Origin of the sequence: Dapis hubbardiae BLCC-M172 (assembly GCF_050016015.1) — a bacterium.
In the GTDB taxonomy this organism is placed as follows: domain Bacteria; phylum Cyanobacteriota; class Cyanobacteriia; order Cyanobacteriales; family Microcoleaceae; genus Trichodesmium.
Genome location: NZ_JBNHEQ010000302.1, coordinates 60,576 through 113,463, shown reverse-complemented (window position 1 = coordinate 113,463; position 52,888 = coordinate 60,576). Strand labels below are relative to the sequence as shown.

Genomic DNA, 52,888 nt, shown 5'->3' with positions numbered 1-52,888 from the left:
ACGGCCGTTTCGCGGAGCGACATGAAACGCCCCTACGACTCCTGACTCCTCCCTCCTTATTTATAACTATTCAAGCGGACATGATATTACATCAGTAAAAAAGGTTGGGATTAAAATTAATTTTTGTTAGAGCAGTATAGCGATCCTATTTTAGTTGTAATATTTTGGTGGTAGTTAATAGATTTTTGCCGCTCTGGGTTAAAATCCTCTGCTTCTATACAGCGCTTTTCAAGTTGATGAACCACATCTTCACAACCAAAACCTAGTAGGGACGTTCCATGGAACGTCCCTACTGTGGTCTACTGAAATGAAAACCGCTGTAAGCAGGATTAGGAGGAGTTTAAATCGCTTTCTAAACTTTAAAAAAATAATCTTGCTGACTGCTGATAGCTGAGAGCTGACCGCTTTTTTAAGAATAGCTTTTGATAAAAATATGGCGAATCAAGAATATCTAGCCTTACTTAATCGTGGTGTAATTGTCTGGAATGAATGGAGATATAAAAATCCACATTTACAACCTGACTTTACTAATGCTAACTTGAGAGGTTTTAATCTAGAAGGTGTTAATTTTCAAGGAGTAAATTTAACAGGATCTGATCTATCTTTAGCTCAATTGATTAATGCTAATTGTAGAGATGCTATCTTTACTTCAGCTCAACTAATAAATGCTAATCTAACTGCTATTAATCTTCAGGGTGCTAATTTAATAAATGCTAATTTGATTTCTGCCGATCTAAGAAATGCTAATTTAATTGAAGCTGATTTAGTTAATGCTAATTTAATTGGAACTGATTTACAAAATTCTAATTGTCGATATGTTGACGCAACTTCAGCTAACCTGAGTAGAAGTAACTTAGCCAACGCAGATTTAATGAAAGCTAACTTCAGTTATGCTAATTTTAACTATGCTAATCTTTATAACAGTCAATTAATTGGGTCATATTTTTATCAGGCTAATTTAGACAAAGCTAATCTGATTAAAGCTCATATGAGTGGGATTTATTTATCAAATGCTTCTTTAAGAGAAGCAAACCTTTATAGAGCAGATTTGAGATTTGCTGAACTTAAAAAAGTTGATTTACAAGATGCAAATTTACAGGAAAGTTATTGTCGAGGTATTAATCTCAAGAAAGCTATTTTAATTAGAGCAGATTTAACAGGAGCAAATTTAAGAGGAGCAGATTTAAGAATAGCTAATTTTACTGATGCTTTGATTGATAATATTAACCTTGTAGATGCTAATCTTCAGGAAACAATTATGCCTGATATTAATTAATGGATAATTGATAATTAACTCTTGTTAAAACCATCGGATTGAAAATAAAGAAATATCCTAGCACTTTTTTTCTCTTGAAATAGAAGGCTTTATACCTTGATTTTTCGGTAAAGTTAATTACAATTATTAACTTTATTAGCACAGAATAAGGCATTTAGGTCACGGACATTCGTAAATTCCGTTTGCGGAGTATTTGGAGACAGAAAACTCAGGAGCGAGATAAATTTTGACTTTTGAATTTTGACTTTTGATTTATTCACTAGGACCTTCTAGTATTTCTTGTACCTCATTATTAGTTTTACCTAAAATCCTAGCTATAGGTGCTACTAAATTTTCCTCTACTGCTTTACCCGCATAAATATCCTTGAGTTGTTCAGGAGAAACTTTGTGAATATCACAGAATTTAATAAACTCATGGCCACTAACCTGTAGTTGTTCTTGTCTTTCCCTTAGTAGGAGAGCGATCGCTCTTGGTCCATATTTAGGTCGTTCCGCTAGAGCTATATATTTCTGCATTAAGTCATTGACTCTACTTCTTTTTCCTCCTACTCGTCGCAGCAAATCTAGACAAGCTAACCTGAGAGCTTTGCGTAGTCTTTCCTGCTCATTCATAACTTCGAGCATTTCCTCAGCATATTCGGGTTTACAAATGCCCACTAATTCTCCATCATTTAAAATTGGCACATAGAAACCCATTCCACATTCCCAAGGTAATTCTTCTTTAGTAGTCATGCCTAAGCCTCCCGCTTTTCTGTAACTTGCTAGAATTAGAATAGTGTACTATATTAATATTTGCTAATATCTATTTTATAAAAAAAACGAGAACTCTGTCCTCGCTTTTTGATTCCGCATTTTAGTCTAGAAGAATAATTTCCGTACCATAAGATAAAGCTAATGTCAATTACACTGACATAGGAGCAGAACTAGATGCAGCCAACTCCTGCAAACGCTCCTGTTGGTCTTGAGTAATGCAAGCTTGAATCACATTTTCTATATCTCCCTCTAGAAGAGGTGCAAGAGAAAAGTTCTGACTTAAGCGATGATCTGTCGCTCTATTGTCTTTATAATTATAAGTACGAATTTTTTCAGAACGAGAACCAGTACCTACTTGCGATCGCCTCATAGAACTTACTTCTGCTTGTTGCTCCTGGAGCTTAATCTCATAAAGTTTAGCCCGCAAAATCTGCATTGCTCGCTCTCTGTTTTGTAGCTGACTCCGCTCCTGGGTACAAAAAATTCTAATTCCTGTAGGCTTATGAAACAAGTCTACAGCAGTTTCAACCTTGTTCACATTTTGTCCACCAGCTCCACCAGAACGAGCAGTTGACAATTCAATATCTTTCTGGTCTATTTCAACTTCTACATCATCCACTTCTGGCATAATGGCCACTGTTGCCGTTGAAGTATGTACCCTCCCACCTGCTTCTGTCACAGGAACCCTTTGAACGCGGTGAACTCCTGCTTCAAACTTCAGCTTACTGTAAACCTGCTCCCCTTTAATTTCTAAAATTGCTTCCTTAAAACCACCCATATCTGCTAAAGACTCACTCAGCAAACTTACTTTCCAATTTTGGGTCTCTGAGTAGCGGGAGTACATTCTTACCAGATCCCCTGCCCAAATACTAGCTTCATCTCCTCCAGTACCAGCTCTAATCTCCAACATAATATTCTTGTCATCGTTGGGGTCTCGTGGCAATAGAGCAATTTTCATCTGAATTTCTAAAGATTCTAACTTAGCTTCCAATTCCTCGACTTCCAACTTAGCCATCTCTTGCATTTCTAGGTCGCCACCAGATTCTTTCAATATTTCTTTAGCATCAGTTAATTCTTCCTGAGCATTTTTCCAATCTGTATAATGATTTACAACTTCTTCTAGAGAAGAGCGTGCTTTAGCTACTTTTTGGAACTCACTGGGGTCTTTAGCAATATCTGGATCGGCCAAACGTAGAGTCAACTCATTATAGGTTTGCTCTACAGATTTTAATTTATCTAATAAATATGTTTCAGCCATTGTCAGTTGTCCTTTATCTCAAATTAGTGTTTTATTTGTAGGGGGATATTATTGAATACTTTTATGTTAATTGTTGTCTGTAATATTTGACTTAAGCATTCAGCTAGAGCGCAAATAATAAATAATTCCTTGTAAGGTTAAAGGAGCGTACTAAAGTCGTAACTTTTAATTCTCCCTCAATTTCAAGGGTTGCTTTTACCTCTTTAGCTGATAGCTGAATGCTTACTATTTGACAGACAACTAATTAAGGACAATTGACAGTCTAGCTATTTCTTACCCTTAGCTTTTTTAGATTTAGCTTTTTTAGCAGCAGATGGTTTAGTAGATTTAGAGTCACCACCTTCTTGTTTACTATATTTACGCATAAATCTTTCAACCCTTCCTTCAGTATCAATAATTTTCTGAGTACCTGTAAAGAATGGATGATTTCCCGACCAAACATCAACATGAATTTCAGGTTGTGTAGAGCCAATTGTCATTACAACTTCACCGTTACAATAAACTTTGGCTTCTGGATACCACTCAGGATGAATACCAGCTTTAGGCATTTTCTTTACTCTACTTCAATTACAAATATTTTCTTTACTATTAACTGTTTTAAATTAATTCTACTAACTTACTAAAGTAGTTCCTTAATAGAATTTAATTAATCAACAGACTAGATTCTAATAATTTATAGTTCTTTTTATTGTATCAAATTATTTGCCAATTATTACAATGGAACTGGTGATAATTGGCAAATGAACTTTATTCATGTTGATATATGTAGCTCACTCATTACTGGCGTAAAAATTCTCACGCTTAAATAATAGTTAAAGCAAGGAAGCATGGGGAAATTGCTATGCTTCTCCACTATTTAATTCTAAATTCTAAATTACAATATATAGCAGTCGAAGCAAAGATTAGGACATCTCTAAATCCTGTTTGCGGAGCATTTCCGTAGGAAAAACCCTTTGACAGTTTACTATTCCCTATTCCCTATTCCCTATTCCCTAGCGCGGAGCGCTATATCAACGCTTGGAGTATTGAGATGCTTTACGAGCTTTGCGTAAACCATACTTTTTCCGTTCCTTAGCACGGGGGTCGCGAGTCAAATATCCTTCTATTTTTAGAGGTTTACGATTTTCTGGGTCTAACTGACACAAAGCTCTAGCCACACCTAATCTAATTGACTCAGCTTGTCCAGTTAATCCTCCTCCTGTAGCTTTAACTAGAATGTCATATTCATTTTCCAAACCTAACGTTTCTAGTGGAGCTTTAGCAGATGATAAATAATTATGATTATATTGCAGGTAAAGTTCACCTTCTTTACCATTAATAATCAATTTGCCTGTACCTGGCACTAAACGTACTGATGCGACCGAAGACTTACGACGGCCAGTACCCCAGTACATAGCACGGCCACTTTCTGTTCCTTGCATTATTTTTCTCCTCCTGGAATAGTTTGAATAGTAATTGTTTCAGGTTTTTGAGCTTCGTGAGGGTGGTCAGGCCCTGGATAAACTTTTAATTTGTGGTGAAGTTTTCTGCCTAAAGAATTTTTAGGTAGCATTCCGTAAACTGCCTCCTCAATAATTCTTTGAGGCAAACGAGCTTGTAATTTAGAAAAAACTTCTGTTTTCATACCACCTGGTCTTCCCGAATGGCGACGATAAAGTTTCTGACTACTTTTCTTACCAGTTACAGTTACTTTTTCAGCATTAACTACAACTACATAGTCTCCTGTATCGATATGAGGAGTATAAGTAGGCTTATTTTTACCCCTAATAATCATGGCAATAGCAGTTGCTAATCTGCCTAGACGCTGACCTTCAGCATCAATAACATACCATTTTTTGCCTTCAACATCCTGTGGCGGCAAGTAAGTTTTATTTGTCATTTTCTTAGTTAGTTATTGTGTTTGAATTGTTTATATTTGTCTTTAGTTGAAGCATTCAGCTATTGCTTTTAGTGTGGGATAAAGGCTTGATTAATTGAGAAAAAATTAAATCCTAGAAAAGTCGGCTCCCTTAAGCTTAAAGTCTATAATTTATTAAATCTTATTTCTCACAGCTAACAGCTAATAGCTGATGGCTGAAAGCTGAAAGCTAATAGCTAGTTAAAATCAAGAATAAATTTAGGCATAGTATCATACCAAACTTCTTGGGGAAAAGGAAATTCTGGATAACCAACCCGCAATAAACAAAGACCACTAGCTGGCGCTGAATGCTTCACAACCTCCCTTCTTTCATTAACCCAAATATCTGTAAAACTTTCCAGCGATCGCTCTTTTTGTCCAACTTGAATAAGTAACCCCACCAATAACCGCATCATTCCGTACAGAAACCCACTTGCTTGAACCTCTATATGAATAAATGGACCTTCCCTTTGACAATTGACATCTTGTACATCTACCCAAGAATGGGGACGAGAAGAGCCAGCTCTTTGAAAAGCAGCCAAATGATGACGGCCAATTAAAGGATTCAAAGCTGATTGAATCAATTGTGGGTCTAAAGATGCTTGATAGTAATGCCAAACAAAAGGCATCACAAACAAATTTGGTCGTTTATCTGTATAAATGGTGTAGCGATAACGTCGCCAAACTGCGGTAAACCGTGAATGCCAAGTAGATTCTACTCTAGCCGAGCCTCTAATAAAGATATCATTACTCAATCGTGAATTGAGAATAGTAGCCCATTTATCAGCAGGAATTGGGCCTGAAACATCAAAATGAGCTACTTGAGCTGCTGCATGAACTCCTGCATCTGTTCTACCCGCCCCATGTAAAGTCACAGGTTTGTTAATTACAGAAGAGATAGTATTTTCGATTTCTTCTTGTACGGTTCGTTGATTTGGCTGTCTTTGCCAGCCATGAAAATTAGTACCTTGATATTGAATTACAAGAGCAACGCGCTGAAGTAAAGTTTGGTTATTAGCCATGGGATATTTGCAGTTTTAAAAGCTTAAAAATCAATATTTATCAACATTAATTTTTGACTTTTATCTAGTAAAATACTAACTTTTTCTAATTAATTTCCCAGTGCTTTTTAGGATAAACCTTAAATCAGTTCAATAATTGCCATTTCTGCATTATCTCCGCGACGGCGAATAGTTCTCAAAACACGAGTATACCCTCCATTTCGAGAACCATATCTTTCTTGGGCACCCTCAAATAAAGAGTGAACTAGCTGTTTGTCAAAAATATAGCCTAGAGCGCGTCGGCGAGCTGCCAATGATCCATCCTTGGCTAAGGTAATCATTCTTTCTGCTTCTGACTGTACAGCTTTAGCACGGGTTTTTGTGGTAGTAATTCGACCATGACGAATTAATTCAGTGGTAAGCGATCGCAACAGAGCGCGACGCTGGTCTGTTGGCTTACCTAACTTCGGGACACGACGAGTATGACGCATAACTACTTTGATTATTTTTTAATATTTTAGCTGGTGTTTCGGATTATTTTTTCTCCTACTTTTACTAGCAGTTTAACAAACTTAATTGTTCGCTTTTGAAAGTAATAGCTTTTCGGATTATTAAATTTTTTTTCTCCTTTTTTGATGAATTTGTTCTGTAGACAAAAATTGATTTGAATCAGTTTTTTTGTCTCTAATTAGTCTCTAATTATTGCTCTGCTGATTAAATGTCAAAGCCTTTAGCCTTTTTCAGTGCTTAAAAAGTGCGCCTGTTTCAGTTGAAAACGTTCAAAAAGTTAGCATTTTGGGCAGACAAGGACAAAAAAATTACTCCCCTACTCCCCTACTCCCCTACTCCCCTACTCCCCTACTCCTTAAAACAACTTTTTCAGCAAACCCTAAGTAGCTTTAGCAACTTTTTCTTGGGGTAAAGTTATTCCCAAGCGTTTTTGTAAAGCTTCTATCACTTCTTCAGCAGATTTTTGACCAAAGTTTTTGATTTCTAACAAATCTTCTTGACTATAATCAAGTAGGTCTGCAACTGAGTTAATTTGAGCTCTTTTTAGACAGTTATAAGCCCGAACAGATAGTTGTAATTCCTCTATAGGAATCTGACTTGTTGGATCTGTTGGTTCTCCCGATGGAGCATCTGCCATATTGGTGATATCTTTGAGTGGTTCAAACAAACCCATTAAGATACTAGCAGCATGACTCAAAGCATCTTGAGGTGTATAACTGCCATTAGTCCATATATCCATAATTAGCCTGTCTTGTTGCAAAGAACCACCAATAAGGGCATCCTCAACGGTATAGTTAACTTTACGAACTGGCATAAAAATGGCATCTATTTGCAGAAAATCTAAAGCAGTTATATCATCACGAGTACGATCTACTGCTCTATAACCAGTTCCTTTTTCAATTCTAAACTCCATCTCCAGAATTGCCCCTGGGGATAGAGTAGCGATATATTGACTGCGATCTATGACTTCAACCTCCGAAGGTACATCAAATCGATCGGCAGTTACTGTTGCAGGTCCTTCCATCCGCAACCTACCAATTTGTGGTTGCTGGGAATGACTCTTGAGAACAACCTCTTTCATGTTCAGCAGGATTTCTAGAACATCTTCTCTTACGCCCTTAATTGTGGCAAATTCGTGATTAACTCCAGCTATCCTGACTGATGTAACGGCTGTTCCCTCTAAGTTAGCTAGCAGAACCCGCCTCAGTGCATTCCCTACTGTTGTACCTTGACCACGTGCAAGTGGTTCTATAACAAACTTTCCGTACTGACTTCGATCTTTGTCAGTTCGGGACTCTACACACTCGTAATGAAATTGCGCCACGGAGTAACCTCCCTTTTCCATAAACCCCAGAGTTAATAATTTGATTAGACTCTACGCCGTTTTGGTGGACGGCAACCATTGTGAGGAATTGGGGTAATATCTCGAATCAAAGTTATTTCTAGACCCGCCCCCTGTAAAGCCCTAATTGCGGTTTCTCTTCCTGCTCCCGGACCACTTACCATTACTTGAACCTGGCGCATTCCTTGATCATTGGCTCGACGTGCTGCGCTTTCTGCTGCTGTCTGTGCAGCAAAGGGAGTTCCTTTTTTCGCCCCTTTGAAGCCACTGGAACCTGCTGATGCCCAAGAAATTACTTCACCATTTAGGTCAGCAATAGTTACAATTGTATTATTGAAGGTAGACTGGATGTAAGCCACCCCATTGGGCACATTCTTTTTTTGCTTTTTTGGACCTGTTTTTTTGCCTGGTTGTCGTGCCATATCTCTCTTTATGAGTGGGATATTAAGTTAATAATCTGCTTTTATAACAACAAGTAGACTAAATTCTAATTATTATGAAACATAAGTTTGTTAGAAACTTAATGATTATGATTAGAAATACTTTTATTGGTGTTAAATCAAACAATTTGCTAGTTATTAAATGTTCTATATTATACTCTTAAATACTAGCTAGCCGCAACACCTCACAGTTAGAGTCAACTTGTTGATTTGATAATTCTCGATCTTGATCTAGATTTTTTTTGATTGTCAATGTAGAATTATGATTCTACAATTCCGACCAAAGCTCAAATAGCTAATATTTTATTTTTCCCCCATCTGATTTTTTCACCTAAATCTAAATCTATAAAAAATCAACTAGGAAAAAATTTTTATCTGCTGAATAATAGCTATAAATAGACAAGAATAATTGACTTTTCAAGTTAGCAATTTAATTCAATTAAACTCTTGTCAATTTGAGTGAGTTATATCACTATAATTAATGTCAATTATTCATAATCTGAGATAGTTAGCTTGCATTACATAGTATAAGTATTTTTACTTAAATAAGCCATGTAAGATTAAGGCATAAGTATAATCTAATCAAATAACACTCGTTATTAAAGACTTGACTAAATTTTCATCAGACTTTATTTAATTAGATAGATACTAATCTTTTCTTAACTAAGAACTTCCAAAAATAAAAATATACATATACAAGCAAACTTCTACTTCTTAGCAGCAGCTTTCTTCTTACCAGCTACAGTTCGCCGTACACCTCTACGAGTTCTTGCATTAGTGCGAGTTCGCTGTCCTCTAACTGGTAAACCCATTCTATGTCGGCGACCTCGATAAGTACCAATGTCCATCAATCGTTTGATGCTCATGGCTTCAAATCTTCTGAGGTCTCCTTCAACCTGATAGTTGTTTTGGATTACAGAACGAAGTGCTGCTACATCCGCATCACTTAAATCCTTGACACGGATATCAGGATTTACACCTGTTTCAGCTAAGATGTCTTGAGACCGAGATAGTCCTATTCCATATATATATGTCAGACCAATTTCTATACGCTTATCGCGTGGGAGGTCTACCCCAGAAATTCGTGCCACTTTACTTTTTCTCCCTCACCTTTAGATAGAATTTACATCAGCTTGATGAGTATGGACTACTATACTCTTAATATCTGTGTCTAAGATTATGTCTAACCTTGACGTTGTTTATGTTTGGGGTTAACACATATCACCATTACTCGCCCTCGACGACGAATAACACGACACTTTTCACAAATTTTTTTGACAGATGCTCTAACTTTCATGCCTTTTTTGGCAACGCTACAAATTTTATATTATATCATCTAGATATATTTTCAGCAACTAAGCTGAACCTCTACGAATCTGACAAAATCTTAAAAATAGGTTGTATAAATACTATTTTTTCCGAAGTCGATAGGTGATTCGGCCTTTTGTCAAATCGTAGGGTGTTAACTCTACCTTGACTCGATCGCCTGGTAGAATTTTGATGTAATTGCGACGGATTTTACCGGAAATATGAGCTAGTACATTAAACCCATTATCCAAGTCTACCCTGAACATAGCATTAGGTAGGGATTCCGTCACTGTTCCCTCCATTTCTATGAGATCTTGTTTAGCCAACTTTTAATAACCTCAACCCTGCAAGTAAGAAATTTAGTTTGGGATTAGCCTGATTATTTCAGTTGATTCCCTTAACATATCTTATCAAAAGTTTTTAATTTTTAGAGGTTATTCAGTATGAGGGATAATATCTCTACAAATATTTAGCTGGCTTATGTAACTTCAAAAATCTAATTTTAGGTATAAAAAGTTTAAATTTTTCACCTTCAAAATCTGATTCCAAGTTACTTCAGCTTAGTTGATCAACCGCTTGTTTCAGAGAATCAGTCACAGCATCAATGGCATGATTTCCATCTACAGTAATTAACTGTTGACTTGCTTCATAAAACTCAATCAAAGGTTCTGTTTGTTGATAATAAACTTGTAAACGATTTTTAATAGTTTCTTCATTATCATCTTGACGACCCCTTGATAACAAACGAGCTACTAAAATATCATCCGGCACTTGTAAATTAATGACTTGAAAAGAATTACTAATTTTAGCTTTTCCTGTGTCAGTCTCATTTTCATTTGTACTTGTAGACAAAAGTTTTTTGACAAACTCCTCTGCCTGAGTTACAGTCCGGGGAAAGCCATCTAGAATCCAACCATTCTGAGCATCAGGGTTTTCCAATCTTTTTTGAACCATATCAAGGATAAGTTCGTCAGGAACTAGATCGCCTTTATCCATATATTCTTTGGCTTGAATACCCAAAGGAGATTCTTCTGCTACATTAGAGCGCAAAATATCACCCGTAGAAATATGAGGAACGTGGTAAAACTCTGCTATTAGAGAAGCTTGTGTTCCTTTCCCTGCTCCCGGCGGACCCAAAAAAACCAGTTTTACCACTATTGCTTCACCATTCCTTCGTATCTTTGGGAGATAACATAAGTTTGAATTTGTTTGGCTGTATCTATTGCTACACCTACTAGAATTAATAGAGAAGTAGCTCCTAATCCTCTAAATGTAGGTACACGGGTGGCACTTTCTACCGCAGTCGGAACTATTGCTACTAAACCTAGGAAAATAGCTCCCAGGAAAGTCAAGCGATTCAAAACTTTCTCTATATACTCGCTAGTAGTTTTACCTGGACGAATACCTGGAATACTTGCCCCCATTTTCTTCAGATTCTGCGACATATCAATTGGGTTCATAATTAGGGATGCGTAGAAATAACTGAAGAATAAAATCAAAACGAAGTAAAATAAAGCATACAGCCAAGGAGTAGGACCACTAGGACTTATCGCAGTAGCAATCTGAGATATAATAGGGCTATTGGCAAACTGAGCTAAGGATACAGGTAATATCAGAACTGCTGAGGCAAAGATGATGGGCATTACTCCACCTTGATTCAATCGTAAAGGTAGATAGCTTTTTGTTTCCCGATATAGTTTTCTACCTACTTGACGACGAGCTGAAAGTATAGGAATTCTGCGACTTCCTTCTTGCACAAATACAATACCAACAATCATTACTAGGAACACCAGCAACAAAATAATTGCCCGGCCAACGATCGCCCGGTCTCCTCCTTCAAACAATTTAATCGTGTCCCCTAATGACTGAGGAAGTACAGCAACGATGTTCACAAAAATAAGTAAGGATGCGCCATTTCCAATACCTCTTTCTGTGATTAATTCTGATATCCACATCACAAACATTGAACCTGCTGTAATTGCCAAAATAGTTTTAGCAATAAATATAGCTCCTGGATTAATTGCTACAGTTACAAATTCTCCATTAATCTCTCCAGATGAGTTATTCAGAAATATTGCTAAACCAAAGCTTTGTAAAACTGACCAACCCAACGCCACATAACGAGTAATTTGAGAAATCTTGCGGCGTCCTGCCTCACCTTCATTTTTCTGCAAGTTTTCCAAACTTGGTAGAGCTGCGGTCATCAATTGAATAATAATTGATGCGTTAATATAGGGTATGATTCCTAATGCAAAAATACCTAATGCGGAAAAACCACCACCAGAAAAAAGGTCGAGGAATCCAGTTAAAGCCTGATTTCCAATTGTTTCTTTAAAAGCTTCTCTATCTATCCCTGGTACTGGTAGGTAAACACCTAAGCGCACCAACAGGAGTAAACCTATTGTTACGAGAATTCGCCCTCGCAACCCGGCAGCTTGGGCCATCTGCAAGAATGTCTCTTGAGCAGTTGGTGCCTTGTCTCTACTAATGTCCATATCTATTTGAGATTTTGTTTTTTATATTTTTGATTTTAGCAAAGTTGGGCAGAATCCTCCGCTTTCAGATATGTTAGTTCTCTTGTCCGTGTGTTGAGTCTTCATTAGAGACAGTTTTAGAGCCAATTTCTTGGCAACTGCCACCTGCTGCTTCTATTTTTGTTCTAGCTGAAGCTGTAAAAGCTGCTGCATGAACTTTGAGTGCGACGTTCAACTCTCCATCTCCCAGAACTTTAAGTGGACCATCGTCGCTGGTAATAATTCCAACTTCCATTAGGGAAGCAAGAGTTACCTCTGTGTTAGCTGGCAATGATGCTAACTTACTCACATTTATAATCGTGTATTTTTTCCGATTTACCATCGGAAAACCTTTTAATTTTGGCAAGCGACGATATAAGGGATTTTGGCCACCTTCAAATCCTGGTCTGGTGCTGCGACCAGACCGAGATTTTTGACCCCGCATCCCTTTACCGCAGCTTGCACCTTGGCCTGCGGAGATTCCCCGGCCTACTCTACGACCGCGCTGTTGGGAACCTTTTTTTGGAATTGCATCTTTTAATCGCATATTTATTAATCTTTATTAGCTGTTAATTTACCTTGACATCCTCCCGAAGCAGAAACCGGGTTTATCGGCGAAATGGTATTAAAAACAAGGTCGGGGCAATAAACCCGGTTTCTTGTTTGAGTGCGTAAGTCCTGTAGGCATTAATTATCCAATTTCCCATTAGTCTAGTTTGGGACTAAACATATAAATTTTCTATAGGTACATCTCGCTCTTGAGCTACATCTGCTAATGTCCTCAAGCCATCTAAAGCGTTAACAGCAGCTCTGGCATTATTTAATGGATTATTAGAGCCTAACTGTTTGGCTAATATATTCTGAACACCTGCTAGTTCCAGAACTGTTCTAACAGCTCCCCCCGCAATAACTCCTGTACCTGGTGCTGCTGGCCGCATCATTACTTTGGCTCCTCCACCAATACCATTTACTGGGTGAGGAATAGAATTAGATTTGGTGAGTGGAACTTCTATGATATGTTTTTTACCATCAGCCACTCCTTTCTTTACAGCACCGATAACATCTGCGGCCTTACCCACTCCTACGCCTACTTGACCACGTTCATTGCCGACTACGACAATAGCCCGGAAGCTCAGATTCTTACCACCTTTTACAACTTTGGTGACTCGGCGAATTTGGACAACTCTTTCTTGCCATTCACTTTCTTTCTCTTTTGTACGGCTGCTTTTTTTCCGACGTTGTTGTTGCTGCTCTGCCATAGTTCTTACCTTTTGTCAAGTTCATTGTTTATTTCTGTGACTTGTAATTACTTAGAAGTCTAACCCAGCTTCACGAGCTGCATCAGCCAAGGCTTTGACACGACCATGATAAAGATTTCCACCACGGTCAAAAACTACTTTTTCTATTCCTTTTTCTAGCGATCGCTTGGCAATTAATTTTCCTACTTCTGTAGAAGCATCACAGTTAGCACCAGATTTAACATTTGATTTTACTTCTGCTTCTACAGTTGAGGCCGCCACCAAAGTATGCTGTGTAGTATCATCAATTATTTGTGCATAGATATGCATATTTGAGCGAAATACTGATAACCTTGGACGTTCTGGTGTTCCAGATACCTTTTTCCGGACTCGGCGATGTCGCTTTCTGATTGAATCTTGACGAGTGTATTTCATTGTTTATTTTTTACCTGACTTACCCGCTTTGAGTTTAATCATTTCTCCGGCATAACGAATGCCTTTACCCTTATATACTTCTGGTGGACGCACAGCACGAATTCGTGCTGCGGTATTTCCCACCAATTCTTTATTAATACCATTAATAATTACGTTGGTATTATTTTCTACTGCTATATTAATACCTTCAGGAGAAGGCATTTCAACTGGTTTACTGTAACCCACGTTTAATACCAAAGTCTTGCCTTGAACTTGGGCACGATAACCTACACCTTGAATCAATAGTCGCTTTTCGTATCCTTTAGATACACCTTCGACCATATTGGCAACAAGGCTGCGACAAAGACCATATCTCTGACGAGCCCGGCGAGACTCTTCTTGTGGTTTAACAATAATAGTCTCTTCTTGTTGTTCCACTCCTATCTCAGGTGGCAATACCCTAGAAAGTTCACCTTTAGGACCTTTGACTGTCACTTTTTGACCCTCAATGGTAATGGTCACTTTTTTAGGTATTGGGATTGGAAGTTTACCAATTCGTGACATAACTTGTTCTTATATTTAAGTTGCTAGCTGTTTTTTGTTTTGCTCGATCAATAGCTATCTATACTATTTATTTTGGTTATATAGCATTACAAAAAAGTGTATAGTTTGGAGCTGATAGCTGATAGCTATACTACCAAACATAGCAAAGAACTTCTCCGCCGACACCTCTTTTTCTAGCTTCTCTATCAGTCATAATTCCACTAGATGTAGAAATAATAGCTATTCCTATTCCACCTAAAACCCGTGGCAATTCTTTGCGATTTTTATAAACCCGTAGTCCTGGTTTACTAACTCGCTTCAAGTATCTAATGATGGGTTGGCGATTTTTGCCTTTGTATTTTAAAGAAATAACTAAGTATTTCTGAATACCTTCCCCTTCCTGTTCAAACTCACCAATAAAGCCTTCTTCTTTCAAGACTTTAGCAATACTGCGAGTCATCTTTGTTGCTGGAACTTTTGTTGTTGTATGTTGCGCCATGCAGGAGTTGCGAATTCGCGTCAACATATCTGATATTGTGTCGTTAGCCGCCATTTTTTCCCCTTTTCTTTAACTCTTTAGTTAATTACTCTGGAAGGGCATTCCCATTTCTTTAAGTAGGGCACGGCCTTCTTCATCACTATTAGCTGTGGTAATAATTGAAATGTCCATTCCTCGAATTTGATCGATCTTGTCATATTCTATCTCTGGAAAAATCAGTTGTTCTTTGACGCCTAAACTATAATTGCCTCGACCATCAAAGCTCTTAGGATTTATGCCTCGAAAATCTCTAATTCTAGGTAATGCTAAATTAATTAGTCTATCTAAAAATTCATACATTCTTCCAGAACGTAGAGTAACCATAACTCCTACTGGCATTCCTTCACGAATTTTAAAGCCAGCGATCGCTTTCTTTGCCCTAGTTACTACTGGTTTTTGACCTGTAATTGTAGCCATTTCCTTGACAGATGAATCTAAGGCTTTGGCATTTTGGGATGCTTCCCCTAAACCACGATTAATTGTTATTTTCACCAGCTTTGGTACTTGGTGAATATTTTTATACTTAAATTGCTCCATCATTTTAGGAACAATTTTTTCATGGTAATATTTCTTTAGTCTTTCTGCCATAGTTTTGCTTATTAGTTGAAGAATTTACTGGAGTTTAATCAATAATTTCTCCTGTTTTTTTGAGCTTTCGTACTTTGCGACCATCTTCTGTAAATGTATAACAAATACGACTAGCTACTTTTTCTTTAGTAGAATAAAGCATCACGTTAGAACTATGAATGGGAGCTTCAACAGTAACAATTTTACCCGATTCTCCTTCTTGCTGAGGTTTAACGTGCTTTGTTTTGACGTTAACATCTTTAACTACCACTTTGCTGATTTTTGGTAATACTTGGAGGATTTCACCTACCTTACCTTTATCTTTTCCAGCAATTACTTGAACTGTGTCACCTTTTTTAACGTGAATTTTATAGCGTACAGGTTTTCCCCTGGCAGTCATCAAGGGTTTTTTCTTTCTAGACATTACAGTACCTCCGGTGCTAGGGATACAATTTTAGTAAAATTTTTGTCTCGTAATTCACGAGCTACTGGACCAAATACGCGAGTTCCCCGTGGATTTCCATCTTGGTTAATGATAACTGCTGCGTTATCATCAAACCTAATGCTCATACCACTATCTCGACGCAGACCTTTTTTAGTTCTAACAACAACAGCTCTAACTACATCTGACTTTTTCACAGCCATATTAGGAGATGCGTCTTTAACGACACCTATAATTACATCACCTATGCGTGCATAGCGACGATTTCCACCACCGATTACACGGATACACATTATTTTGCGGGCACCGCTATTATCAGCGACATTTAATACACTTTCTTGTTGAATCATGGTGGTTTTTCTGAAATTTCTAGATGTTTATGCCAAACCAATTTTATTTCTTAAGTTTAGTTAGGATTTGATTTTTGTTAACTTTGAATAGTTTTACTCGGATTAATAAAACCAACCATTAACTAATCTTAGAATTAATTATTTCAGCAAGTTCCCAACGTTTAGTACGACTCAGAGGGCGAGTTTCTGTAATCCTAACGCGATCGCCTTCGTTACATTTATTTTCCTCGTCGTGAACTTTATATCTTTTAGTTTTAACGACTGTTTTACCGTATCTAGGGTGAGCGGAGCGGTTTTCTACTGCTACCACTATTGTTTTTTGCATTTTGTTGCTGACAACTACACCCACTCTTTCTTTAGCTGCCATAATTTTCCTTCTTTATGAATTAAAAGTGTTCTTGTACTAGCTTTCAGCTTTCAGCTTTTAGTAGTTACGGGTTAAAAAGATGGTTGAGGATGTTTTAAAATTCCCCTTATCGCAGGTTAAAATAATAATCTAAATGAATTGTAAGTGCTAACCACTTAACCACTTTTTTAATTATTTAACCTATAAATAAAATTCTTATAAATAAAGTGTTAACAATAAAGATTTTACTAACTATAACACTTAATTAATTGTTGATTTTTATTCAGGGGTTTCTTCTGTTTCAACGGCAGTAGAAGTTTCTACCACTTTAGCTAATTCCCGTTCTTTTTCTATTGTTAATAACTGAGCCAGTCGATGGCGGTTATGCTTGAACAGGTGTGGTTTTTCCATTCTTCCTGTACCTTTGAGGATGCGTAAATCGAACAAGTCTCGCTTAACTTTCACTATTTCAGCAGCTAGTTCTTCATCACTCAATTCCCTCACTTCTGATATTTTCGGGAAAGGCATAAATTAATCCTCCTTAGGCTCCTCGCGTACAATAAACTTTGTCTTAATTGGCAACTTAAATGATGCCAAACGCATAGCTTCACGAGCTATATCTTCTGCAACTCCGCCCAACTCAAACATAATACGACCTGGTTTAACCACTGCCACCCAATATTCAGGGGCACCTTTACCAGATCCCATACGAGTTTCTGCTGCTCTCATTGTAACTGGTTTATCTGGAAACACACGAATCCAGATTTTTCCACCCCTACGAATGTAACGAGTCATAGCACGACGAGCGGCTTCTATTTGACGGGAAGTAATCCAAGAAGGTTCTAATGCTTGGAGTGCATATTGTCCGAAGGAAATAGTATTGCCACTATTGGCATTACCTCTCATTCGTCCGCGTTGCTGTTTGCGGAATTTCGTTCTTTTAGGACTTAACATAGTCTACTATTTTGTTCTTGATTTGGTATTTTCCTAGAAAGTTTGTTATAGCAGTAATCACAAAGGTCAATAATTTCAAAAAAAAGTTTAAACCATTAAAGTCTAGACATTTGATGCTATTTTCAAGCTACTTTTTTACTTGAATACCAATTGATTATTCGTCGATAATCATTTTTGACTTTTGAATTTTGACTTTCTTGAAATTTACCCTTCGTTAGACCTGTCTTCATATTGCTGACGACGTTTTTGTTGTCTACGTTTTGGTTGCCTTTCTTGAGCACTAGCAACTTCTTCCTGACCAGGAATTATTTCTCCTTTGAAAATCCAAATTTTAATACCAAGAATACCGTAAATTGTCTTAGCAGTACAATAGGCATAATCAATATCAGCTCTCAAAGTATGTAAGGGTACACTACCTTCTCTTGTTACCTCAGTACGAGCAATTTCTGCTCCGTTAACCCTGCCACTTACTTGTACCTTAATACCTTCTACACCAGCTTTTTGCGCTCTAGTTATAGCTTGACGTACAACTCGGCGAAAAGATACCCTTTTCTCTAGTTGTTGAGCAATGTATTCACCAATGAGCATAGCATCAGTGTCTACTTTGGCAACTTCAACAACATTGATTCTAATTTGACGGTTGCTACCCAAAAGTTTTTGTAACCCTACCCTCAAAGAATCAATTCCTGCACCACCTCTACCAACTACCACACCAGGTCTAGCGGTGTTAACTTCTAAGTCTATCTGCTCTGCTTTTCTCTCAATTCTGATTTGAGAAATCCCTGCATTAGCAAGAGTTGCTTTCACATATTGACGAATTTTGTAGTCTTCTTCCAACAATTCTGGGTAGTTCTTAGCGTCAGCGTACCAACGGGAACGATGCTCTTGGGTAATACCTAGTCTAAAACCAGTTGGATGTATTTTTTGTCCCATTACTTACTCTTTATATAGTGTTTTTATCTAAGTTGACAAATTCCTCAGCTTACTTAATCAACTAAAGAGGCAACTGCCACTGTAATGTGACAAGTAGGTTTACGAATTTTGTAAGCACGACCTTGAGCGCGGGGTCGATAACGTGGTAAACAAGGGCCTTGATCTGCGAAAGCCTTGGATATAACTAAGGTTTCTGGATCTATTCCGTTGTTATTCTCCGCGTTTGCTGCTGCTGAACGTAATACTTTCCGAATCGGACCACAAGCTCGGTATGGCATAAATTCCAGGATAATTAATGCTTCCCGGTAAGAAATGCCACGAATTTGGTCAAGGACTCGCCGTACTTTAAACGGAGACATTCGGATATAACGAGCTATTGCTTTTACTTCTGTACTGGTATCTATAGGCATACCTATCTCCACTTAATCAATTCTAAGTTATTTATCTTTTTGACTTTCTATCTGAACCGTGACCCCGATATGTTCTAGTCGGTGCAAATTCACCTAATTTGTGACCTACCATCTGATCGGAGACAAAAACGGGAACGTGCTGACGTCCGTTATGTACGGCGATAGTATGACCAACCATATCAGGAATAATTGTTGAAGCTCTTGACCAAGTTTTAACTACCTGTTTTTCATTTTTAGCATTTAAAGCTTCTATTTTCTTCAAGAGACTATCTGCAATGAATGGTCCTTTTTTTAATGAACGAGACATAATTGAATTTATGGTTTATTTGATACAATTAAAAAATGATCCTGCTGATTGCTGAATGCTAAGAGCTGAATGCTTCTCAGTTCTAGCTTTGACGACCACCTTTGCCTCGTTTCGAGGATTTACGCCGACGTTGTACGATTAAAGCATCACTCTGTTTTTTCTTCTTCCGGGTTTTCAGACCTAATGCTGGTTTACCCCAAGGAGTAACAGGTCCACTTCTACCAACTGGTGCCCTACCTTCACCACCACCATGAGGGTGATCGACTGGGTTCATCACACTACCTCTAACGGTTGGTCTCTTGCCTTTCCAGCGATTACGGCCTGCTTTACCTAGACTAATATTTCTATGCTCAATGTTACCTATTTGGCCTAAAGTTGCGTAGCAGCTTGCTCTAATTTTACGCCGTTCGCCAGAGGGAAGTTTGACTGTTACATACTCACCTTCTTTCGCTACTACTTGAGCTACAGCACCAGCAGAACGCGCCATTTGTCCTCCTTTCCCAGGAACGAGTTCTATGTTATGAACATCTGTACCCAAAGGAATTTGACTTAGAGGTAAAGCGTTACCAATTTCAAGGGGAGCATTGACTCCAGAGGTAACTATTGCTCCAACTTTTAATCCCACGGGATGTAGGATATAGCGTTTTTCTCCATCTTGATAATGTAGAAGTGCTATTCTGGCGTTCCGGTTAGGATCGTATTCAATTGCTGCTACTTTAGCTGGAATATTATGTTTGTTACGATGGAAGTCGATAATACGATATAGTTTTTTACTACCTCCGCCTCGGTGACGACAGGTGATTACACCACGATTATTACGACCCTTTTTTCTATGTTTGAATTTAACCAGAGACTTTTCTGGTTTCGAGCGAGTTACTTCCGCGAAGTCGGAAACACTATGTTCTCGGGTACTTGGTGTATAGGGTCTGTAGGAACGAATACCCATAATTTATGCTGCTCTATGCCAATATATTTTACAGATTAATTGCTTTAAATTGCTCAAATATTTTTGATCAAAATAATCAGAGCCAAAACCTCGCATTTTAATCAGTTACCAGTTATCAGTTAAATATTTTTTCTAGTTTAATCGCGCGGAACTAAAGTAAGAATTTAACTTTTGAAATCCCCGGAACCAAAACAATTTCTGACTTCTGACTTCTGACTTCGTTATAGGTCTGGGAACAGGATTTTCCTAATTGGTTCCCCATCTTCTAGAGTGACAATAGCTCTTTTATATTGAGGTTTAAAACCCATGAATTTGCCTACTCTGCGTTTTTTTCTTGGTAAGTTTAGGGTATTGATACCTGTTACTTTTACCTCAAATAGTTGCTCAATTACTTCTTTTATCATTGGCTTTGTTGCCCTTGGATCTACATCAAATGTATATTGATTTAGTTCCATTAACCTAGTAGCTTTTTCTGTAATAATTGGGGCTTTAATTATATCTACTAAGTCTCGTGAATCAAGTTTCATCTCCGTAGACCTCCTGAATTTTGGCAATTGCTGTTGCAGTTGCTATAATTTTGTCCGCTTCTAGAATATCGTAAATATTCAAGTTGTTAGCTAGAGTTATTTTCAGCTTGGCAACGTTGCGACCTGACAAATATACGTTTTCTTGCTTTTCTGGTAAGACTAAGAGAACTTTTGATTCTGTATCTACTCCCCAACGAGCGATCGCTTCTACCAATTCTTTTGTTTTTGGTTTAGGGAATTGTTCGGCAAACTCTTCTATAACTATTAAGTCTTCTGAGCGACTTTGGAAAGCAGTGCTAAGTGCTAGCCTTTTTTCCTTACGGTTCATTTTGTGGGAATAGTCTCTTGGTTTAGGACCAAAAATTACACCACCACCACGCCATAGGGGTGAACGGATCGAACCTGCTCTTGCTCTACCTGTTCCTTTTTGTCGCCAAGGTTTACGACCACCACCTCTAACTTCGGATCTGGTTTTGGTGCTAGCTGTTCCCTGGCGGTTATTTGCCATTTGTAGTCTTAGGGATCTGTGAACAACATGAGCGGCACTTTCTTCTTTCGCTACTCGTAAGTTGAGAGTTGCTTGCCCAGTTTCTTCACCTTGCCAGTTTTTTATGACACAATCAACCATCTTTTTTTCTCAAAAATTTTCTCTATTTTTGACCTACTATGTTTGCTGGAGCAATACTAATTAATGCGCCTGGTTTTCCAGGAATACTTCCTTTAATTAGCAATAAGTTACGTTCAGTATCTATTCTCGCTACTTTTAGTTTTCTAGTAGTGACTCGCACGTTTCCTAACTGCCCTGCCATTTTCTTACCTGGATAAACACGTCCTGGAGTTGTTCCCGGACCTGTGGAACCTGGTAAACGGTGGTTTTTAGAACCGTGAGCCATTGGTCCACGTCTAAAGTTATGACGTTTTTGATAACCAGCAAAGCCTTTACCGATACTTTTTCCACAAACGTCAACCAGTTGACCTGCTTCAAATAGATCGACTTTTATTTGTTGACCTAATTCAAAGTTACCTGTATTATCTACTCTGTATTCTCGTAGATGACGTAAAGGAGTACCACCTGATTTAACCAAATGACCTTGTTGAGCATTGGTTAAATACTTATTAACTTCTTTTGGTTCTTTTGTATTTAGTTTACGGGTTTTATTTTTGGCTTCACCATATCCAATTTGAACTGCAGTATAACCATCTGTTTGTTCAGTTTTGATTTGGGTAACTACACATGGTCCGGCTTGAACTACTGTTACAGGAATTGCTTTTCCAGTTTCAGCTTCAAACACTTGTGTCATGCCTAGTTTTGTGCCAAGGATACCAACTACCACTGTCGCTCTCCTTTATTTTTTTTATGCACTACAACATTATATTAATGGAAATAAATCGCCATTTTTATTATTCTAATGACATATCTATTTCCAAGTCGTAAATCATACTATTAATCTGTAGGACTTACGCAAAAACCAGATATATCAATGACATTTCGTGATTTTAAAAATAATAATCAGGGTAATAAACCTGATTTCTTATTTAGGTGTGTAAGTCCTGAATCTAGATGTTTTAATATAGACTATTTATAGAGAATTGCATCTCAATTAGGTCTCGTATTTGCAGGCAATATATCTGCACTACTTTTTTGACACCATATTTAATTCAGATAAATTCAGGAACTAATACTTAGCAGTAAAAAAGCTTATCGCCTGTTGAAGACGATATTATTTTTTTTAACTTTGTTGTCTTTAATTTATCTAGTTATGACTGTATATTCGCCAGGACTTGAGTAGCTTGCCACTCAGTATCCGTTTTATTATTTGTTAACAGCCACTAACAAATAATTCCTACTTCATCCTATAAGTTAAGTATGGATTAGTCTTATCCTTACTTTACTCTTAGCTTAGATAAAAATAGGTAGTTAATGCCTTTAAGGCCAAACAAACCTTTTTTCGGCGACAATATATTATTGTATATTATTTACTAATACTTGTCTAGAGGTTGAAACAATTTTTTTTTGAAGTTGCTAGGAACACAAGTATCTTTGCTTGAAGTAACTATAATGTAGACCAAGTATAATCAGCTAGGATCTAAGAATTTAGGGACAAAATTAAGCATGGCATTGATTACAACTGGTCGAGGAATAATTCGGGATTTAGAGAAGTCTGGATCTTTGGCCGTTTATGTTCCTTTGGAAGGAGGATTTGAAGGGCGTTATCAACGTCGTTTAAGAGCTTCTGGCTATGTAACTCACAATATTACTGCTAGAGGATTAGGTGATTTGGCCATGTATCTCACAGGGGTACATGGAGTTAGACCTCCTCACTTAGGTAAGAAAACTGTAGGTAATGGTGCAGCGGTTGGCTATGTCTACTATGTACCACCAATTGTCAGTTATAAATTGGAACATTTACCAGCCAAGGCTAAGGGTTTGATTCTGTGGATTATAGAAGGTCAGATTTTATCTAGTCAAGAAATTGAGTATTTAACTGGCCTACCTAAGTTGGAACCACGAGTAAAGGTCATCGTGGAAATGGGTGGCGATCGCTTCTTTAGGTGGACACCACTTCAAGATACTTTGGTGCCTGCTTAGGAAGTAGGGGATTCATTAATTGATAATTGATAATTGATAATTGATAATTGATAATTACCTCTCCCTTTTAGGGAGAGGATTGAAACAAAGGCAGAAAAGATTTATTTTTTTCCCCTTGAAAGGGGAGGCTTTAAACCTGAATGGTCTAATTATTTAATTGTTTAATTATTAATTATTTCGGTAAGCGAGTGAGGGAGTGAGGGAGTGGGGGAGTGGGGGAGCATTTTTCCTGTATTACTTCTATGCCACTTCCTGCTCCCTTCCTCAAAGATTTAATCGCCATTGATTCTAAATGGATTCTATAGGTAAGAACTAATAGATAGCATAGATAGCAGATTAAGTCTAATCCATAATTTGTCTAGTGAAGCATTAGTGGGTGAAAGACAAAACCTCAACTATAATAAATCTTTGTTGGGGTACTTCACCTTTGTACCTCGGATTTTTTTGAGCTAAAAGCTAACATATAAGCGTGAGAGAACGCTACTATCCTTTAAATTCCCTTAAAGAGGGCCACTGGTTTAAATTAATCTGTGGGGCCAGCTTTCAACACCTGCCAACGGTGAGAAATTTAACATTAGCTTATACTTTGGCAGGTGCAGATTGTATTGATGTGGCTGCAGACCAAGCGGCGATCGCTGCGGCGAAAGAGGCTGTGGAAGTTGCATCTAGGCTTAAGACCTTGGCCAATAATCGGAGATTTGGCTACCAAGGAAGGCCATTGATAATGGTCAGCATCAATGATGGAGAAGATCCTCATTTTCGCAAAGCTGAGTTTGACCCCACCATTTGCCCCACAGACTGTTGGCGACCTTGTGAGAAAGTATGTCCGGCAGATGCTATAGTTTTTTCTGACAATAGAGATGGTGTAATACCTGACTATTCAGGAGTGATAGATGAACTTTGCTACGGTTGTGGCAGGTGTTTGTCTGTGTGTCCTAACCAATTAATACAGGCTCGCTCTTATGTATCTACTCCTAGTTCTATTGCATCATTAGTATTGCAGACTGGTGTAGATGCCATAGAAATTCATACGCAAGTGGGAAGAGAAACTGATTTTCAGCGACTCTGGAAAAATATAAAGCCCTGGGTAAGTCAATTAAAACTAATAGCAATTAGTTGCCCGGATGGGGAAGGGCTAATAGAATATTTATACAGTTTGTATGAAATGATTTCTCCTCTTCCCTGTACTCTAATTTGGCAAACTGATGGTAGGCCAATGAGTGGAGACATTGGGGCAGGTACTACCGCAGCTACAATTAAATTGAGTCAAAAGGTGCTAGATGCAGGATTACCAGGGTATGTACAACTAGCAGGTGGTACAAATAATTCTACCATAGTCAAGCTAATGGCTGCGGGTTTGCTGGCAAATAAGAGCCAGGAACAAGACAAAGAACCCATCAATAATTTAACTACTCCCATTTCAGAAAATAAATTTGTTGCTGGTGTAGCTTATGGTAGCTACGCCCGTGTTCTGTTGTCACCAATTTTGGAAAAGTTAGAAACAATGCACAAATCACAACTACAGGCAATTGAATTTGCCTGCAATCAAACTGGCGTCAATACAAAAGACGTTAATCAACACCAGAGTAACAACTCTCAACTAACAAAGCTAGAAACTGTACCGGAAATTCTTTCGGAAGCTGTCAGTTTAGCTAGTTCTCTAGTTTCGCAAATTAAAAGATTGGAGATAGGCAAGAGTTTGAATTAATGTGAAGCTCTCATAAACCAAGGTTTCAGTTTTTGCCTCTCATTCATCTCTTTTATCACCCATGTAGATAAAGTAACTTTAAACAAAGAATGCACATTACAGACGACCTTTATAGATTATTAGAAATTGTGCCGGATCAAATCAGACGGCCTTTACAGCAGCATCAAGAGCGAAATCATCTGATTGAAATTGTGATGGATCTGGGTCGTCTCCCAGAAGCTCGTTTTCCATCCCACGCAGAATATTTGGGTGAAATTCCTATTTCGAGAAAAGACTTGAGTTATTCTATAGAACGAATTGGTAGTTTTAGTAGTGATAATCGAGCAGGTATTGAGCAGACGCTACACCGAATTAGTGCGATGCGCAACCGCACTGGAGAAGTTATTGGTTTGACTTGTCGGGTGGGGCGGGCAGTATTTGGCACAATTGCTATGATTCGTGAATTGGTGGAAACGGGAAGGTCAATTTTGATGCTTGGTCGCCCCGGTGTGGGAAAAACAACGGCACTACGAGAAATTGCACGGGTGCTTGCTGATGATTTAGGAAAACGGGTCGTAATTATCGATACTTCTAATGAAATTGCTGGAGATGGAGATATTCCTCACCCTGCTATTGGTCGTGCCCGTCGGATGCAGGTTGCTACTCCTGAAGAACAGCATCGTGTAATGATTGAGGCGGTGGAAAATCATACGCCAGAGGTGATTGTGATTGATGAGATTGGCACGGAACTGGAAGCTTTGGCAGCGAGAACGATTGCAGAACGTGGGGTGCAGTTGGTGGGTACTGCTCATGGAAATGAGATTGAAAATTTGGTGAAAAATCCAACTTTATCGGATTTGATCGGGGGTATTCAGGCTGTAACTTTGGGTGATGATGAGGCACGACGACGGGGTTCTCAAAAGACTGTTTTGGAACGTAAGGCTCCCCCAACTTTTGAAATTGCTGTGGAGATGTTGGAAAGGCATCGTTGGGTGGTTCACGAGCAGGTGGCTAATACTGTTGATGCTTTGCTGCGGGGGCAAAAACCTAATCCACAGGTGAGGACGATGGATGATACTGGTGAGGTGCAGATTAAACGAGAGTTTAATACTCCCACTGGATTGGGTGCGGGTGTTAATCATAATGTAGGGGGATTAGTCCGACAGTCGGGGGAGATGTTGAAATCGGGTGGTAGTTTTCGTGATTCTGGTTATATGATGCCGTTGTCGAATACAGGTAAAATTAGTCAACCAACTGAGTTTTCGGAAGCAAAGTCTTTTGAACAGTTGTTGGATGAATCTTTATCTGGGCAAGAAATGTTTTCTCATGGTATGGGAGGACGTTGGGAGGCTAAAAATACGGGTCCGAATGGTGAAGATTTGCCTCTGCATATTTATCCTTATGCTATTCCACGTCATCAAATGGAACAGGTGATTACTACTTTGGGTTTGCCTGTGGTTTTGACTAAGGATATTGATAGTGCGGATGTGGTTTTGGCTTTGCGATCGCACACGCGGAAACAGTCTAAGTTACGTCATGCAGCTAAGACTCGTCATGTACCTATTCATGTGATTAAGAATAGCGGTTTGCCTCAAATTGCTAAGGCGTTGCGACGGTTATTGGATATGGATGATCCTGCTACTCCTGAGTTTGCTGATTTGAATTTGTTTGCTGCTTCTGCTTCTGAGGATGAGATGGAGGCGTTGGAGGAAACACGGTTGGCGGTGGAGCAAATTGTGATTCCGAAGGGGCAACCTGTTGAACTTTTGCCACGGTCTCCGAAGGTGCGTAAGATGCAGCATGAGTTGGTTGAGCATTATCGTTTGAAGTCTGCTAGTTTTGGGGATGAACCTAACCGACGTTTGCGTATTTATCCAGCGTAGTTGAAGAGAGTGTGGGGAGGGTGGGGAGTGTGGGAGGTGTGGGAAGTGAGGATTTTGAAACTGTCATTGCGAGTGGCAGCGAAGCAATCTCACAGTGAGTTTGGTAGGGTGCGTTAATGAAATGTAACGCACCGTTTATCCTAAATTTTATGGTGCGTTATGCTTTGCGATATGAAAATGAAATGTAATGCACCGCTATTTCTCAATTCTCTTTCAAATCTGACTAAATTTCATTTTAACTGAATCAATATCTTTTCCCCAAGGTGAAATAATGTATAATTCATATTCACATTTTTCTGCAATAAATTTATCAATATCTTCATTGAAGGTTATCTTTTTTTCAGAAATTTCCTCCACCTTCTCGATTTTTTTTGTTATGTAACTTTTTAGAGCGGTTTTCATATTATTGATTAAAGTGGCATCAGGTATTTCCGATGTGAATTTTATAAAAGTTTCTTGAGCTAAAATAATATCCATCATCATCGAAGTCTGTTTATCATCATATCCACTACCTATTTGTATTTATCGTGAACTGATATTGTTAATTAAGGCTCTAAATAAGTAAACTGGTTGTCGGTTATTAGTGTCTTTAGCTTTATCAATTTTTCTGTACTTTTCTCTTATGTATTTTAATACCTCAATTAAAGAATCAGACATATTTCTACTTATGATAGAGGATTCTGTATAATAAGAGTAATTAGGAAATAAATTCGTCTCCACAAACAGTGTCAATATATAGCTACATTCTTCTAAAAAATTTTCTCTATATTTAGCAGAATATTGTCGTGAATAGTTCAAAGATAACTGATAGATACATAAGCATCCTAAAATTTGTGTAATAGGTATAACTATTTGAATTTTAGTAAAATACTGCCTACAGAAAATATCTATCAAGTATAGAGATTCTTTTAGATATTTATTGTAAAGTGATGCTAAATCAATTTCACTTTCATTGAAGATACCTATTTTGTCAAAAGCAGTATCATAACTTTTATTCTCAATTAGACTTAATTTATAAATTTTACAATCTTCTCCACCCTTATAAATTTCAACATCTTCTTCACCCGATATATGTCTTATTATTATTATGCGTTTTCTTATTTCTAAGATACTCGAATTAATTTTGGATAAATCACTGATATGAGACTCTATCGCATTAATAAATAGTACAGCAAATTCTGTTTTTTCTTTTCTATCAGTGAAATACCTAATCAAAGTATTACCTAGAAATATACTTGCTGTCGTTGCTAAAATAGTTACTAATGGAAAATTCAATATATTCTTATATGTTTCAAGAAAGCTGTTTATATTATTATAGCGCTACGCATTAAGGTTAGGACATTTCTAAATCCTAAAACCCTTTATTAGTCTACTATTCCCTATTCCCTATTCCCTATTCCCTAGCGCGTAGCGCTATAACATTTACTGATATGATTTCAAAAATAAACGGTAACAATATAAAAGAGATACTGGAAATTATGATGCCAAAGGGTTTTTCTTTGAGCATAAAATACACTAAAACTATAATGCTCAAGGGATTTTCCTTATGAATAAAATACACTAAAACTATTAATCCTAAAACAAAGCCAATCAGTGCAGGGATAATATTTTGCATTTGAGGGATCATAATCTTATCTATATTAAAAATTTAGTTTTCCTATAAATCAGAAAGTATTACCTTAAACAAAATTCCATCATATAAAATTATTATCAAAAATTTCCATAAAAAAAGTTGGGGAAAACCCACCCTAAAGTTAACAGTAATTATAGTAGTCGTTATTATTACTAATTATCAAATTATCCTAAGTTTTACGGTGCGTTACGCTCCGCTAACACACCCTACAAGACCTGATAATTGAAATAGTGCTATAGTGAAATTGACAGAGAAAAAAACCAGAATAAAATTATGTCTAATTACACAGAAAATTCTAGTTTTTTTGCTCCCTATTTAAAACATCAAGGACGCACGATAGAAGAACAAATACATCTGAATCAACCAGCAATGAATGCTTAAAAAAAAAATAGAAGAAAAAGTCACAGAAACCGAATTACAAATCAGACGAAAAAAACTTAGAAATATTCAAACAAACTATGGATAGTTGTCGACCATCAGGGCACAAATTATATAGCGAATAATGATAGTTTTATTGACAGTGGTATTTTAGGTTTACTATCATCTCAAACGCGAAAAATTAGAATTTCAACAATGTCAATAATGGCTGTAATTCCTAAGTGTTAAACATTTGATTCGTTTTATTAATGCTCAAAAATGGTTTGAGATTAGATATTAATATTATGTTTGCTCGAACGGAGGTAGAGTCTAGTAGGGTACATTATATTTTATTAACGCACCCTACAAATTTTGCTATACTACTGTTAATATCATGTCAGGATAATTAGCAATCAAAAAACTAGCTGTTCCTGATACTTTAAAACTTTTTCCTCTTCCCTCCTAACTCCTGACTACTGACTCCTGACTCCTGACTCCTAACCGAAAAATAATGAATCCTATTCTATTACAAAAGTTTATTCAATTAATTGCTGATTATACAGGTCTACATATTCGAGAGCAAGATTATGACAGTTTGTGTAATAAAATATTTTTGCGCATCAAATTACTAAAATTATCTTCTCCAGAACAATATTATAAACTTTTAGAAAGTCAAAATAAAACAAGCAAAAATGAATGGGAAAAATTCATAATATTGTTAACTGTAACTGAAACTTATTTCTTTCGAGACCAGGGACAGTTGGCATTACTCAAAAATGTCATTCTGCCAGAAATTATTAAATCTAAAATAGCATCTAACGAAAAAAAAATCAAGATTTGGAGTGCAGGTTGTTCTACAGGTGAAGAACCTTACTCTTTGGCAATTATGATTCAAGAATTAATTCCTGACTGGCAAGAATGGGATATTTTAATTTTAGGAACAGATATTAATGAAGTAGCACTGACGAAAGCTAAGGAAGGTATTTATAGTTATTGGTCGTTTCGTTTACTAGATGAGCGAATAAAAAACAAGTATTTTTCTGAATTTAAGGAGGAATGGCATCTCGACGAAGAAGTTAAAAATATGGTCAATTTTAGCAATATAAATTTAGTTATAGATGATTTTCCCAGTAATAATGATTTAATTTTATGTCGGAATGTTTTGGTCTACTTTGAAGAAAAGCAGATTTCATTAGTGATTAAAAAATTTTATAATTCTCTCCTAAAGGGAGGGTATTTGATAACTGCTCATGCGGAGTTATATGGTCAAACACTTGGTAAATTTAAGGTTAAAGTTTTCCCAGAATCTTTGGTTTATCAACGTGATAAAGACAAGCAAGATGAAAATTACTTAGCTGATAGTTTGCCGATACTTGCAGAAAAGACGATACCTATAAATAAAAGTTTGCCATCTTCATTGACTAATTCAATATCTAGCAAAAAATTTACTAAATCTGGTATTGGCTATGATGCTAAAAAACAAATATTATTTAATTTAAACAATAAAATTAATCAAAATAAAAAAGATAAAATAGCTGGGAAAATCACTCAAATAAATAGTAATTTGCAACCCAGTCAATCAGAGGATTTGTTGTTAGAAGCAGCAGGATTATTTGCTGCTAAGGCTTATAATGATGCTATTAAAAAAGCAGAATATTTTCTGAGTCTAAATCCCAAAAATTTTAGGGCATATAAGTTACTTGCTGAGTTGTATGCAAATTTAGGTAAGTATAAGCGTGCTACTTTTTATTGTAATCAAGCAATAGAAATAAATGGTTCTTCAGTGGAGCCTTATTATTTGTTGGTTAATATAGCAGAAGAACAAGGAGATATAGAAGGAGCAAAAATTCTTTTAAAGCGAATAATTTATCTTTTCCCACAAGAGATACCTGCTTATATAGAACTTGGTTCACTATATGCAGTAGAAAAAAATATTATCCGGGCAAGAAAGATGAAAAATATAGCTTTAGAAATGCTGAAAAAGTTACCTGCTGATGATATTGTAGAGTATAAAGGAGGAATCAAAGTTTCTCAATTGGTCGAGTATTTACAAGGGGGTTATTAAATAAAAAATAGGGTTTATTGCTATGATTATTTTGATTATAAAATTTCCTCCGATTAATACCATTTTGAAAAAATAATGTTACGCATAATAACAACTATTAAAAGTTTTTACGGTAAATGTTTATTTGAGAAAAAAGACAATTTCAGGATAAAAAATAGTCTCGAATTTATTCATTCTGACTCCTGTACGGGCGATTTCCTCCGGAATCCTACGCAAACGCCTAATTAGGAGCATTCCGGCACGGAAATCGCGCCTACGACTCCTGACTCCTAAACACTAACCTAAATATTTGTAGCGAAGATTTATCAATTTGGTATAACCCGGTTTATGCTTAGTCTATAAAGTTAATAAAAAACGAATATGGAAAATAAATCATATCTGATATTTTTACATAATAACTGTTTTTATGGAGTAGAAGCACTGTCGGTTAGAGAAATATTTTTACTGCCAGAAGTAACGACAATTGCGGAAATGCCAGACCCTATTATTGGTGTGATTAATCTTAGGGGAGATGTATTGCCTGTAATGGATCTAAATCTTCGTCTGGGGTATCAGCAGCAAGAATATTTTTTGACAGATAGTCTGGTTGTGATAGAGTCGCAGCAATCTACTATTGGTATTATTGTCAATCAAGTTTACGAAGTTAAAGATATTCCAGCAACAGAAATAACAACAGAAATATATAGTCAAGGAGAATTATCCGAGGGGGGAAATGATAGAAATAATAAATTACATTTAGTTACAGGTTTGGCTAAGTTGGAAGAAAAATTAATTACTTTATTATCTAGTAATAATCTTATTAGATATATGGAAGAAGTAGCTGATTTTTCTATAAATGAACGGGAAAATATAGGTGCTTTAGTTAAAGAAAATTCCTTAGAAAAAGCTGAACATCAAGAATATTCAAAATTAATCTTTTGCCCCAATGCTACATCACAAGAAAGAGCTATTTTCCAAGACAGAGCCAAAAATTTGAGATTAGAAACTCAAAGTCAAGATGTTAGTAACTTAATTCCACTAGCGGTGATTGGTTTAAATGAAGAATATTTTGCCATGAATTTATCAGTAGTACGAGAGTTTACTGATATTCACAAAGTTACTCCTATTCCTTGTACTCCTGAACATATTTTTGGTAATATTAATTTACGAGGTGAAATTGTCACTTTGCTGGATATTAGAGATGTTTTAAATATGCCGATACAGGCAACAGAAAGTAATAAAAATAAAGCTCTAATATTTGAGGTAGATGATTTAGTAGCTGGGATTAGGGTAGATGAAGTGTTTGATGTTATGTATCTTAATCCTTTAGAAATTAAGTCAATTCCTACTGCGATTAATCATTCTCAAGCTCATAATGAATATTTATTAGGAACTGCTATTTATCGAGAAAAGATGATGAGTATTATAAATTTTCAGAAAATTATTACACATAAAGGTTTAATTGTGGAACAAGAAGTTTAGCTGAGTCATTTCAGTTATCAGTTATCAGAAATGATATTATGTCCGATAGCATCGGTATTGCAAGTGAGAATGTAAGGAAGAAGAAAGAAGAAAGGGGTGCGTCTCATATTTGCAAAAATACTTTTTTCCTGGGGTTGCACATTAAAGAATGATAATAGGTTTTAAACTGTACAGACATGAAGAAAAGAATTATCTAAAAATATCTAATTTCAGACTTCATCATTCCTAATTGTGCAACACCTTTTTCCTATTCCCTATTCCCTGTTCCCTAAAAGCGATAAACTTTTGGCTTTCTTCAAAATTGAGATGCACCCGAAGAAAGTGCTAGGATATTTCCTTATCTTCAATTCCCGTATGGTTTTAACCAGAGGTAATTATCCATTATCAATTATCAATTAATGAATTCTTCCCTCTTCCTTGTTTCTAATATTTGTAATAAACATTTATTACGCTTGGTATTAGCTGGAATTCCTATAATATTAATTTGAGTTAAAATCCTAATCTATTTTTCTGGTATAGCGCTACGCTACGCATTAAGGTTAGGACATTTCTAAATCCTAAAACCTTTTATTAGTCTACTATTCCCTATTCCCTATTCCCTATTCCCTAGCGCGTAGCGCTATACTATTATTCCTATATTGTTTCACCCAAAAAAACTTATGTTTGAAAATCTCAAATTGAGAAGCAGTTTGTGGTTAGGATATGCAGTTTCCTTGGTTTTATTCCTAATATTAACAGTAGTAGTTTATTGGACTTCTAATCAAGTATTTGATACCTTAAAAGAAGTTGATAGAGTACAGACCGTGATTCTAGACGTAAATAAGGTAACTTTAGATGGGGAAAAGATGGTTAGAAGTTTTAGTGGCTATCTAGCTGTTCAAAATGAAATGTTTATTCAGGAGTATAATGCAGCTTCAAATAAATTTGAAGCAGACCTGAAGTCTTTAGATAGATTGATTATTGTTCCCGAACAAAAAGAACGTTTAGACAAAATAATGGCGGTGAAAAATAATTTTCAATCCTTCGCTGATAAAGTTATTGAGTTGGCTCTAAAAGAAGGTAAGCAAACGGAAGCTATAGATTCATTTAAAACCAAAGCAAATCAAGAATTTATAGATGAAATTGAAAGACTAAGCCAGGATTTTTATGTAGTAGATAAGACACTACTTGCAGAGGAAAAAAAGGAAACAAAAAAGAATCTAATTTTGTTGCGATGGTGCGCCAGTATAGAAGGAATATTCTTGATTGTTATTTCGATAATTACGACAATAACAATTATCGGTAATACGACTAAAAAACTGCAAGTAATAACTGAAAATATAGCTAATGTTTCTACAGAAATTTCTGCTACAATAAATCAACAAGAACGTACTACAGCTCAACAAGCTAGTGCTGTAAATGAAACTACTACAACTATGGAGCAATTAGCTGCTTCTTCTCAAGGAACAGCAGAACAAGCTGAAGCAGGAGCAGTAGCAGCAAGAAAAGCTTTAAGCTTATCTGAAGAGGGAACAAAATCGGTCGATAAAAGTTTAGAAGGGATGAATTATTTGAGTTAAAAAGTACAAGTAATAGCTCAACAAATTACTCGTTTAAGTGAACAAACAAATCAAATTGGTAATATTTCTCAGCTTGTTGGTGACTTAGCTAATCAAACTAACATGTTAGCTTTAAATGCAGCAGTAGAAGCTGTTCGTGCTGGAGAACATGGTAAAGGTTTTGGTGTTGTTGCTAGTGAAATTCGTAAATTAGCAGATGAAAGTAGAAAGTCTGCGGAAAAAATATATACATTAGTTGCTGATATTCAAACATCAATTAATTCTACAGTTCTAGCAACAGAAGCAGGTACATAAAACGTAGAATTAGGAGTAAAAAGTGCTCAACAAACAACCGCAGCTTTTAATGGTATTAAAGATTCAATTAATAATGTAGTGTTAAATAATCAGCGAATTTCTTTGAATGCTCAACAGCAATCTTTGGCTATTCAGCAATTAGGAGATGCAATGAATGATCTGAATAGAGGAGCAAGAGAAATAGCTGATGGTTTAGGACCAACTCAAGAAGCTATTCAAAAGCTTAATGAAGTGAGAATGGAATTAAATTCTATAGTCTAGTTGTTAAATAAAGTTCTGCCTCGACATATTAAATTATACCATTTCTCAAAAACTTTTCTAGATTTGATTGAGTATGGGAGTAGGGGAGTGTAGGGAGGTTGCATGCAACGTTCATAAAAATCAAGAATAATTAACATTAACTTACCTAAAATAAAAATAACTAAAAAAGTTATTCTACTAAAGTAATTACCTAATAACTGAAGTTTTAATTAACTATAGCATTAGTTTTGGGAATTGGTATTATACTAGATGCGGTTTAGAAAGCACCAATATTTATGAAGGTAAGGCAGAAGGCAGAAGGATTAGAGGGTAATACCATTTCTCAAAAACTTTTCTACATTTGATTGAGTAGGGGAGTGAGGGAGCGGGGGAGCAGTAAAAATAAGAATAATTAACAGTATTCGTGGCTCAAATTAGTAAAAAAGTTATTCGAGCTGTATTAATTATTTAATAACTGCAGTTTTCCCCAAGTATAGCGTTACTTTTAGAAATTGGTATAATTTCAAAAACGTGCTTTTGATAACTAGCATTCGTTTGACCTCTACTAAATTTTCAACCAGAGATTCGTCCAGTCGAAGCTTGGATTAAATTCAGGTATCGAGCAAGTAAAAGATGATACTCAAGCTCAGTATTTCTTCCTCCTTGTAATAGCTGATAGCTGACTGCTGAATGCTGAATGCTTACAAATCAGAAATAAATAATTAACTAATTGGAAAAAAAATTTATGTGGGAAAAACTAAAATTTAAAAACATTTTATTTTTAGGATATACAGTGCCTGTGGTTTTATTTCTGGGGCTAGTAGGAGTAGTTTATGGGACTGCTAATAAAGTATTTGAGACTTTAAAAGAAGTTGAAAGAGTACAAGGTCTAGTTCTAGATATAAACAAGGTGACATTAAATGAAGAAAAAATGGTTAGTAGTTTTCGTGGTTATCTAGCTGTTAAAGAAGGAGTATTTATCGAAGAATATAATGAAGCTTTAAAGTTGTTAGATACAACTATTGAGTCTGTAAGGGCATCAATTGATGTTCCTGAAAACAAAGAACGTTTAGACAAAATGGAGCAGGTAAAAAATGATTTTCAATCTTTTGCTAATCAAGTTATAAAATTGGTAAAAGAGGGTAAGCAAACTGAGGCGGTAGCTTTATTTAATACTTTCCAAGGTAAACAATTACTTGATGAATTTGAAAGATTAAATAATGAATTTGTGACGACAAAGAGAGGATTACTTAAAGCCGAAACAGAAGAAACTAAAAATAGTTTAATTGTCTTGTTATGGTTGCTAGGTATAGGCTCAATATTGTTGATAGTTGTTGCGGCAATTATGGGAGTGGCAATTACCAGTAAGATTAGTGAAATAATTAATAATACAACTGAAAATATAGTCAATTTTTCTACAGCAATTTCTGCTACAATAACTGAGCAAGAAGGTACTGCTGCTCAACAAGCTACTTCTGTAAATGAAACTACTACAACTATGGAAGAATTAGGTGCTTCTTCTCAAGCAACAGCAGAACAAGCGGAAGCTGCAGCCGGAGCAGCAACACAAGCTTTGGCTTTAGCTGAAGAGGGAACAGAGGCGGTAGATACAAGTTTAGAAGGGATGGGTTCTTTAAGTGAAAAAGTAGAGGCTATCGCTCAACAAATTACTCGTTTAAGTGAACAAACAAATCAAATTGGTAATATTTCTCAGCTTGTTGGTGACTTAGCTAATCAAACTAACATGTTAGCTTTAAATGCAGCAGTAGAAGCTGTTCGTGCTGGAGAACATGGTAAAGGTTTTGGTGTTGTTGCTAGTGAAATTCGTAAATTAGCAGATGAAAGTAGAAAGTCAGCAGAGAAAATATATACATTAGTTTCTGATATTCAAACATCAATTAATTCTACAGTTATGGCAACAGAAGCAGGTACAAAAAATGTAGAATTAGGAGTAAACATTGCTCAACAAACAGCCGAAACTTTTAATGGTGTGAAAGATGCAATTAATAATGTGGTGTTAAATAATCAGCAAATTTCTCTTAATATTAAACAACAAGCGATCGCTATTAAGCAAGTGGTAGATGCGATGAATGAATTGAATACAGGAGCGCAAGAAACAGCGAGTGGTTTAGGGCAAATTCAACAAGGGATTCAAAAACTTAATGAAGTTAGTACAGAGCTAAAGTCTATTGTATAAATTAGGGAGTAGGGAATAGGGAATAGGGAATAGAGAGATGATAATAATTGATCAAATTGATTGAGTATAATGAGGTCTAAAAAATCATGATATTTAATGACGTGGTTGAGCTAATCAAAAGTATTTCCAAGGATGAAAAGCAAGAAATTCAATTATTGTTAAGACAATATATCAGAAAGACGTGAAGAGATTTATGAGCATTTCCAGTTAGCTCAAATTGAACAACAAAAAGGGGAGCTGAAGTTTTCCTCCAATATTAACGATATGAGAAAAATCATAAAAGTTCACTATTGACCTATTCTATTCAAGCTTAAAAGCACACAAAATTTCTGGAAAACTAAAGCAATTTTAGAGTTTAAGGGTAGATTATGATGATAGGATTTTATTCTAGTTTACAGAATACCAAAAAGCTGTGTTTGTAGACATTGGTAGTCACGATGAAGTTTATTAAGTAGGGTTGGCTGAAAAACTATTTCTACTAGACCTCTCGAATAATAAACAATAAAATCAATTATCTGACAAAAATCATCAATTCTTTCTTCCTACTCCCTACTCCCTACTCCCTACTACCTAAAAAAATGAAATTAACCCAAAAAATTTACTATGGATTTTTTTTCATTCCTGGTTTGATTTTATCATGTATAGCAGCTTATTCTATCTATTCATTTTCCCGGATAGATAGACAAATTCAGACTATATATGATGATAGAGTTATTCCCTTAGAACAACTCAAATTAGTTTCAGATGGTTATGCAATTTATATTATTGATGCTACCAATAAAGCCCATCACGAAATTATTACAACAGAAGCTGCTTTAGCATCTATAAATGCAGCTATGAGTAGAATAGAAAAGAATTGGCTTACCTACAAACAAACCTATTTTACTGAAGCAGAAAAACAGCTTGTTCAAGAAGTAGAAAGTTTATTAGAACCTGCCAATAAAAGAATTCAGGAACTAAAACAAGTATTGTTAACAGAAAATATGTCTGAGTTAAGTAACTTTTCTGTTGATTTATATGATGTAATCGATCCTTTAACAGAAAAAATTAAAAGACTCAGTTATTTACAATCTTTAGAGGCAGCAAATGAAAGGAAAAAAGCCAGCCAAATTTATCAACAAACTCTCTTAATATTTGGCTTATTATTAGTTAGTGCTGCAATTATTGCCTCTCCTTTTGGTTTGTTTTTCAGTAATTCTATTAATAAAACCCTGAAAGACACAATTTTAACTATTACAGAGAATGCAACTCAAATTGCTACTGCCACAGAACAACAAGAAAGAATGGTAGAAAAACAAGCTGTAGCAGTAACTGAAACTTCGACTACTATGGAAGAGTTAAATGCTACCTCAAACAATACAGCAAAGCAAGCAAAATTAGCAGCATCAACAGCTAAAAATGCACTTAATTTTGCCTCTGAAGGTATTAATTCTGTTGAGCAGTCTCTAGAGAGAATGAACTTACTAAAAAATACAGTAGAAGCGATCGCTGAACAAACCAATAAATTAAGCGAGCAAACTGAACAGATCGGTAATATTACAAATTTAGTTAGTAATTTGGCTAACCAGACTAATATGTTGGCCCTAAATGCTGCTGTGGAGGCAGTAAGAGCGGGAGAAAATGGTAAAGGTTTCGCAGTTGTTGCTAGTGAAATTCGTAAACTTGCAGATCAAAGTAAACAGTCTGTTGAGAAAATAGATGGTTTAATTGTTGATATTAATAGTAGTATTAAATCAACAGTAAAAGTTACTCAGGAAGGAACTCAAAATGTTGTTGAAAGTGAGAAACTTGCTCAGGAAATGGTAGAGATATTTAGTGGTGTAAAGGAGGCAGCAAATGAAGGTGCATTAAGTAGTCAACAAATTGCTTTAATAGTGCAACAACAAGCTACAGCTATTCAACAAATTCTTGAAGCTATGAATGCTCTTCATTCTGCAGCTCAACAAACAAAAACTGGTCTTTATCAGACAAAAATTGGTACAAAAAAACTTAGTGAAACTGCTATGAAATTAAATAGTCAAGTTTAATTGATTGTCTGATAGATTATAATTATGTTATTTTATTTAGTTATAGAGTTATAGGTATAAATTACGTTTGCTGCTAGTGGAGCTAATCAAATATTAGTATTAGCTAGTGGTAGTAATAATGAGACAAAACATAATAGTTTAAAAGATAAAATTGAGCGAGTTCGGAGTCAAATTCTACTTATAATGTTTGGATAGAACGATTAGGAGTTATCTTTACAGCATTTAAGGAAGCAAAACCATATTATATGCAGTTACGTTATTTAGATGAAAATGGCAATGAAATGTTACGGGTGGATTCTGATGGCTTGACTATCAAAACTATTCCCAAAGAACAATTACAAAATAAAGCACAGAGAGAATATTTTACAGAAACTATGAAACTAAATTTAGGTGAAATTTACATCTCTCCCATCAATCTTAATCGAGAACAAGGAAAAATTGAAACTCCTTATCAACCAACAATTAGATATGCAACTCCTATATTTTCAGCAGATGGAAAACGTCAAGGAATTATTATTGGTAATTTGCGAGTTGAACGTATTTTTGAACAACTAAAATAAGATAATCAAGATAATTTTGGTACGGATTTTATCTTAAATCAAGATGGTTACTATTTATATCATCCAGATAGTCAAAAAGAATGGGGTTTTGAATTAGATACAGACGAAAAAATTACAAAATATTATTCAGAAGTAGTAGCTAATAAAATTTTATCTAGGGGTCAGAGTGATATTGTGGATGGCGTAGATAGTGTGATTACTTACAACACTATTTTTTTAGGAGAAAGCAATCCTAATAATTTTTTAGTTATAGTCTATGATTTACCGAAAAAAATTGTATTTGCTGCCGTAAATAAATTTAAAATTATAGCCTTGATAATTATATTTTTCTCCCTAACAACTTTTTTATCTATTGGATGGTTGACTATAATCAATATAGCTCAAATAGTCAGAAACTTAATTAATAATGTCTCGAATTTTTCCCATCAAATACTATCTACAATGAATCAGCAAGAAAAGATTACATCTGAACAGTCATTAGTTGCTAATGAAACTAATAATAATATTACTACTTTAGGGGAAGCTTCTCAAGAAATATCTCAACAAGCAGAATCAGTTGCAATAGGAGCAAGTAAAGCTTTAACCTTAGCTGAAGAAGGAAGTAAAATGGTAGAAAAAAATTTTGTACAAATGCAAACTTTGAGAGAAACTGTTGATAGTATTACTCAACAAAATCAGGAACTTGGTGAACAAACAAGTCAAATTGGTAATATTTCTACCTTGGCAAATTTAGTAAGTTCTTTAGCAATGCAGACTAATATTTTAGCTCTAAATGCTGCAGTAGAAGCTGTACGAGCTGGAGAGCAAGGTACTGGATTTGCTGTTGTCGCTAAAGAAATTCAGAAATTAGCAGATAAAAGCTCTGAAGCTGCAAAAAGAATTAATGGAATTGTGCCAGAAATTCGAACAGCAATTAACTCTAATATTAAGGTGACAAACGAGGGAAAAGAGACATTAGATGCTACTGTCAAAACAGCACGAGTCACAGCAAAAACTTTTAAAAAATTAACAGAAGTTGTCTCTAATTTATTTGCGAGTAACCAGCAAATTTATCAGAATACTGAACAACAAGCAGTTGCTATTCAAAAAGTAATAGAATCTATGAATAATCTTAACTATGTTGCTGGTGAAACAGCTCAGAGTATTTCCCAAGTTACAACTAGCACCCAAGAACTTTATGAAGCAGCACTTAAACTTAAAACTATAGTTTAATAGGGAATAGGGAATAGGGAATAGGGAATAGAATTTTTTTTCTTACTGATTAAACCAATATTAAGGAGCAGGGGAGCGGGAGAGTAGGGAGCAGGGGAATAGAGGAGGAGGAGAGTAATTTTTTTTGCCCAACGATGCGAAATGCTAACTTTTTGATTTTTCGGGAACCGTGCATCAAGAGCTGAAAACTAGGTACTTTTTCCAGATTTAAACAGGCTAAAACCTTTACCTGTAAATGCTTTGATATTTAATCAGTAAACCCTAATTATCAATTATCAATTATCAATTATCCATTGGTAATATCTACCTTAAATTTGGAATTTAAACTTACATTATTAAGGAGTAAATTATGATAGAAGATGCTGAACTTCGGGAAGTATTTCAAACTGCTAGTGAAGAACATCTCCAGAAACTTGATGAAGGTTTCTTATATTTAGAAAAACATCCAGACGACTTAGAAAATTTAGAAGAATTATTACGAGAAGCTCATAGTTTAAAAGGTGATGCGGGAATGTTAGGTGTCAGAGATGTATCACAAATTGCTCATCAACTAGAACATTTGTTAGGAGAAATTAAACGAGGAGAGCAAGTTATATCTCCAGAAACAAGCGATCGCCTTTCAGTTGGATTAGATGCTATTCGTAAACTTGTACAGGAAGCAGTTACCGGAGAACCATCAGATATAAATCCTGTTCAGATACTAGCAAATTTGATGGGTGCTAAAAATCTTAATACCCAATCACAAGAGGAAAATAAAACAGATTCAAAATCTCAAGAAAGTAGCTCTGTTACTACTCCTGTAGAAGCAGAAATAGAAACGCAAAAAGAAGCAGAAATAGAAGAAAAAATAGCAGAGCCAATAGAAGAAGAAATAGTAGAGCTAAAAATCAATGAAAATGATTTATCATCCCCAACAATAGAAGTAGAAAAAATCACAGAAAATACTCCAGTAAATAACATTAATGAACCTACTCCTACCCATACAGAAGAACCCACTCCTGTATCACCTTTATCTCTTACTAAAAAAGAGTTAAATAAAAGTAGTGTCACCGTTCAACCTTCAAATACTTTATCAACTTCTTACCATATTGAGACAGTCCGAGTACCTACCCGAAATCTAGATTCATTAATGACTCAAACTGGGGAATTAACTGTCACCCAAATTAGACTTGCTCACCGACTAGCAGAAATTGAAGAAATCACAAATTTGTGGGAAGAATGGAGCCGAGATGTATTTAAAAATCGCTTTGTTATCCATGATATGAATGTTAGTAATAGCACTACTATTAATGATTACTCCATCAAACAATTACAAAGCTATCATCATCGAGCCGAAGAACAGCTAGAAAAGCTAGGATTATTAATTAATAATCTCAGAAATTCTATCCATGAAGACGTTGCTAAACTAGACTTAATTACTAATGAAATAGAAAGCGGAGTTCGTACCCTGCGAATGCTACCTTTATCTACTATTTTTAATATGTTTCCCAGGGTTGTCAGAGATTTAGCGAGACAAGAAAATAAGAAAGTAGAACTAATAATTGAAGGTGGTGCTACCAAAGCAGATAAGCGGATTCTTGAACAGATGAAAGACCCTTTAATGCACATAATTCGGAATGCTGTGGATCATGGAATTGAAACACCTGAAGAACGCAAAAAATTTGGTAAATCAGAAGTAGCTACAATTAAATTAAGAGCATATAATACTGCTAATAATGTAATAATTGAAGTAATAGATGATGGCAAAGGGCTAGATATTGCGCAAATCAAAAAAACAGCAATAAAACGGGGTGTTTGTAGTGAATCTGAATTAAATTATATGACAGAAACACAAATTCAATCTCTCATTTTTACCCCTGGATTTTCCACAAAAAAATTTGTTACTGAAGTTTCTGGTAGAGGTATAGGTTTAGATGTAGTCAAGACAAATGTAGAAGAACTAAAAGGAAGTATTTCTATAGAATCTCAAGCAAAAAAAGGCTGTTTGATTAGACTGGTATTAAGCACTTCTCTCGCCACAATAAATGTATTAATTGTGGGGATTAAAAATACTTATTATGCTTTGCCAGTTGAATATGTTCAGACAAGTTTGATGGTGTCTATCACATCAATTTTTACTATTGAAGGTAGAGATACTATTATTTTTAATAATGAGCCAATATCAGTTGCTAGATTAGCAGATTTACTCGAAATTCCAGTGAATCATCAAGCAGAATTCGCAGATAAGGAGGAAATTTCTTGTATTATTTTAAAGGTAGGTAGTGAGAAATTAGGTTTGTTTGTTGATACCTTAATTGATGAACAAGATGTTGTACTTAAACCCCAAAGTAAATTATTGAAACGGGTGAGAAATGTTGCTGGTGCAACTATTCTTGGTACTGGTGATGTTTGTATGGTTTTAAATCCTCAAGATTTGCTTAAGTCGGCGCGGAAATTATCTGCATCTGTTCCAAGTTACTATTCGATTGAACAATCAGATAATCAAGAAATTGACATAGTTAATAAAAAATATTTAATATTATTAGCAGAAGATTCTATTTCTACCAGAACTCAAGAGAAGAGAATTCTGGAAAGTGCTGGTTATGAAGTTGTTACTGCAGTTGATGGATTGGATGCTTTTAATAAACTACAAAATCGTCCGTTTGATGCAGTAGTTTCTGATATACAAATGCCTAATTTGGATGGTTTAAGTTTAACTGCTAAAATCAGAGAAAATAAAAATTATAGTGAATTACCGATTATTTTAGTAACATCTTTATCTTCTGATGAAGATAAACAAAAAGGTGCAGAAGTGGGAGCTAATGCCTATATTACTAAAGATAGTTTTAACCAAGAAATTCTTTTAGAAACTTTAAAAAGATTGGTTTAATAGACTTCTTGCAGAAGTCAGGGAATAGGGAATAGGGAATAGGGAATAGGGGGGATGAAATTGTTTATTCTATATAGCAATCCTATTTTATTTGCGTATAAAAATTTTACCGTTTTTAGGGAATAGGGAACAGGGGTGGCTTTCAGTTTTTTTATCTACTTTTTGATTTATCACAAACTATGCGCGGATTGCTATATCTTTGAATTGATTTAATTAAAACTTTTGCAAGAGATATAATTTTTTAGGTTGGAAACTATCTTTTTAGTCAAAAGGATATCTACTATAAAATCTAAGATACTTTATCTCCCCACTTCCCCACTTACCACTCCTTATATAGCACTATGCATTAAGGTGTTTGACATTTCGCGCATCCTGAAATCCTTTGACAGTTTACTATTCCCTATTCCCTGTTCCCTGTTCCCTGTTCCCTAGCCCGTAGCGCTATACTATATTTTTCAACTGTTCTGCAGCTTTCTTTAAATTCTCAATACCTATCCGGGTTTGACCAATTCCTAACGCCGTTTCCTTTGATCCTTGATTAATACTCTCCATTGCTTCTATCACTTGTTGAATAGCATTAGCTTGGTGTTGAATATTCAAAGAAATTTGTTGATTATTGGTAACTACATTGTTTATAGAGTCAATTATTCTGGAAAAAGCTTCAGTTGTTCTGTCTGTTATTTCCATCCCCAACTCTACCGTTTTAGTTCCTTCTTCAGTTACCAATACTATTGAATGAATTGAGTTTTGAATTTCCTCCACTAAAATTCTAATTTTTTCAGCAGATAATTTACTCTGTACCGCCAATTTCTTAATTTCAGCAGCAACAATAGAAAAACCTTGACTATTCTCTCCCCCATGTACCGCCTCTACCTTCGCATTCAAAGCTAATATATTTGTTTGATTTGCTAAGTTACTCACCATCTGAGAAATTTTGCTAATTTGATTAGTTTGCTCCCTTAATCTGAAAATTTGATAGGCGATCGCCTCAACTTTTACTTTTAAATTATTCATAGCATTAAATGTTTCAATGACAGTATCGCTTCCTTTTTCTGCAGCTTCTAAAGCTAACTGGGCAGTATTATTAGCTGCATTTGCTTGTTGGGAAGACTGACGAGAAAATATTCCCAACTCATCCATAGTTTTAGTAGTGGTATTAACGGAATTAGCTTGTACAAAACTGCTGCGTTCCTGTTGTTCAATAGTAGCAGCAATTTCATTAGCAGAAGTGGCAATCAAATTAACTACATTATTAATAGGTTGAATGGCAATTTTATTAATCAAAAATATGATAATTACACTTACTATTACAACTATCACCAAACTACTCCACGAAATAATTATTGCTAACTTAAAATCATTTTCTGCTTTTTCTATTCTGTCCTTCAGGAGTTGGTTTTCTACTACTATCATCTCATCAATTTTTTGCCGAATTTCACCCATTATCTCTTTCCCTAAACCAGATAGAACTAATTCTCTTAATTTTTCTTCTTCACCAGCTCTTTTTAATTTGATAGTTTCTTTTAACTCTGATATTTTAGATTCTGCTAAATCTGCCACTTCAGCCAATCTTTTTAGTTGCTCAGGATTATCAGATATTTGAGCTTTAAGTTCCTCGAAATTATCATCAATTGTTTCTTGAGCTAAATTATAGGGTTCGAGAAAACTTTCTTGACCAGAGTAAATAAATCCCCGTTGTCCTGTTTCTGCATCAACTAAATTTTTTTCTAATCCCTTCAATAAACCTTTAACTTGATAAGTATGAGCAACCAATTCCGCAGATTTCTCTAAAGTACGAATGCTACTTTGGGAAAAAATATTACTAATTCCAAATGTACCAATAATTATGATTACTCCTACAGGTAAAACTTGTCTAATATTCATTTATATATTCTATCTTTATTTCCTCTATAATTACTTGATTAATTTGGTATTCTTGATATAATGAGTAAATTAGAAAAATATTGTCTAATAAATATATCTGGAAAATAAATAAACCTCTTAGTTATATCAACTAAAGAAAGAAAAAGTCACCAGGAAAAAGGATTTTTTCTGCCTTTTTCGTAAAAATATCTTACCGAAAAATAAAGGTATAAAGCTTATCACTCGCCGTGGGGAAACAAAAAAAATTTTCCTTTTATTCAATCCTCTTCCTTTTAGGGATAGGTAATTATCAATTATCCATTATTGAACTGTTTCCTATTGCCAGTTAAGTCTTCTCTATTCCCTACTGCTGCAAAAAAATCTATCTCTTTTTCGGAAGGATATAATAACTATGATAAATAAATACAGCAGATTCGATGATTAATGTGGTACTGTGGTATAATTAACAAACTAAGTATTTTTTGCTCTTTCTCAATCCTACTCCCTACTCCCTAAAACGATCAATATTATCAGATATATATAGCAATCAGGAATCAGATATGAGAATTTGATTACTTCCTATTTCCTTTCCCTATGCCCTAAAAGTCTATAATATCTAACAACTTAAATAAGATTGCTATATATAGTCTTAGAAAACCAACAAAAATATAATTCCTGTCATACCAATTTTATGTGAGACTCTACAAAATAATAAATCAGGAGTCAGGCATAAATAATTAAGTATTAAGGAATAGGGAGGAAGAAATAAATACAACTATTTATCACTTCACTCATCTAGGAATATATTTACCTAATATCTCTCTATCTAAATAATTAACAATTAATAATTATTCGGTAACCTAATATCCTAGTCCTTAGGATAATTGTACAGAAAATATCTGGGAATTAAGGAACATCTTAAGGAGCAATATAAGTAATATTTTCAGACTTTTTATCTCATGGATATATTTTTGACAAATCCTACAGGAATTGCTATATAAAATCAAACTACCATAAATAATTATCCTGGAAATGACAAAAAAAATCAAAGTCATTAAAGTATTAGTTGTTGATGATTCACCAATAGCTTTAATAGTTCTAAAAAGAATTTTTGCTACCTCTCCAGAAATTGAAGTTATAGGCACAGCTAAAAATGGTTTAGAGGCACTAAAATTAATCCCTCAATTACAGCCAGATGTAATTTGTACTGATTTACACATGGCATCTATGAATGGATTAGAATTTACTAGGGAAGTTATGCAAAAATATCCACGACCAATTTTGGTTATTAGTAGTTCTGTTCAAGAGGACGATCAGCATAATATTTTTCAACTTTTAGAGGCAGGAGCTGTTGATGTTTTTCCTAAACCAGAAACCGGATTAACTGCAGATTATGGTACAATTCAGCAGGAATTAATTAATAAGATTAAAATTCTTTCTGGAGTTAAAGTTTTTACTCGTCGCCATCGTCATATAAATAGGGTAAACCAGGAACATAGGCAACAATTCTTTGTGCGAAATATACAGGATAAGTTAGTAAAAAGTCCTATTGTTTCTCCGCCCCAAACTATACCTAAAGATCCTCGATACTCAAAAAAAATTATTAAAATCTTAGCAATTGGATCCTCTACAGGTGGCCCTGAAGCTTTAAAGACTATTCTTCATGATTTACCTTCTACTTTCCCTGTACCGATAATTTGTGTTCAGCATATTAGTAATGGGTTTTTAACTGGATTAGTAAATTGGTTAGCTAATGAATCTAAACTACCAGTAAAAATTGCTATATCCGGAGAATTACCACAAGCAGGGGTGATTTATTTTCCACCAGAAGAACATCATTTAGAATTAAATAATTGGGGTAAATTTGTCTGTTCAAAAACACCAGCAATTGGAGGACATCGCCCTTCAATTACTGTCACCTTTAATTCAGTCGCTAATTTTTATAGATCCTCTGCTGCGGGTGTTTTACTGACTGGAATGGGTCGAGATGGAGCAGATGGAATGCTAGCTATATCTCAAGTAGGAGGCTTAACAATTGCCCAAGATGAAGCTAGTTCTATAATATTTGGTATGCCTAAAGAAGCCATTGCTCTTGGAGCTGCTCAATATATTTTGTCAATTAATGATATTAGTTCTATGTTACTAAATTATATTGGTAGGGGCAGATAAACTCAAACTGTAATAATTGATTTTGAACTATCTTGATTAACTGCTTTTGTCAACCAAAAAAATATCAATATTAACTCCCTAGTTATTAATATAAACAAAAAAAATAGTTGTGCAGATTTTTTACCGAAAAATATAAGGTATAAAGCCTCTCTTTTTAAGGAGAAAAAAAGAAATTATATTTCCTTATATTCAATCAAGAACGGTTCTCACTAGAGGTAATTATCAATTATCCATTATCAATTATCAATTATCAATTATCCATTATCAATTATCCATTATCAATTATCCATTATCCATTATCCATTATCAATTATCAATTATCAATTATCCATTATCCATCTCCCTAAAACCATAAATATATTTACTTCATCAAGCAGGAAACTGCTTTATCTTTTCTCCTCTTGATTTTTGTTTATGCTTACTTCAAATTAATTCAAAAAATGACTAATTAGCTGATTTAACTTTTCTTCATCAAAAGGTTTAGTCAGATATTCTGTAGCACCAGCTAAATGTCCTTGAACTTTATCAAAAGAACTATCTCTGGCTGTTAACATAATAATTGGTAAAGTTTGAAATTGAGGAATGCTGCGTACTGTACGACATAGTTCCAAACCATCTATACCAGGCATAGAAACATCTAGTAACAGAATTGCTACTTGCTCATGGTAAATCATTGACAACGCATCCACAGCATTATCCGCTACTAAAACCCTATATTTTTGACCCAAAACTTTTTTGATAATCCCGTGCATAATTTTACTATCATCTACTGCCAAGATAGTCTTTTTTATACTTTCAGTTCCAGACATATTCTTACCTAAACTTAGTCCCCCTTTGTCCATGAGTAAACACCTTAAGTATATCTGCTTTATTCTAAGAAAATTATAGGTATTAATTTACTCCTTTATAACTGCAAATAAGCTATAAGCTTGATTTGTAGTTAACCAATTTTAGTTTATGCTATGATCCTATAATAAAGCAAGATAGTTTGATAAATTTTAAAGTTGTTAATATGTTCAAGATTATATTCTAAAATAATAGGGCACTACCTAATTATTGAATCATAAAGAATAAAAGTTGAAACAAGGAAGGTCAATAGAATGGAAGTAAAATCATTATATCAGCTATTAGCAACCGAAACTTCCTTTACAGAAATGGTAGAGTTAGCAGCACATATAGCTGAAACTCCTATTGCATTCATTAGCTTTAGAGATGATAACTACCTTTGGTTAAAATCTCAAACAGGTATTAATAATAACAAGGATAGATACCTAAATTTTGTAGAAGTAATTCTCAGATCCTCAGAAAAAAACAAAACAAAATTACAGAAAGAAGAAGCAAAATTATTAATTATACCCGATACATTAGCAGATGAAAGAATAGCAAATCATAGCTTAGTAGTATCAGAACCAAAAATTAGGTTTTATGTGGGAATTCCAATTAATATTAACGGCCAACAAATCGGCATTTTATCATTAATGGATTATGTATCTAGAAACTTAACAGAGAAATGTCAAAAACTATTAAAAAAACTAAGTATTCATATTAGTAGTCAAGTAGAATTACAAAGAAAGCTATATAGTTTTAGTGGCAAATTTATTAAACTACAAAAAATAGTTAACGCCCATCCAGAAGAAAAAATGCTACTTCTGCTAGAAAGAGCGATCGCAGCTAGCAACAATGGCATAGTAATTACTGACAATACCCATCCTCATAATCCAATTATTTACTGTAACCCTGCCTTTGAAAAGATTACAGGTTATTCTAGTCAAGAAATATTCGGCAAAAACTGTAGATTGTTACAAGGTGCTGACACCGATCCTGTCGCATTATCTCAAATTCGCCAAGCCATAAAATTAGAAACAAATTGCTTAGTAGTCGTAAAAAATTACCGTAAAGATGGTACTCCCTTTTGGAATGAATTAGCAATATCTCCAGTCAGAGATAATGATGGTAGCGTAACCCACTTTATTGGTATCCAAACAGATATAACCCAAAAAAAACAAGCAGAAGAAGCGCTGCGAGATAGTGAAGCACGTTATCGACTTCTAACTAATAATTCAACCGATCTCATTTCTAGGCAAACCTCAGAAGGTATATATTTGTTCGCTTCTGACGCTTGTCGTCATCTACTTGGATACGAACCAGATGAATTAGTGGGAAACTGTATATACGATCTATTTCATCCAGAAGACCAGAAATTATCTCAAATTAATATCTCTCAACAACCGGAAGGAGATACCTTCACTCACCGACTGCGCCATAAAAACGACTCTTACATCTGGTTTGAAACCACTTGTCAGAAAATTCAAGATCCAGAAACAGGTCAAGTTATAGAATTAGTAGCAGTTTCACGAGACATCACAGAGCGAAAACGTGCAGAAGCAGCTTTACTAGAGCGAGCGCGTTTATCATCCCTAGAAGCTGAAGTAGGAGTAGCACTCGGAGCAGGAAATTCCCTAAACAGTATTCTGCAACATTGTGCTAAAGCAATAGCCGCAGAATTAGATGTTATTGGTTCAGGAATTTGGACTATTAATACTCAAACCAGTCAACTAGAATTACAAGCATTATCCGGTAACAACTTAAAATTCGACATAGAAAAAGATCAAAAGGAATTACTGACCCCAAAAAGCATCTTAACTTCTGAAATTCTCAACTCAGAAGTTAACTCCGATAGCGAACAGCAAATACTGACAAATGATTTTACTATACTGACCTCAGATAGTCGGGTTGTTGGGGTAATGTGTATATGGAGTCACAAAACTCTGACAGACTCAGCTAGAGATGTACTTACTTGGGTGGCTAGCGCGATCGCTACTGCTATAGACCGAGTTAGAACCCAAGAACAACTATTAAGTAACCGAGAAGCCTTACTATTTCGCCTCGCCAGTCAAATTAGAGATTCCCTAGACATTGACAAGATATTAGCAACTGCAGTAACAGAAATTAGAAATCTCCTGCAGATTGACCAATGCTGCTTCATCTGGTGCTTATCTGCTCAAATTACTAGCATTGCCGTCACCCATGAAGCTTCTAACCCGAAAATATCAGTTCAAACCCCAGAATATTCCAGCCAACAGATAACAATTTTATCAGATAAAATTCGGAATCGTGAAATTTTACAACTTGACAATACAAAAACAATCAATCAAAATAAGCTTAAACAAATGCAGGTATATCTGCAACAGTTGGGAGTGAAATCTACATTATTACTACCATTGCAAACTCGCTCTGGTCAAATGGGAGGAGTTATCTGTAACCAGTATAGTAATCATAGACCTTGGAAAGAAAGTGAAGTAGAATTACTCCAAGCAGTAGTAGACCAATTAGCGATCGCCATTGACCAAGCGGAACTTTATGCTCAAACCCGTGCAGCAGCTTTAGCAGCGCAAACCCAAGCACATCACCTCAGTGAAGCTTTAAAGAACCTACAGCAAAAAGAAGCTCAGTTAATTCAACAAGAAAAAATGTCATCTCTTGGTCAAACCGTAGCAGGGGTTGCCCACGAAATTAATAATCCTGTCAATTTTATTCACGGCAATCTCACTTACATTAAAGATTATATACGAGACATTCTCGAATTGCTAAACCTTTATCAAAACTATTATCCAGATCCTGTAGCAGAAATTGAAGACAAAACTGAAGATATAGAATTAGACTTTTTAATGGAAGACTTACCCAAAATTTTGTCTTCAATGGAAATGGGAACCGAACGTATTCGTCAAATAGTTCTATCATTAAGAAACTTCTCCCGTTTAGACGAAGCAGACAAAAAAATAGTAGATATCCATGAAGGTATTGATAGTACCTTGCTAATTTTAGATAACAGGATTAGGTCAAAGGGGAAAGATTCTGGAATTGAGATTGTCAAAGACTATGGTAATTTGCCAAAAGTAGAGTGCTATCCAGGACAACTCAACCAAGTATTTATGAATATCATTAGTAATTCCATTGATGCCCTTGAAAGTAAACTAGAATCAAGGATGATTAAAATTACTACCCAGCTAGACTCAGAAGAAGTAGAAGCAACAAATAGTCAAGATGAAAATCAAAATTTATCTACCTCTGCTCTCAAATATGCTGTTATATCCGTTACAGATAATGGCCCAGGAATGACAGAAAATTTAATTAATCGAGTTTTTGATCCATTCTTTACCACTAAGCCAGTCGGAAAGGGTACAGGTCTGGGCCTTTCCATTAGCTATCAAATTATAGTTGAGAAACATAATGGTATCTTGAAATGCACTTCCCAACCAGGAGAAAGCACTGAATTTATGATTAAAATTCCCATCAAAGCACCAACAGCTCTCAAATCAATAATTTAGACAGTTTCAGTCTTTCTCTCTGTTTGATTCCAGAGCAATCACCATTACTCGCGTGGACATTATCAAACTCTCAAATTTACTTACAGCAATAATTTAACTTTTGCCTTCTGACTTCAGCTCTACCTGCCATCCAATTTAAGTCCATAACTCCTTCAGCATCAAAACTTCAAAATTATGAAAAAAACCCTTGACAAATTCCCAGATGTAAGTGCTATTATATTAAATGTTGACGAGATGGGGCGTCGCCAAGCGGTAAGGCAGCTGGTTTTGGTCCAGCCATTCGGAGGTTCGAATCCTTCCGCCCCAGTTAAACTAGATTAACTAACTAAATTAAGATAATCTTTACCTTAAGCCTTGCTTAAGTAATATAAATAGCTGTCAGCTTTCAGAAATCATCGGCATATAATGCTGAATTTAAACCACTATCAACCCACATCACTAATTAGGGCTTGCTGAATAACTCTTTTAGTAGGGGGGAGGAGTCAGGAGTCAGGAGTCAGGAGTCAGGAGGAATGGGAATTATAGAGTAGGTAGTCAGAAAAATAGTCCCTTAATTTTTCTGCCTCGCGTTACCCCATTTTACGCTCACTTTTTCATATATATCAACTGAAAAGCTGGTACTTTTTCCAGACCTAAAATGGCTCAAACCGTTATATGTCAGTGCTTTGATATTTAATCAGCAAACCCTAATTAAAACAATATATATAGTGGGGGAATTATACCGTAAATTTTTTAGCTGAAAGCTCATAGCTTGTTAATTTCTCAGAGCTATCTATCTTAACTTTTTGGGTTCTACTCTTATCAGCTTACCCCCATTGTCTGTACGATAAACCCATTCATGTTTACCATCAGACAAAACAAGACGCCAACCTTATAGTGGGGGACTTATACCGTAAATTTTTTAGCTGAAAGCTAATAGCTTGTTAATTTCTCAGAGCTATCTATCTTAACTTTTTGGGTTCTACTCTCATCAGTTTACCCCCATTGTCTGTGTGATAAACCCATTCCTGTTTACCATCAGACAAGACAAGACGCCAACCTTATAGTGGGGGACTTATACCGTAAATTTTTTAGCTGAAAG

The 52,888-nt window shown here is 35.5% G+C and carries 52 protein-coding genes and 1 tRNA gene; 17 read left to right on the top strand and 36 right to left on the bottom strand.

Features of this window, described 5'->3' with window-relative positions; all coding sequences use genetic code 11:
• Positions 1 to 433: 433 nt before the first annotated feature.
• Positions 434 to 1,276 carry a pentapeptide repeat-containing protein gene (locus tag ACP6PK_RS28815; RefSeq protein WP_426564832.1) on the top strand — a complete coding sequence of 281 codons (843 nt, stop codon included), beginning with the start codon at positions 434 to 436 and terminating at the stop codon, positions 1,274 to 1,276.
• Between the two features lie 252 nt (positions 1,277 to 1,528).
• On the opposite strand, the gene ACP6PK_RS28810 is transcribed toward ACP6PK_RS28815, so the two are convergent.
• The 32 genes from ACP6PK_RS28810 to rplC form a co-directional block, all read right to left on the bottom strand.
• Positions 1,529 to 2,008, bottom strand: a complete 480-nt coding sequence (locus tag ACP6PK_RS28810) for a hypothetical protein (protein ID WP_094675146.1) — start codon at positions 2,006 to 2,008, stop codon at positions 1,529 to 1,531.
• Positions 2,009 to 2,177: 169 nt separating this feature from the next.
• Positions 2,178 to 3,287: a peptide chain release factor 1 gene (prfA, locus tag ACP6PK_RS28805; protein WP_426564830.1), complete on the bottom strand. Its 1,110-nt coding sequence runs from the start codon at positions 3,285 to 3,287 to the stop codon at positions 2,178 to 2,180.
• Between the two features lie 266 nt (positions 3,288 to 3,553).
• Positions 3,554 to 3,835 carry a 50S ribosomal protein L31 gene (rpmE, locus tag ACP6PK_RS28800; RefSeq protein ID WP_426564828.1) on the bottom strand — a complete coding sequence of 94 codons (282 nt, stop codon included), beginning with the start codon at positions 3,833 to 3,835 and terminating at the stop codon, positions 3,554 to 3,556.
• A 462-nt stretch (positions 3,836 to 4,297) separates the two neighbouring features.
• Positions 4,298 to 4,708, bottom strand: a complete 411-nt coding sequence (gene rpsI / locus ACP6PK_RS28795; protein WP_094675140.1) for a 30S ribosomal protein S9 — start codon at positions 4,706 to 4,708, stop codon at positions 4,298 to 4,300.
• Complete coding sequence (gene rplM, locus ACP6PK_RS28790) at positions 4,708 to 5,166, bottom strand: 50S ribosomal protein L13 (protein WP_094675138.1); 459 nt, start codon at positions 5,164 to 5,166, stop codon at positions 4,708 to 4,710. The genes rpsI and rplM overlap by 1 nt, the downstream gene beginning before the upstream one ends.
• A 215-nt stretch (positions 5,167 to 5,381) precedes the next feature.
• Complete coding sequence (gene truA, locus ACP6PK_RS28785; RefSeq protein ID WP_426564825.1) at positions 5,382 to 6,206, bottom strand: tRNA pseudouridine(38-40) synthase TruA; 825 nt, start codon at positions 6,204 to 6,206, stop codon at positions 5,382 to 5,384.
• Between the two features lie 119 nt (positions 6,207 to 6,325).
• The gene (rplQ, locus tag ACP6PK_RS28780; RefSeq protein ID WP_094675132.1) at positions 6,326 to 6,676 is read right to left on the bottom strand and encodes a 50S ribosomal protein L17; all 351 of its coding nucleotides are present in this window, start codon (positions 6,674 to 6,676) and stop codon (positions 6,326 to 6,328) included.
• A 398-nt stretch (positions 6,677 to 7,074) separates the two neighbouring features.
• Entirely contained in the window at positions 7,075 to 8,019 is a 945-nt protein-coding gene (locus ACP6PK_RS28775) for a DNA-directed RNA polymerase subunit alpha (protein ID WP_426564823.1), read from the bottom strand.
• A gap of 44 nt (positions 8,020 to 8,063) precedes the next feature.
• A complete protein-coding gene (rpsK, locus tag ACP6PK_RS28770) occupies positions 8,064 to 8,459 on the bottom strand; it encodes a 30S ribosomal protein S11 (protein WP_094675128.1) in 396 nt (131 codons plus the stop codon).
• A 725-nt stretch (positions 8,460 to 9,184) separates the two neighbouring features.
• The gene (rpsM, locus tag ACP6PK_RS28765; RefSeq protein ID WP_094672307.1) at positions 9,185 to 9,568 is read right to left on the bottom strand and encodes a 30S ribosomal protein S13; all 384 of its coding nucleotides are present in this window, start codon (positions 9,566 to 9,568) and stop codon (positions 9,185 to 9,187) included.
• 92 nt (positions 9,569 to 9,660) lie between these two features.
• Entirely contained in the window at positions 9,661 to 9,774 is a 114-nt protein-coding gene (gene rpmJ / locus ACP6PK_RS28760) for a 50S ribosomal protein L36 (RefSeq protein WP_011612502.1), read from the bottom strand.
• A 112-nt stretch (positions 9,775 to 9,886) separates the two neighbouring features.
• On the bottom strand, positions 9,887 to 10,111 hold the full coding sequence (gene infA, locus ACP6PK_RS28755; protein WP_008191178.1) for a translation initiation factor IF-1: 225 nt from the start codon (positions 10,109 to 10,111) through the stop codon (positions 9,887 to 9,889).
• Positions 10,112 to 10,340: 229 nt separating this feature from the next.
• Complete coding sequence (locus ACP6PK_RS28750; RefSeq protein ID WP_426564821.1) at positions 10,341 to 10,940, bottom strand: adenylate kinase; 600 nt, start codon at positions 10,938 to 10,940, stop codon at positions 10,341 to 10,343.
• Positions 10,940 to 12,280, bottom strand: a complete 1,341-nt coding sequence (gene secY, locus ACP6PK_RS28745; protein ID WP_426564819.1) for a preprotein translocase subunit SecY — start codon at positions 12,278 to 12,280, stop codon at positions 10,940 to 10,942. Before secY ends, ACP6PK_RS28750 begins: the two co-directional genes overlap by 1 nt.
• 73 nt (positions 12,281 to 12,353) lie before the next feature.
• A complete protein-coding gene (gene rplO / locus ACP6PK_RS28740; RefSeq protein ID WP_426564817.1) occupies positions 12,354 to 12,845 on the bottom strand; it encodes a 50S ribosomal protein L15 in 492 nt (163 codons plus the stop codon).
• A gap of 175 nt (positions 12,846 to 13,020) precedes the next feature.
• Entirely contained in the window at positions 13,021 to 13,557 is a 537-nt protein-coding gene (gene rpsE / locus ACP6PK_RS28735; RefSeq protein WP_426564815.1) for a 30S ribosomal protein S5, read from the bottom strand.
• 51 nt (positions 13,558 to 13,608) lie between these two features.
• The gene (gene rplR / locus ACP6PK_RS28730) at positions 13,609 to 13,971 is read right to left on the bottom strand and encodes a 50S ribosomal protein L18 (protein ID WP_426564813.1); all 363 of its coding nucleotides are present in this window, start codon (positions 13,969 to 13,971) and stop codon (positions 13,609 to 13,611) included.
• A 3-nt stretch (positions 13,972 to 13,974) separates the two neighbouring features.
• Positions 13,975 to 14,514 (bottom strand): 50S ribosomal protein L6, encoded by a 540-nt coding sequence (gene rplF / locus ACP6PK_RS28725; protein WP_426564811.1) that lies wholly within the window; start codon positions 14,512 to 14,514, stop codon positions 13,975 to 13,977.
• A gap of 130 nt (positions 14,515 to 14,644) precedes the next feature.
• Complete coding sequence (gene rpsH, locus ACP6PK_RS28720) at positions 14,645 to 15,046, bottom strand: 30S ribosomal protein S8 (RefSeq protein ID WP_426564809.1); 402 nt, start codon at positions 15,044 to 15,046, stop codon at positions 14,645 to 14,647.
• Positions 15,047 to 15,073: 27 nt separating this feature from the next.
• The gene (rplE, locus tag ACP6PK_RS28715) at positions 15,074 to 15,619 is read right to left on the bottom strand and encodes a 50S ribosomal protein L5 (protein ID WP_094672507.1); all 546 of its coding nucleotides are present in this window, start codon (positions 15,617 to 15,619) and stop codon (positions 15,074 to 15,076) included.
• Positions 15,620 to 15,653: 34 nt separating this feature from the next.
• On the bottom strand, positions 15,654 to 16,022 hold the full coding sequence (gene rplX, locus ACP6PK_RS28710; protein WP_094672506.1) for a 50S ribosomal protein L24: 369 nt from the start codon (positions 16,020 to 16,022) through the stop codon (positions 15,654 to 15,656).
• Positions 16,022 to 16,390: a 50S ribosomal protein L14 gene (gene rplN / locus ACP6PK_RS28705; RefSeq protein ID WP_426542634.1), complete on the bottom strand. Its 369-nt coding sequence runs from the start codon at positions 16,388 to 16,390 to the stop codon at positions 16,022 to 16,024. Before rplN ends, rplX begins: the two co-directional genes overlap by 1 nt.
• 118 nt (positions 16,391 to 16,508) lie before the next feature.
• Positions 16,509 to 16,757 (bottom strand): 30S ribosomal protein S17, encoded by a 249-nt coding sequence (rpsQ, locus tag ACP6PK_RS28700; protein WP_094672504.1) that lies wholly within the window; start codon positions 16,755 to 16,757, stop codon positions 16,509 to 16,511.
• A 258-nt stretch (positions 16,758 to 17,015) separates the two neighbouring features.
• A complete protein-coding gene (gene rpmC / locus ACP6PK_RS28695; protein ID WP_426564806.1) occupies positions 17,016 to 17,264 on the bottom strand; it encodes a 50S ribosomal protein L29 in 249 nt (82 codons plus the stop codon).
• Positions 17,265 to 17,267: 3 nt separating this feature from the next.
• On the bottom strand, positions 17,268 to 17,690 hold the full coding sequence (rplP, locus tag ACP6PK_RS28690) for a 50S ribosomal protein L16 (RefSeq protein WP_094676954.1): 423 nt from the start codon (positions 17,688 to 17,690) through the stop codon (positions 17,268 to 17,270).
• 204 nt (positions 17,691 to 17,894) lie between these two features.
• Positions 17,895 to 18,623 (bottom strand): 30S ribosomal protein S3, encoded by a 729-nt coding sequence (gene rpsC, locus ACP6PK_RS28685; protein ID WP_426564804.1) that lies wholly within the window; start codon positions 18,621 to 18,623, stop codon positions 17,895 to 17,897.
• 53 nt (positions 18,624 to 18,676) lie between these two features.
• A complete protein-coding gene (rplV, locus tag ACP6PK_RS28680) occupies positions 18,677 to 19,033 on the bottom strand; it encodes a 50S ribosomal protein L22 (RefSeq protein ID WP_094676958.1) in 357 nt (118 codons plus the stop codon).
• Positions 19,034 to 19,064: 31 nt separating this feature from the next.
• Positions 19,065 to 19,340: a 30S ribosomal protein S19 gene (gene rpsS / locus ACP6PK_RS28675; RefSeq protein ID WP_094676960.1), complete on the bottom strand. Its 276-nt coding sequence runs from the start codon at positions 19,338 to 19,340 to the stop codon at positions 19,065 to 19,067.
• Between the two features lie 82 nt (positions 19,341 to 19,422).
• A complete protein-coding gene (rplB, locus tag ACP6PK_RS28670; protein WP_094676962.1) occupies positions 19,423 to 20,286 on the bottom strand; it encodes a 50S ribosomal protein L2 in 864 nt (287 codons plus the stop codon).
• A 221-nt stretch (positions 20,287 to 20,507) separates the two neighbouring features.
• Positions 20,508 to 20,813: a 50S ribosomal protein L23 gene (locus ACP6PK_RS28665; protein WP_094676964.1), complete on the bottom strand. Its 306-nt coding sequence runs from the start codon at positions 20,811 to 20,813 to the stop codon at positions 20,508 to 20,510.
• The gene (gene rplD, locus ACP6PK_RS28660) at positions 20,803 to 21,441 is read right to left on the bottom strand and encodes a 50S ribosomal protein L4 (protein WP_426564801.1); all 639 of its coding nucleotides are present in this window, start codon (positions 21,439 to 21,441) and stop codon (positions 20,803 to 20,805) included. The genes ACP6PK_RS28665 and rplD overlap by 11 nt, the downstream gene beginning before the upstream one ends.
• A gap of 22 nt (positions 21,442 to 21,463) precedes the next feature.
• Positions 21,464 to 22,147, bottom strand: a complete 684-nt coding sequence (gene rplC, locus ACP6PK_RS28655) for a 50S ribosomal protein L3 (RefSeq protein WP_094676968.1) — start codon at positions 22,145 to 22,147, stop codon at positions 21,464 to 21,466.
• A 779-nt stretch (positions 22,148 to 22,926) separates the two neighbouring features.
• Here rplC and ndhN point away from each other — a divergent pair.
• From ndhN to ACP6PK_RS28640, 3 genes are all read left to right on the top strand, one after another.
• Complete coding sequence (gene ndhN / locus ACP6PK_RS28650) at positions 22,927 to 23,403, top strand: NAD(P)H-quinone oxidoreductase subunit N (RefSeq protein ID WP_426564799.1); 477 nt, start codon at positions 22,927 to 22,929, stop codon at positions 23,401 to 23,403.
• A gap of 469 nt (positions 23,404 to 23,872) precedes the next feature.
• On the top strand, positions 23,873 to 25,111 hold the full coding sequence (gene ldpA, locus ACP6PK_RS28645) for a circadian clock protein LdpA (RefSeq protein ID WP_426564797.1): 1,239 nt from the start codon (positions 23,873 to 23,875) through the stop codon (positions 25,109 to 25,111).
• 89 nt (positions 25,112 to 25,200) lie between these two features.
• Positions 25,201 to 26,973, top strand: a complete 1,773-nt coding sequence (locus ACP6PK_RS28640; protein WP_426564795.1) for a R3H domain-containing nucleic acid-binding protein — start codon at positions 25,201 to 25,203, stop codon at positions 26,971 to 26,973.
• Positions 26,974 to 27,186: 213 nt separating this feature from the next.
• Here ACP6PK_RS28640 and ACP6PK_RS28635 read toward each other — a convergent pair whose 3' ends face one another.
• Both ACP6PK_RS28635 and ACP6PK_RS28630 read right to left on the bottom strand, forming a co-directional pair.
• Positions 27,187 to 27,456 (bottom strand): hypothetical protein, encoded by a 270-nt coding sequence (locus ACP6PK_RS28635; RefSeq protein WP_426564793.1) that lies wholly within the window; start codon positions 27,454 to 27,456, stop codon positions 27,187 to 27,189.
• A 39-nt stretch (positions 27,457 to 27,495) separates the two neighbouring features.
• Positions 27,496 to 28,248 carry a hypothetical protein gene (locus ACP6PK_RS28630; protein ID WP_426564791.1) on the bottom strand — a complete coding sequence of 251 codons (753 nt, stop codon included), beginning with the start codon at positions 28,246 to 28,248 and terminating at the stop codon, positions 27,496 to 27,498.
• A gap of 1,226 nt (positions 28,249 to 29,474) precedes the next feature.
• Between ACP6PK_RS28630 and ACP6PK_RS28625 the strand changes: the two genes are divergently transcribed.
• The 10 genes from ACP6PK_RS28625 to ACP6PK_RS28580 all read left to right on the top strand — a co-directional run bounded on the left by ACP6PK_RS28625 (position 29,475) and on the right by ACP6PK_RS28580 (position 43,447).
• On the top strand, positions 29,475 to 31,028 hold the full coding sequence (locus ACP6PK_RS28625; RefSeq protein WP_426564789.1) for a CheR family methyltransferase: 1,554 nt from the start codon (positions 29,475 to 29,477) through the stop codon (positions 31,026 to 31,028).
• Between the two features lie 360 nt (positions 31,029 to 31,388).
• Positions 31,389 to 32,489 carry a chemotaxis protein CheW gene (locus ACP6PK_RS28620; RefSeq protein WP_426564787.1) on the top strand — a complete coding sequence of 367 codons (1,101 nt, stop codon included), beginning with the start codon at positions 31,389 to 31,391 and terminating at the stop codon, positions 32,487 to 32,489.
• Between the two features lie 659 nt (positions 32,490 to 33,148).
• The gene (locus tag ACP6PK_RS28615) at positions 33,149 to 34,048 is read left to right on the top strand and encodes a CHASE3 domain-containing protein (RefSeq protein ID WP_426564785.1); all 900 of its coding nucleotides are present in this window, start codon (positions 33,149 to 33,151) and stop codon (positions 34,046 to 34,048) included.
• A 12-nt stretch (positions 34,049 to 34,060) separates the two neighbouring features.
• Positions 34,061 to 34,342, top strand: coding sequence for a methyl-accepting chemotaxis protein (locus ACP6PK_RS28610; RefSeq protein WP_426564838.1), 282 nt, complete (start codon positions 34,061 to 34,063; stop codon positions 34,340 to 34,342).
• A gap of 78 nt (positions 34,343 to 34,420) precedes the next feature.
• Entirely contained in the window at positions 34,421 to 34,603 is a 183-nt protein-coding gene (locus tag ACP6PK_RS28605; protein ID WP_426564783.1) for a hypothetical protein, read from the top strand.
• Positions 34,604 to 35,327: 724 nt separating this feature from the next.
• Positions 35,328 to 36,779: a methyl-accepting chemotaxis protein gene (locus ACP6PK_RS28600; RefSeq protein WP_426564781.1), complete on the top strand. Its 1,452-nt coding sequence runs from the start codon at positions 35,328 to 35,330 to the stop codon at positions 36,777 to 36,779.
• Positions 36,780 to 37,357: 578 nt separating this feature from the next.
• Positions 37,358 to 38,806, top strand: coding sequence for a HAMP domain-containing methyl-accepting chemotaxis protein (locus tag ACP6PK_RS28595; protein ID WP_426564779.1), 1,449 nt, complete (start codon positions 37,358 to 37,360; stop codon positions 38,804 to 38,806).
• Positions 38,807 to 38,997: 191 nt separating this feature from the next.
• The gene (locus ACP6PK_RS28590; RefSeq protein ID WP_426564836.1) at positions 38,998 to 39,366 is read left to right on the top strand and encodes a PDC sensor domain-containing protein; all 369 of its coding nucleotides are present in this window, start codon (positions 38,998 to 39,000) and stop codon (positions 39,364 to 39,366) included.
• Between the two features lie 174 nt (positions 39,367 to 39,540).
• The gene (locus ACP6PK_RS28585; protein WP_426564777.1) at positions 39,541 to 40,578 is read left to right on the top strand and encodes a methyl-accepting chemotaxis protein; all 1,038 of its coding nucleotides are present in this window, start codon (positions 39,541 to 39,543) and stop codon (positions 40,576 to 40,578) included.
• Between the two features lie 349 nt (positions 40,579 to 40,927).
• Entirely contained in the window at positions 40,928 to 43,447 is a 2,520-nt protein-coding gene (locus ACP6PK_RS28580; RefSeq protein WP_426564775.1) for a hybrid sensor histidine kinase/response regulator, read from the top strand.
• A gap of 441 nt (positions 43,448 to 43,888) precedes the next feature.
• Here ACP6PK_RS28580 and ACP6PK_RS28575 read toward each other — a convergent pair whose 3' ends face one another.
• Positions 43,889 to 45,331: a CHASE3 domain-containing protein gene (locus ACP6PK_RS28575; RefSeq protein ID WP_426564773.1), complete on the bottom strand. Its 1,443-nt coding sequence runs from the start codon at positions 45,329 to 45,331 to the stop codon at positions 43,889 to 43,891.
• Positions 45,332 to 46,342: 1,011 nt separating this feature from the next.
• On the opposite strand from ACP6PK_RS28575, the gene cheB reads away from it, so the two are divergent.
• Complete coding sequence (gene cheB, locus ACP6PK_RS28570; RefSeq protein WP_426564771.1) at positions 46,343 to 47,479, top strand: chemotaxis-specific protein-glutamate methyltransferase CheB; 1,137 nt, start codon at positions 46,343 to 46,345, stop codon at positions 47,477 to 47,479.
• 428 nt (positions 47,480 to 47,907) lie between these two features.
• On the opposite strand, the gene ACP6PK_RS28565 is transcribed toward cheB, so the two are convergent.
• A complete protein-coding gene (locus ACP6PK_RS28565; protein WP_426564769.1) occupies positions 47,908 to 48,288 on the bottom strand; it encodes a response regulator in 381 nt (126 codons plus the stop codon).
• Between the two features lie 291 nt (positions 48,289 to 48,579).
• On the opposite strand from ACP6PK_RS28565, the gene ACP6PK_RS28560 reads away from it, so the two are divergent.
• Both ACP6PK_RS28560 and ACP6PK_RS28555 read left to right on the top strand, forming a co-directional pair.
• Positions 48,580 to 51,807 carry a PAS domain S-box protein gene (locus ACP6PK_RS28560; protein ID WP_426564767.1) on the top strand — a complete coding sequence of 1,076 codons (3,228 nt, stop codon included), beginning with the start codon at positions 48,580 to 48,582 and terminating at the stop codon, positions 51,805 to 51,807.
• A 235-nt stretch (positions 51,808 to 52,042) separates the two neighbouring features.
• Positions 52,043 to 52,114 (top strand) — tRNA-Gln (locus ACP6PK_RS28555).
• Positions 52,115 to 52,888: the final 774 nt, after the last annotated feature.

Coding starts and splice junctions, on each gene's coding strand:
- ACP6PK_RS28620 (WP_426564787.1), top strand. CDS start 31,389: ATGGAAAATAAATCATATCTGATATTTTTACATAATAACTGTTTTTAT.
- rpmE (WP_426564828.1), bottom strand. CDS start 3,835: ATGCCTAAAGCTGGTATTCATCCTGAGTGGTATCCAGAAGCCAAAGTT.
- rplF (WP_426564811.1), bottom strand. CDS start 14,514: ATGTCACGAATTGGTAAACTTCCAATCCCAATACCTAAAAAAGTGACC.
- cheB (WP_426564771.1), top strand. CDS start 46,343: ATGACAAAAAAAATCAAAGTCATTAAAGTATTAGTTGTTGATGATTCA.
- rplX (WP_094672506.1), bottom strand. CDS start 16,022: ATGTCTAGAAAGAAAAAACCCTTGATGACTGCCAGGGGAAAACCTGTA.
- rpmJ (WP_011612502.1), bottom strand. CDS start 9,774: ATGAAAGTTAGAGCATCTGTCAAAAAAATTTGTGAAAAGTGTCGTGTT.
- rpsQ (WP_094672504.1), bottom strand. CDS start 16,757: ATGGCAGCTAAAGAAAGAGTGGGTGTAGTTGTCAGCAACAAAATGCAA.
- secY (WP_426564819.1), bottom strand. CDS start 12,280: ATGGACATTAGTAGAGACAAGGCACCAACTGCTCAAGAGACATTCTTG.
- rplO (WP_426564817.1), bottom strand. CDS start 12,845: ATGCGATTAAAAGATGCAATTCCAAAAAAAGGTTCCCAACAGCGCGGT.
- rplB (WP_094676962.1), bottom strand. CDS start 20,286: ATGGGTATTCGTTCCTACAGACCCTATACACCAAGTACCCGAGAACAT.
- ACP6PK_RS28815 (WP_426564832.1), top strand. CDS start 434: ATGGCGAATCAAGAATATCTAGCCTTACTTAATCGTGGTGTAATTGTC.
- rplQ (WP_094675132.1), bottom strand. CDS start 6,676: ATGCGTCATACTCGTCGTGTCCCGAAGTTAGGTAAGCCAACAGACCAG.
- ACP6PK_RS28640 (WP_426564795.1), top strand. CDS start 25,201: ATGCACATTACAGACGACCTTTATAGATTATTAGAAATTGTGCCGGAT.
- rpsK (WP_094675128.1), bottom strand. CDS start 8,459: ATGGCACGACAACCAGGCAAAAAAACAGGTCCAAAAAAGCAAAAAAAG.
- rpsH (WP_426564809.1), bottom strand. CDS start 15,046: ATGGCGGCTAACGACACAATATCAGATATGTTGACGCGAATTCGCAAC.
- rplN (WP_426542634.1), bottom strand. CDS start 16,390: ATGATTCAACAAGAAAGTGTATTAAATGTCGCTGATAATAGCGGTGCC.
- rplM (WP_094675138.1), bottom strand. CDS start 5,166: ATGACAAATAAAACTTACTTGCCGCCACAGGATGTTGAAGGCAAAAAA.
- rpsC (WP_426564804.1), bottom strand. CDS start 18,623: ATGGGACAAAAAATACATCCAACTGGTTTTAGACTAGGTATTACCCAA.
- ACP6PK_RS28635 (WP_426564793.1), bottom strand. CDS start 27,456: ATGATGATGGATATTATTTTAGCTCAAGAAACTTTTATAAAATTCACA.
- ACP6PK_RS28565 (WP_426564769.1), bottom strand. CDS start 48,288: ATGTCTGGAACTGAAAGTATAAAAAAGACTATCTTGGCAGTAGATGAT.
- ACP6PK_RS28580 (WP_426564775.1), top strand. CDS start 40,928: ATGATAGAAGATGCTGAACTTCGGGAAGTATTTCAAACTGCTAGTGAA.
- ACP6PK_RS28560 (WP_426564767.1), top strand. CDS start 48,580: ATGGAAGTAAAATCATTATATCAGCTATTAGCAACCGAAACTTCCTTT.
- ACP6PK_RS28595 (WP_426564779.1), top strand. CDS start 37,358: ATGAAATTAACCCAAAAAATTTACTATGGATTTTTTTTCATTCCTGGT.
- ACP6PK_RS28615 (WP_426564785.1), top strand. CDS start 33,149: ATGTTTGAAAATCTCAAATTGAGAAGCAGTTTGTGGTTAGGATATGCA.
- ndhN (WP_426564799.1), top strand. CDS start 22,927: ATGGCATTGATTACAACTGGTCGAGGAATAATTCGGGATTTAGAGAAG.
- truA (WP_426564825.1), bottom strand. CDS start 6,206: ATGGCTAATAACCAAACTTTACTTCAGCGCGTTGCTCTTGTAATTCAA.
- ACP6PK_RS28665 (WP_094676964.1), bottom strand. CDS start 20,813: ATGAAACTTGATTCACGAGACTTAGTAGATATAATTAAAGCCCCAATT.
- rplR (WP_426564813.1), bottom strand. CDS start 13,971: ATGAAATACACTCGTCAAGATTCAATCAGAAAGCGACATCGCCGAGTC.
- ACP6PK_RS28625 (WP_426564789.1), top strand. CDS start 29,475: ATGAATCCTATTCTATTACAAAAGTTTATTCAATTAATTGCTGATTAT.
- rplP (WP_094676954.1), bottom strand. CDS start 17,690: ATGTTAAGTCCTAAAAGAACGAAATTCCGCAAACAGCAACGCGGACGA.
- rplD (WP_426564801.1), bottom strand. CDS start 21,441: ATGGTTGATTGTGTCATAAAAAACTGGCAAGGTGAAGAAACTGGGCAA.
- ACP6PK_RS28600 (WP_426564781.1), top strand. CDS start 35,328: ATGTGGGAAAAACTAAAATTTAAAAACATTTTATTTTTAGGATATACA.
- rplE (WP_094672507.1), bottom strand. CDS start 15,619: ATGGCAGAAAGACTAAAGAAATATTACCATGAAAAAATTGTTCCTAAA.
- rpsE (WP_426564815.1), bottom strand. CDS start 13,557: ATGGCAGAGCAGCAACAACAACGTCGGAAAAAAAGCAGCCGTACAAAA.
- ACP6PK_RS28810 (WP_094675146.1), bottom strand. CDS start 2,008: ATGACTACTAAAGAAGAATTACCTTGGGAATGTGGAATGGGTTTCTAT.
- ACP6PK_RS28575 (WP_426564773.1), bottom strand. CDS start 45,331: ATGAATATTAGACAAGTTTTACCTGTAGGAGTAATCATAATTATTGGT.
- rpsI (WP_094675140.1), bottom strand. CDS start 4,708: ATGCAAGGAACAGAAAGTGGCCGTGCTATGTACTGGGGTACTGGCCGT.
- rpmC (WP_426564806.1), bottom strand. CDS start 17,264: ATGCCTTTCCCGAAAATATCAGAAGTGAGGGAATTGAGTGATGAAGAA.
- prfA (WP_426564830.1), bottom strand. CDS start 3,287: ATGGCTGAAACATATTTATTAGATAAATTAAAATCTGTAGAGCAAACC.
- rpsS (WP_094676960.1), bottom strand. CDS start 19,340: ATGTCTCGTTCATTAAAAAAAGGACCATTCATTGCAGATAGTCTCTTG.
- rplV (WP_094676958.1), bottom strand. CDS start 19,033: ATGCCTATAGATACCAGTACAGAAGTAAAAGCAATAGCTCGTTATATC.